46 protein-coding genes and 2 tRNA genes are annotated in these 57,661 nt (G+C 41.6%); 26 read left to right on the top strand and 22 right to left on the bottom strand.

The window, feature by feature from the left end; genetic code table 11:
* The first annotated feature begins 85 nt into the window (after positions 1-85).
* Genes I6E11_RS02315 through I6E11_RS02305 form a run of 3 tightly spaced genes read left to right on the top strand, consistent with a single transcriptional unit; the run spans position 86 to position 5,366 of the window.
* Positions 86-610: an NUDIX hydrolase gene (locus I6E11_RS02315; RefSeq protein ID WP_235336199.1), complete on the top strand. Its 525-nt coding sequence runs from the start codon at positions 86-88 to the stop codon at positions 608-610.
* An 11-nt stretch (positions 611-621) separates the two neighbouring features.
* Entirely contained in the window at positions 622-3,630 is a 3,009-nt protein-coding gene (locus I6E11_RS02310) for a tetratricopeptide repeat protein (protein WP_235336198.1), read from the top strand.
* Positions 3,631-3,635: 5 nt separating this feature from the next.
* Entirely contained in the window at positions 3,636-5,366 is a 1,731-nt protein-coding gene (locus I6E11_RS02305; RefSeq protein ID WP_235336197.1) for a TonB-dependent receptor, read from the top strand.
* A gap of 118 nt (positions 5,367-5,484) precedes the next feature.
* On the opposite strand, the gene I6E11_RS02300 is transcribed toward I6E11_RS02305, so the two are convergent.
* Positions 5,485-7,800, bottom strand: coding sequence for a glycoside hydrolase family 3 N-terminal domain-containing protein (locus tag I6E11_RS02300; RefSeq protein WP_235336203.1), 2,316 nt, complete (start codon positions 7,798-7,800; stop codon positions 5,485-5,487).
* A gap of 259 nt (positions 7,801-8,059) precedes the next feature.
* Between I6E11_RS02300 and I6E11_RS02295 the strand changes: the two genes are divergently transcribed.
* A complete protein-coding gene (locus I6E11_RS02295) occupies positions 8,060-9,406 on the top strand; it encodes an MATE family efflux transporter (RefSeq protein ID WP_235336195.1) in 1,347 nt (448 codons plus the stop codon).
* 68 nt (positions 9,407-9,474) lie between these two features.
* Here I6E11_RS02295 and I6E11_RS02290 read toward each other — a convergent pair whose 3' ends face one another.
* Positions 9,475-9,846: a thioesterase family protein gene (locus I6E11_RS02290; protein WP_235336194.1), complete on the bottom strand. Its 372-nt coding sequence runs from the start codon at positions 9,844-9,846 to the stop codon at positions 9,475-9,477.
* Between the two features lie 53 nt (positions 9,847-9,899).
* Positions 9,900-10,703, bottom strand: coding sequence for an AraC family transcriptional regulator (locus I6E11_RS02285; protein ID WP_235336193.1), 804 nt, complete (start codon positions 10,701-10,703; stop codon positions 9,900-9,902).
* 77 nt (positions 10,704-10,780) lie between these two features.
* Here I6E11_RS02285 and I6E11_RS02280 point away from each other — a divergent pair, with 77 nt between their 5' ends.
* The 12 genes from I6E11_RS02280 (at position 10,781) to I6E11_RS02225 (ending at position 24,343) form a co-directional block, all read left to right on the top strand.
* Positions 10,781-11,260: a DUF6198 family protein gene (locus tag I6E11_RS02280; RefSeq protein WP_235336192.1), complete on the top strand. Its 480-nt coding sequence runs from the start codon at positions 10,781-10,783 to the stop codon at positions 11,258-11,260.
* Positions 11,251-11,601 (top strand): DUF6198 family protein, encoded by a 351-nt coding sequence (locus I6E11_RS02275; RefSeq protein ID WP_235336191.1) that lies wholly within the window; start codon positions 11,251-11,253, stop codon positions 11,599-11,601. Before I6E11_RS02280 ends, I6E11_RS02275 begins: the two co-directional genes overlap by 10 nt.
* The gene (locus tag I6E11_RS02270) at positions 11,556-12,101 is read left to right on the top strand and encodes a cytidylate kinase-like family protein (RefSeq protein ID WP_235336202.1); all 546 of its coding nucleotides are present in this window, start codon (positions 11,556-11,558) and stop codon (positions 12,099-12,101) included. Before I6E11_RS02275 ends, I6E11_RS02270 begins: the two co-directional genes overlap by 46 nt.
* A gap of 168 nt (positions 12,102-12,269) precedes the next feature.
* Positions 12,270-15,521, top strand: coding sequence for a S41 family peptidase (locus I6E11_RS02265; RefSeq protein ID WP_235336190.1), 3,252 nt, complete (start codon positions 12,270-12,272; stop codon positions 15,519-15,521).
* A gap of 293 nt (positions 15,522-15,814) precedes the next feature.
* Complete coding sequence (locus I6E11_RS02260; protein WP_021992115.1) at positions 15,815-17,098, top strand: site-specific integrase; 1,284 nt, start codon at positions 15,815-15,817, stop codon at positions 17,096-17,098.
* A gap of 66 nt (positions 17,099-17,164) precedes the next feature.
* A complete protein-coding gene (locus I6E11_RS02255) occupies positions 17,165-18,457 on the top strand; it encodes a PDDEXK nuclease domain-containing protein (RefSeq protein WP_007842332.1) in 1,293 nt (430 codons plus the stop codon).
* A 10-nt stretch (positions 18,458-18,467) separates the two neighbouring features.
* On the top strand, positions 18,468-19,487 hold the full coding sequence (locus I6E11_RS02250; protein WP_118442040.1) for a hypothetical protein: 1,020 nt from the start codon (positions 18,468-18,470) through the stop codon (positions 19,485-19,487).
* A gap of 223 nt (positions 19,488-19,710) precedes the next feature.
* Complete coding sequence (locus tag I6E11_RS02245) at positions 19,711-20,019, top strand: DUF3853 family protein (RefSeq protein ID WP_007842330.1); 309 nt, start codon at positions 19,711-19,713, stop codon at positions 20,017-20,019.
* A gap of 8 nt (positions 20,020-20,027) precedes the next feature.
* Positions 20,028-21,110 carry an AAA family ATPase gene (locus I6E11_RS02240; protein ID WP_007842329.1) on the top strand — a complete coding sequence of 361 codons (1,083 nt, stop codon included), beginning with the start codon at positions 20,028-20,030 and terminating at the stop codon, positions 21,108-21,110.
* A 216-nt stretch (positions 21,111-21,326) separates the two neighbouring features.
* On the top strand, positions 21,327-22,286 hold the full coding sequence (locus I6E11_RS02235) for a DUF8464 domain-containing protein (RefSeq protein WP_007842328.1): 960 nt from the start codon (positions 21,327-21,329) through the stop codon (positions 22,284-22,286).
* A gap of 211 nt (positions 22,287-22,497) precedes the next feature.
* Positions 22,498-23,901, top strand: a complete 1,404-nt coding sequence (locus tag I6E11_RS02230) for a hypothetical protein (RefSeq protein WP_004308779.1) — start codon at positions 22,498-22,500, stop codon at positions 23,899-23,901.
* An 88-nt stretch (positions 23,902-23,989) separates the two neighbouring features.
* Positions 23,990-24,343: a nuclear transport factor 2 family protein gene (locus tag I6E11_RS02225; RefSeq protein WP_004308780.1), complete on the top strand. Its 354-nt coding sequence runs from the start codon at positions 23,990-23,992 to the stop codon at positions 24,341-24,343.
* Positions 24,344-24,414: 71 nt separating this feature from the next.
* Here I6E11_RS02225 and I6E11_RS02220 read toward each other — a convergent pair whose 3' ends face one another.
* The 10 genes from I6E11_RS02220 to I6E11_RS02175 form a co-directional block, all read right to left on the bottom strand.
* Complete coding sequence (locus I6E11_RS02220) at positions 24,415-24,606, bottom strand: GNAT family N-acetyltransferase (protein WP_004308781.1); 192 nt, start codon at positions 24,604-24,606, stop codon at positions 24,415-24,417.
* A 29-nt stretch (positions 24,607-24,635) separates the two neighbouring features.
* Positions 24,636-24,779 (bottom strand): GNAT family N-acetyltransferase, encoded by a 144-nt coding sequence (locus I6E11_RS02215; protein WP_004308782.1) that lies wholly within the window; start codon positions 24,777-24,779, stop codon positions 24,636-24,638.
* Between the two features lie 10 nt (positions 24,780-24,789).
* A complete protein-coding gene (gene lnu(AN2) / locus I6E11_RS02210) occupies positions 24,790-25,302 on the bottom strand; it encodes a lincosamide nucleotidyltransferase Lnu(AN2) (protein ID WP_004308783.1) in 513 nt (170 codons plus the stop codon).
* A 24-nt stretch (positions 25,303-25,326) separates the two neighbouring features.
* Positions 25,327-26,532, bottom strand: a complete 1,206-nt coding sequence (gene mef(En2) / locus I6E11_RS02205) for a macrolide efflux MFS transporter Mef(En2) (protein WP_005924254.1) — start codon at positions 26,530-26,532, stop codon at positions 25,327-25,329.
* A gap of 326 nt (positions 26,533-26,858) precedes the next feature.
* Positions 26,859-26,943 (bottom strand) — tRNA-Ser (locus tag I6E11_RS02200).
* A 151-nt stretch (positions 26,944-27,094) separates the two neighbouring features.
* Positions 27,095-27,535 carry a hypothetical protein gene (locus I6E11_RS02195; protein WP_235336189.1) on the bottom strand — a complete coding sequence of 147 codons (441 nt, stop codon included), beginning with the start codon at positions 27,533-27,535 and terminating at the stop codon, positions 27,095-27,097.
* Between the two features lie 16 nt (positions 27,536-27,551).
* Positions 27,552-27,938, bottom strand: a complete 387-nt coding sequence (locus I6E11_RS02190; RefSeq protein ID WP_235336188.1) for a hypothetical protein — start codon at positions 27,936-27,938, stop codon at positions 27,552-27,554.
* Positions 27,939-27,986: 48 nt separating this feature from the next.
* The gene (locus tag I6E11_RS02185) at positions 27,987-28,538 is read right to left on the bottom strand and encodes an RNA polymerase sigma factor (protein WP_235336187.1); all 552 of its coding nucleotides are present in this window, start codon (positions 28,536-28,538) and stop codon (positions 27,987-27,989) included.
* 22 nt (positions 28,539-28,560) lie between these two features.
* Complete coding sequence (locus I6E11_RS02180) at positions 28,561-29,475, bottom strand: ribonuclease Z (protein WP_235336186.1); 915 nt, start codon at positions 29,473-29,475, stop codon at positions 28,561-28,563.
* 198 nt (positions 29,476-29,673) lie between these two features.
* Positions 29,674-29,746: transfer RNA gene (locus I6E11_RS02175), tRNA-Thr, on the bottom strand.
* A gap of 475 nt (positions 29,747-30,221) precedes the next feature.
* Between I6E11_RS02175 and I6E11_RS02170 the strand changes: the two genes are divergently transcribed.
* From I6E11_RS02170 to carB, 3 genes are all read left to right on the top strand, one after another.
* The gene (locus I6E11_RS02170; protein ID WP_235336185.1) at positions 30,222-32,105 is read left to right on the top strand and encodes an amidophosphoribosyltransferase; all 1,884 of its coding nucleotides are present in this window, start codon (positions 30,222-30,224) and stop codon (positions 32,103-32,105) included.
* Between the two features lie 116 nt (positions 32,106-32,221).
* Entirely contained in the window at positions 32,222-33,298 is a 1,077-nt protein-coding gene (gene carA, locus I6E11_RS02165; protein WP_235336184.1) for a glutamine-hydrolyzing carbamoyl-phosphate synthase small subunit, read from the top strand.
* A 140-nt stretch (positions 33,299-33,438) separates the two neighbouring features.
* On the top strand, positions 33,439-36,666 hold the full coding sequence (gene carB, locus I6E11_RS02160; protein ID WP_235336183.1) for a carbamoyl-phosphate synthase (glutamine-hydrolyzing) large subunit: 3,228 nt from the start codon (positions 33,439-33,441) through the stop codon (positions 36,664-36,666).
* 66 nt (positions 36,667-36,732) lie between these two features.
* Here carB and I6E11_RS02155 read toward each other — a convergent pair whose 3' ends face one another.
* Positions 36,733-38,364 (bottom strand): RagB/SusD family nutrient uptake outer membrane protein, encoded by a 1,632-nt coding sequence (locus I6E11_RS02155; protein WP_235336182.1) that lies wholly within the window; start codon positions 38,362-38,364, stop codon positions 36,733-36,735.
* A gap of 11 nt (positions 38,365-38,375) precedes the next feature.
* Positions 38,376-41,114, bottom strand: a complete 2,739-nt coding sequence (locus I6E11_RS02150) for a SusC/RagA family TonB-linked outer membrane protein (protein ID WP_235336181.1) — start codon at positions 41,112-41,114, stop codon at positions 38,376-38,378.
* A gap of 183 nt (positions 41,115-41,297) precedes the next feature.
* On the opposite strand from I6E11_RS02150, the gene I6E11_RS02145 reads away from it, so the two are divergent.
* Positions 41,298-42,119, top strand: a complete 822-nt coding sequence (locus tag I6E11_RS02145) for an ion transporter (RefSeq protein WP_235336179.1) — start codon at positions 41,298-41,300, stop codon at positions 42,117-42,119.
* 68 nt (positions 42,120-42,187) lie between these two features.
* Here the strand turns inward: I6E11_RS02145 and I6E11_RS02140 are convergent, their stop codons facing one another.
* The gene (locus I6E11_RS02140; RefSeq protein WP_235336178.1) at positions 42,188-42,769 is read right to left on the bottom strand and encodes a DUF3109 family protein; all 582 of its coding nucleotides are present in this window, start codon (positions 42,767-42,769) and stop codon (positions 42,188-42,190) included.
* Between the two features lie 235 nt (positions 42,770-43,004).
* Between I6E11_RS02140 and I6E11_RS02135 the strand changes: the two genes are divergently transcribed.
* On the top strand, positions 43,005-43,157 hold the full coding sequence (locus tag I6E11_RS02135; protein WP_204507755.1) for a hypothetical protein: 153 nt from the start codon (positions 43,005-43,007) through the stop codon (positions 43,155-43,157).
* Between the two features lie 6 nt (positions 43,158-43,163).
* Positions 43,164-44,474 carry a leucine-rich repeat domain-containing protein gene (locus I6E11_RS02130; protein ID WP_235336177.1) on the top strand — a complete coding sequence of 437 codons (1,311 nt, stop codon included), beginning with the start codon at positions 43,164-43,166 and terminating at the stop codon, positions 44,472-44,474.
* Between the two features lie 441 nt (positions 44,475-44,915).
* Here I6E11_RS02130 and gpmI read toward each other — a convergent pair whose 3' ends face one another.
* Complete coding sequence (gpmI, locus tag I6E11_RS02125; protein WP_235336176.1) at positions 44,916-46,430, bottom strand: 2,3-bisphosphoglycerate-independent phosphoglycerate mutase; 1,515 nt, start codon at positions 46,428-46,430, stop codon at positions 44,916-44,918.
* Between the two features lie 218 nt (positions 46,431-46,648).
* On the opposite strand from gpmI, the gene I6E11_RS02120 reads away from it, so the two are divergent.
* Together I6E11_RS02120 and I6E11_RS02115 are read left to right on the top strand one after the other, a co-directional pair.
* The gene (locus I6E11_RS02120; RefSeq protein WP_154043426.1) at positions 46,649-46,837 is read left to right on the top strand and encodes a type II toxin-antitoxin system HicA family toxin; all 189 of its coding nucleotides are present in this window, start codon (positions 46,649-46,651) and stop codon (positions 46,835-46,837) included.
* Between the two features lie 39 nt (positions 46,838-46,876).
* Entirely contained in the window at positions 46,877-47,269 is a 393-nt protein-coding gene (locus I6E11_RS02115) for an antitoxin HicB (RefSeq protein WP_154043425.1), read from the top strand.
* 44 nt (positions 47,270-47,313) lie between these two features.
* On the opposite strand, the gene I6E11_RS02110 is transcribed toward I6E11_RS02115, so the two are convergent.
* The 3 genes from I6E11_RS02110 to I6E11_RS02100 all read right to left on the bottom strand — a co-directional run bounded on the left by I6E11_RS02110 (position 47,314) and on the right by I6E11_RS02100 (position 49,999).
* On the bottom strand, positions 47,314-48,249 hold the full coding sequence (locus I6E11_RS02110) for a DnaJ C-terminal domain-containing protein (protein WP_235336175.1): 936 nt from the start codon (positions 48,247-48,249) through the stop codon (positions 47,314-47,316).
* A 276-nt stretch (positions 48,250-48,525) separates the two neighbouring features.
* Positions 48,526-48,963: an Hsp20/alpha crystallin family protein gene (locus I6E11_RS02105; RefSeq protein ID WP_154043423.1), complete on the bottom strand. Its 438-nt coding sequence runs from the start codon at positions 48,961-48,963 to the stop codon at positions 48,526-48,528.
* 415 nt (positions 48,964-49,378) lie between these two features.
* On the bottom strand, positions 49,379-49,999 hold the full coding sequence (locus I6E11_RS02100) for a ribonuclease HII (protein WP_235336174.1): 621 nt from the start codon (positions 49,997-49,999) through the stop codon (positions 49,379-49,381).
* 241 nt (positions 50,000-50,240) lie between these two features.
* Between I6E11_RS02100 and I6E11_RS02095 the strand changes: the two genes are divergently transcribed.
* Together I6E11_RS02095 and I6E11_RS02090 are read left to right on the top strand one after the other, a co-directional pair.
* Positions 50,241-51,788: a sigma-70 family RNA polymerase sigma factor gene (locus I6E11_RS02095; protein WP_235336173.1), complete on the top strand. Its 1,548-nt coding sequence runs from the start codon at positions 50,241-50,243 to the stop codon at positions 51,786-51,788.
* A gap of 148 nt (positions 51,789-51,936) precedes the next feature.
* Complete coding sequence (locus tag I6E11_RS02090) at positions 51,937-52,458, top strand: hypothetical protein (RefSeq protein ID WP_235336171.1); 522 nt, start codon at positions 51,937-51,939, stop codon at positions 52,456-52,458.
* Between the two features lie 171 nt (positions 52,459-52,629).
* On the opposite strand, the gene I6E11_RS02085 is transcribed toward I6E11_RS02090, so the two are convergent.
* Positions 52,630-55,308 (bottom strand): 4-alpha-glucanotransferase, encoded by a 2,679-nt coding sequence (locus I6E11_RS02085; RefSeq protein ID WP_235336170.1) that lies wholly within the window; start codon positions 55,306-55,308, stop codon positions 52,630-52,632.
* A gap of 261 nt (positions 55,309-55,569) precedes the next feature.
* Positions 55,570-57,531, bottom strand: coding sequence for a DNA topoisomerase (ATP-hydrolyzing) subunit B (gene gyrB / locus I6E11_RS02080; RefSeq protein ID WP_235336169.1), 1,962 nt, complete (start codon positions 57,529-57,531; stop codon positions 55,570-55,572).
* Positions 57,532-57,661: the final 130 nt, after the last annotated feature.

Below are 57,661 nucleotides of genomic sequence, written 5' to 3'. Positions count from 1 at the left end.
GTTGGAAATTGTTCTTTATGTCAGAAATGTAACATATTATCATTATTTCTGTTAACTTTGTCACTGTAACTAAACTTGTGTTATTATGCACCCTTTACATCTGTTCAAATATTGTCCTGTATGTGGTTCTCCACACTTTGAGGAACACAATTTCAAATCTAAAAAATGCGCCGACTGTGGTTTTGTGTATTATTTCAATTCCAGTGCGGCTACGGTTGCTTTTATACTTAATTCAAAGAATGAACTCCTGGTGTGCCGTCGTGCCAAAGATCCGGCAAAAGGGACTCTTGACCTGTCCGGTGGATTTATAGACATGTATGAAACGGCAGAGGAAGGAGTGGCACGCGAAGTAAAGGAAGAAACAGGTCTTGATGTAGTGAAAGCAGAATATTTGTTTTCGTATCCCAATACATATCTGTATTCAGGGTTTCTGGTTCATACTATGGATATGTTTTTCCTTTGCAGGGTAGAGAGTGATACAGAACTGGAAGCTATGGATGATGTGGCGGAAACTTTCTGGATGCCTATCGACAAGATAAATCCTGAGGAATTCGGACTTGATTCTGTCCGAAAGGGAGTGGAACGTTTTATAAATGAATACAATAAATAACCTATATATATATGAATAATAAAGGAAACGCATTTATAGCAGGTCTGTTGCTGACTATGCCTATGGTGGCAGGTGCACAGCAGACAGAACCGTTGACAGGCCATAAAAGACTGTTCGACGATGGCAAACAACTGTTTATGCGTCATGATTATGCAGCTGCACGACAGACTTTGATGCGCTATATGGATTTGGGTGATTGTGCTAAGTTTGCCGATGAAGCCGAGTATATGCTGGTATGTACTGCCTATGAATTGCGAATGCCTGACCGCATAGAGAAACTTGAAACTTATTTGGAAAAACATCCTGAGTCAAGATACAAAAACAGAGTTCAGGCCCTTATTGCATCTTCTTATTTTTTTGATAAGGAATATCTTAAGGCTATAGCATGTTACAGGGGTTGTGACTTCGATGCTATGGGTAATGATGAAAGGGATGATAATGTCTATCGTCTGGCTCAGTCTTATCTTGAAATAGGAAATACTGAAGAGGCAACGGCTTGGCTTACAGTCCTTAAAGAGGCTAGTCCTAAATATAAGGATGATGCTGTATATAACCTTGCTTACATAGACTATTCTGCAGGCAGGTATACTGCTGCAATGGAGGGTTTTTCTTCTGTGAAAGACAATAAGAATTATGCAGAACTTGCTCCTTATTATATGGCAGATATCAGTCTTATTACCGGTAATTATGCAACTGCAAGGGATATGGCAGTTAAATATCTTAATGAATATCCCGGAAATGAAAAATCACTTGAAATGAAGAGAATAGCAGGTGAGGCTGCTTACTCGCAGAAGGATTATACTGCTGCTGTGAATTATCTTTCTCCTTATTGCAGTGAGGTGTCGAATCCGCAACGTAATGCTTTCTATAAGCTTGGTATGAGCTATTTCAATACTCAGGTTTATTCTGAAGCGGCGGAAAATCTGGGTAGAGTGACTGGTGTGGATGATGATATGTCGCAAAATGCCTATCTGCATATGGGACTTGCGTATCTGAACCTGAAGGAACGCAATCAGGCAAGAATGGCTTTCGAGCAGGCGGCTGCATCAAACCGTAATATGCAGATAAAGGAGCAGGCGCTATATAACTATGCTTTGTGTATTCACGAAACATCGTATTCTCCATTCGCCGAATCGGTTACTGTTTTCGAACGTTTCCTTAATGAATTCCCGCATTCACAATATACAGACAAGGTAAACGATTATCTTATAGAGGTATATATGAATACACGCAGCTATATGGCTGCATTGAAGTCAATATCCAAAATCAGTCAGCCGGGTACTCGTATACTGGAAGCAAAGCAGAAACTGCTGTTCCGCGTAGGTACACAGGCTTTTGCACAGGCATCGTTCGAAAATGCCATTGACTATTTCACGCAGTCGCTCCAACTGGGCAGATATAATGCGCAGACCAAGGCTGATGCTTATTTCTGGCGTGGCGAGGCAAAATACCGACTTGACAGATTTGAACAGGCTGCTGCCGACTATCGACAGTATATGGAGTTTGCCACTAATAAAAAAAGTATGGAGTATGGACTTGCTCTCTACAATATGGGATATACATCCTTCAAACAGAAGAAATATGACAATGCTCTGACATGGTTTGTGAGATGTGCCGATACGGATGCTGCCATAGATGCTTCGGTGAGAGGTGATGCATGCAACCGTGCCGGTGACTGCTATTTCTATGCACGCCGTTTCGATGAAGCACGTGCCCAGTATGCCAAGGCTGTATCTATCGAGCCGTCATATGGTGACTACTCTCTGTTCCAGGAGGCTTTTGTAAAAGGTTTGCAACGAGACTATACTGGAAAGATAGAGACACTTAATACTCTTCTATCGAAGTATCCTTCATCACAATATATTGACGATGCACTGTACGAGCAGGGACGTGCCTTTGTACAGATGGAGCAGGCAGATAATGCAATAGGCAGATATAAGATTCTGGTTGAAAAATGGCCTGAGAGTCAGTTGGCACGCAAGGCTGCAAGTGAGATAGCTCTGCTGTATTATCAGAATGACAAATTTAATGAGGCAATTGTTGCATATAAAAAAGTTATAGCAGACTATCCGGGAAGTGAGGAGGCAAGAATGGCTCAGCGTGACTTGAAATCTGTATATATAGATATAAATAAGGTGGACGAGTATATGGCATATGCTTCATCTCTGCCGGGAGGAGCAAATTTCGATGTAAACGAACGTGACTCGCTTACTTATACCGCTGCCGAACGCGTGTATATGCGCGGAAATATAGCTGAGGCTAAGAATAGCTTTACGTCTTATCTTCAGTCATTCCCACAGGGAGCCTTCAGTGTGAATGCATCGTATTATCTGGGTATAATAGCATATAATGAGAAAGATTATTCAGGTGCTACAACATATCTGAACAAGGTTCTGGAATATCCTGACAGCAAGTTCTCGACAGAGGCTATGACATTATGTGCGCGTATGGCATACGACGGTAAGGAATATCCGCGTGCTCTGGAACTCTACAAACGTTTGTCGGACCGTGCAGGAAATCAGGAAGAACGCCTGTTGGCACAGACCGGTGCCTTACGAAGTGCATATATGGCGGGCGATGCCAACGAAACCATTTCTGCAGCATCGGCAATGATGGCTCACAGCAAACTTGCTCCTGAACTGGAAAACGAAGCAAGATATTACAGAGCTAAGGCGTTTATAAATAACGGACAAAACAATGAAGCACTTGCCGACCTGAAAGTCCTTGCCGGAGATACAAGAAATATTTATGGTGCTGAGGCCAAATATCTGGTAGCACAGATTTACTTTGATGAAGGAAAGACCGAGGCAGCAGAGAAAGAGGTTCTTCAGTATATAGAAGTCAGCACACCGCATGCTTACTGGCTTGCAAGAAGTTTTGTGCTCCTGAGTGATGTATATGTGAAACTCGGACGTAACCTTGACGCAAAACAGTATCTTCTGTCATTGCAGCAGAACTATCAGGCTGACGATGACATAGCGGAAATGATAGAAACCAGATTGGCAAAACTTAATCAGTAAAGACAATGAAGAAATATAGAAAACAGATTTTGATATGTGCCGGACTTGTCACACTGACTAATGTGGCGGCACAACAGCAACAGAAGAATGACTCTACCGTGAACCGTACTGTTGTGGTGGAGAACCAGTATAATCCGGAGGTGATGGATGCATTCAAGGTGAATGTATTGCCAAAGATAGAAGAACCGGCAGTGGCAAAAACTCAGATTGACTATGCCTCGTCTGTACACCAGATGAATAAATTCCCTGTTTATCATATGGATGTTATGAACAGGGAAATAACAGAAGATAGTGCCAGAAGAGGTTATGTGCGTCTTGCTTACGGTAACAGAAACAATACAGACCTGAAGGGAGCTTATCTTTGGAATATCACAGACCGTGATGTGCTTGATGTGATGGCTACATTCCACGGATATTCTGGAAATATCGGAGTTGGATATGATTTCGATTTCGCGACGGATGATATACCGGTTCTTAATCATGAAAAGGAGTGGAAACACCGTTTCTTCCGCACAGGTGCTTCGCTTAAATATACTCACGATTTCGATAAAATGAGTATGTATGTAGGAGGTGACTTTGCATCACAGGTGTTCAGTTATATGCCAAATCAGCCTGAATCCCTTCTACAGAATGAAGAAAAGACAGAAGTACCTTCATTCGGACATCAGTTGTTTATGTCTGGCGGTGGATATATGGGTGTATCTTCTGTGAAAGATGCTCTTCCGGTAGAATTCGGATTCCAGACAGGATATAAGATGTTCAACCGTAAACATGGTATTTACATTCCGGGAGGTATATCCGAGGGTAATGTTCATACGCAAGGATATATTTCTGCTGAAATTGACGACAGACAGGCTGTGGGTGTGGCGCTCGAAATGGACAATATGTTCTATGATAAGTCGTTCAGTAACTATTCACTCATAAAACTCCGTCCTTATTATTCTTTAAGTACAGAGTCCGTTTCGCTTACAGCCGGAGTGAATGTGGACTTCCAGATTTCTAATGATGGAGGATTGAAACTTTCGCCTGATGTAAGATTCGACTATACGTTTGCTGATAATTATGTGTTTTATGCGCATCTAACAGGTAATACCCGTCTGAATGATTTTGGAACCATAAACGGTTTCTCTCCGTTCTGGGTACAATCTTTATTAGTGGGTCTGCCTATGCAGCAAAATACTTCTTATACTCCATATGATGCAAGAGTCGGTCTGAAGGCAGTTCCGCTTACAAATTTTGGATTTGGTATATATGCCGGTTATCGTGAGACAAGAAACGAATTGTTCTCTATGCCTTATGCTGTCGGTGGAGCTGTCTATAATGGAATAGCTCAAGCTAAAGCCCGCGTGGCTTATGCAGGACTTTATGCCGACTATTCGTTCAGAGATATGCTAGACCTTGGTTTTGCCGGTAGTTTCTATGGCTGGAGTGTCAAGAAAGATATGGAGAAGCTGTTGTGGTTGAAACCACTTTACAGTATCGGATTCAATGCCCGTGCAAAAGTGTTTAAAGACTTTCATGCAACAGCAGAATATACTTACGAAGGACGCAAAAAGACTTTGGGTATAAAGGCCGATGCTGTTAACGAGTTGAATATCGGAGCTGAATATCTGTTTGACGATAGAGTAAATGTTTTCATAAAACTGAACAATCTGTTGAATAAGAATTATGTTACAGAAAGCGGATTTCCTGTTCAAGGCTTTAATGTTATGGCTGGAGTAAGTCTGAATTTCTGATAGCTAACCTGATAAAAAGTAAAAGTCATATTCCTTTACCTTGGAATATGACTTTTACTTTTTTTATGTAGGAGAGTATAATCTCCTATAGAGTTTAATATTGTTAGTAATATGGAAATCAAATGTTAGGTGTATCCCAAACTTTAGTTTCGTTGCATTTGATTTCTATAGCCTGGTCTTCACTTAAAACAAGGAATTTACCTTCTTCAAGTCTCCATTTTCCAAAGTAATCAACAAAAGCCAAGTCGCTTGCCTTTATTTTCATACTTACAGTCTTGGTCTCTCCAGGTTGCAATTCAATTTTTGTAAACTGGCGTAAGCGCTTGTTGTCAGGGGTGCTGCTTGCAACCAAATCTTTGGCAAATAACAATACACTTTCTTCTCCGGCTACTTTACCTGTATTGGTTACATCTACAGTGAATTCCAGTTCATCGTCAGAGGAGAATGTTTCTTTGTTTACCTTCATGTTGCTGTATTTGTAAGTAGTGTAGCTCAATCCATATCCGAAAGGCCACTGCACATCCATTACGGCATCATAATTGTAGTTACCACCCATCTGTCCTACATTTTCACATGGCTTGTAATCGTATGTAGCAAGTGAATTGATATATTTAGGATAAGTGAAAGGCATTTTTGCGCTGAAGTTGGCATCACCGGCTACAAGATTTGTCAATGCATCTCCACCATAGTTTCCCGGCAACATAATGTTTATCACACCTTTAGCCAAAGGTTCGATATCGTTGATTATGCGTGGTCTTCCTTGGCTTAATACAAGAACGATAGGCTTGCCGGTTTTTGCAAGTGCTTTAACAAGATTGCGCTGGTTTTCAGACATTGTAATATCACTTAGGTTACCCGGAGTCTCGCAATAAGAATTTTCTCCCACACAAGCTACAATGACATCAGCTCTTGAAGCAGCTGCTACAGCTTTGTTTATTTCCGGTTTGAGTTCTTCCCACCAATTGTCGTTTTTGTAAGGAGCATATTCTACTCCTGCCTCATAGATAATGTTTTCTTTTCCGTATTTGTTGCAGAATGCTTCGTATATAGTGTTATAAGCTGTTGCATGCTCGTCTGCAAGATGTCCTTGCCAGCTGTATGACCATCCACCGTTTAGAACTCTCATAGAGTTTGCGTTAGGACCTGTGATAAGGATTTTCTTTCCTTTTGCAATAGGAAGTATGTTGTCTTCGTTTTTAAGAAGGACTTCTGTCTCTTCGGCTGCGGCAAGGGCTTCCTTTGCAAAATCCTCAGAGCCGAACTTGTCGTATTTCTCAATGTCCCAATAAGGATTTTCAAACAATCCGAGACGATATTTCAGACGAAGTACGCGAGCTACGGCATCGTCTATTCTGCTCATAGGAACTTCACCTTCTTCTACCAGTTCTTTAAGATAGTCGCAGAAAGAAATTTCATAAGGAACCATTGACATATCAATACCTGCATTGATTGCAATCTTGATAGCTTCTTTCTTTGTTTCTGCAATATGGTCGCGTGTACATAGATTGTTGATGTCAGCCCAGTCTGTAACAATCATTCCGTCCCAGTTCAGATCTTCTTTAAGCCAGTCAGTAAGCAACTCCTTGTTAGCATGGAAAGGCATTCCGTTGTTTACTCCGGAGTTGACCATAACAGACAGTGCACCGGCTTTTATGGCAGCCTTGAATGGAGTAAAATGTTTTTCTCTCATATCCGAAAGACATATTGACGAAGGTGTTCTGTCTTTACCTGAAACAGGTACACCGTATCCCATATAATGTTTTACACATGCAGCTACACTGTATTCGCCTATCTTGTTTGGATCATTTCCCTGGAATCCGATAACGGCCTGTACTCCCATTTCAGAGTTTACGTATGCATCCTCACCGTAGTTCTCCCACATACGTGGCCAGCGTGGGTCACGCCCAAGGTCTACAACGGGAGCATATGTCCAAGGAATACATCCCGCTTTTGTTTCGTAGGCAGAAATTTCAGCTCCTCTTTTCACAAGTTCACGGTTGAATGATGCACCCATGTTTATGCCTTGAGGAAATAATGTACCGTCGAGTGTATAAGTCGTTCCATGTATCTGGTCTACTCCGTAGATACATGGAATTCCTATTTCTTTCATCGATTTGTCCTGTATCTGCTTGATTGATTTAGCCCAGACTTCTTTTTTCTGTGCTACTCCCAATGGAACGTTCAGGATAGAACCAACCTTGTATTTCCCGATAACGGTATCTAGCATAGCTTCGCTTAGAGTAAATCCCTTTTCCTTACTCTTATCAAAGTCTGTAACGACATCGACAGTAATTTCGCACATCTGTCCGATTTTCTCTTCAAGTGTCATCTTGCCCAGCCATTCCTTGATGTGTTTTTCAATATTAGGATCTTGTTTGATGGCTGGAGCTGTAGTAACTCCTTCCTGGCATGAATTGAATATCATACTGCACATAAGTGAAACTGATAAAAATAATTTGTTTTTGATTTTCATATAAATATAGATTTTTAAATAACATCACTTCTTTATATGGGGCAAATTTAGTCTTAAATATGTTTCTAGTCAATATCAAGAGCTTCTTTATTCTATGTCTGTTACATTTATAATGTAATTATGTTACTTCAATGCATATGGTTTTCTGTATTAAGAATAGCCGCAACAGCTTGATAATGCCAAGTTTGTTGTATTTTTGTACCGTATAAAAGATATAATAATGAATAACAGTATAGAAAAAAGAGCATACACTTCGAAAGAAATATTGACAATAGCCTATCCCATACTTATAAGCCTTGTGATGGAGCAGGCTATAGGTATGACTGATACAGCCTTCTTGGGACGTGTGGGTGAGATTGAACTTGGAGCGTCTGCCATAGCCGGAGTATATTACATAGCTATATTCATGATAGGTTTCGGCTTCAGTATAGGTTCGCAGATACTGATGGCACGAAGGAACGGTGAGAAGAGATATTCTGAGATTGGTGATATCTTTTATCAGGGTGTGTATTTCATGATATTTCTGGCTGCAGCTGCGTTTATTCTTACGGAACTGATAACTCCGTGGTTGTTGCCAAAGATACTTTCTTCACAGAATATTTATGAGGCAGCCGAGAGTTATATACATTGGAGGGCTTTCGGTTTCTTTTTCTCGTTCGTAGCTGTTATGTTCAGGGCTTTTTTCGTAGGAACTACACAGACCAAGACTCTTACTCTGAACTCGCTGGTGATGGTGGGCTCAAATATTGTTTTCAATTACATACTGATTTTTGGTAAATTGGGATTTCCCGCTCTTGGAATAGCCGGTGCGGCAATAGGCTCGTCGCTTGCGGAACTCGTCTCTCTGATATTCTTCATTACATATACCGTAAGGAAAATCGACTTGAAGAAATACGGTTTGAACAAGTTCAGTTCATTCAATACAGACAAACTTAGACGCATACTAAATGTATCTCTGTGGACGATGATTCAGAATTTCATCTCGCTTTCCACATGGTTTATTTTCTTTCTTTATGTGGAGCATTTGGGTGAACGTCCACTTGCGATAACAAACATCATAAGGAACATTTCCGGTATTACATTTATGATAATATCTGCATTTGCTTCTACGTGTGGTTCGCTGGTCAGCAATCAGATAGGTGCCGGAAAGGCAGACAGTGTGGTATGTACTGTGCATCAACATATAAAACTGGCATTGGCTATAGTTCTGCCGCTGACTGTATTTTTTGCTATATTCCCTACGCTGGTATTGGGGATATATACAGATATGCCTGATCTTATCGAAGCATCAATACCATCGTTGTGGGTGTTCTGTACCACAACTTGGCTTACGGCTGCATCGAACATATATTTCCAGTCTGTGTCTGGAACGGGTAACACACGTATGGCGTTTATCCTTGAGTTGTCCACTCTCTTGATTTATGCCACTTATATCACAGTGATAATCCAGGTAATGAGGTTAGATGTGGCATGGTGTTGGACTTCGGAACATGTTTATGGAGGATTTCTGCTTATATTCTGCAGTATATATCTTCATCGTGGAAAATGGAGATTAAAGAAGATATAAAAACAAAGACGAACCGTTTCAGCTTAGTATGTAACGGTTCGTCTTTGTTTTGTTCAGGTTATTAATGGTTATTTTAACTTTGAGAGGAAACGTTCTCTGTCCACTATATAGCGTATGTGTTTTCCTTCACCTATTGTTCCTTTTGAGTCTGATGCGGTAACTTTGAATGTAAGTTTTCTGCCATCTATTTCTTCAAGAACAGCTTCAGCATTTATTGTTTCACCTAAAGCCGAAGGTTTGATGTGCGATGTTTCCATCATTGCTCCAACTGTGGTTGAACCTTCAGGCAAGTGAGGAGCAACAGCTTTCATTGCGGCGTTTTCCATTAGAGCCACCATAGCAGGTGTTGCGAAAACTTCCATATCGCCCGAACCTATTTCAAGGGCTGTATTGGCTGCACTTACAGTTACAGTGCTGATGTGTTTTAATCCTGTTTCCATTATTATGAATTTAATTTGTTATTATAGTCAGTTGCAAAAATAATTATTTTAACTCATTTTCTGAAATACCCGGAAGGAGATTCGCCTGTGATTTGTCTGAATACCCGGCTAAAGCTGTTTGGAGAGTTAAATCCCACTTCATATGCAGTCTGTTCTATATTCATTGATCCGTCCGATATTATTTCGATAGCCCGTACTACTCTCTGATAATTGAGATAATGGACAAAACGTATATTTGAATTTGTGAATATGCGAGTCAGACTTCTTTTTGATAAACCAAACCTTGTGGCCACGTGTTCGATGGTCAAATCCTGACTGATGTTCGATTTTATATATTCCAGAATAGAGACCAGGCGGTTATCATCGGTTATTATAAATGATTGTGCAGGGAAGGTAGCTTTCTTGCATATATGAGGAATTGCTTTAAGAAAGCCATATGCAAAGGAATATATTTCCGGTGATTTGTACATGTTTATTCTCCGCCGGTGGCTGATAAAATCCAGATTACGGGCAGTCATTTCGTCTGTACGGAATATGATGAACGAATCGTCAGGAGTGGTCTCCGTACGGAAATATCCTACCAATAATGAAATCTGCCGGTTATTACTGGACAGTCTGTGTATTGTACCTTCAGGAATCCACACCAGGTGCCTTTCAGTCACGAAGTGGTTCTTTCCGTTAGCTTCAATATGGAGTGTTCCGGAAAGTATATATATTATCTGGTGTCTGTTGTGCGAATGCGGATTGAGCTCTATCTCTTCTCTGCCTGTTATTTTGGTCAGAATTTCGCAGTCAGGTATCTTTTCAATCAGTGAAAGTCGTTTCTCTTTCCATGAATTGTCTGGCGCAAATTGCATTGTTTATGTCTTTTTGTGCAAATCAGGAACAAATGTAAATAAATAACTTTGCGCCGTCAAATCAAACAGTATATTTTATGGAAGAAAAACGTAGAAAGAGTAGGGCGGAACTCGTCAGGAGATATTTAGTATTCGGAATTTCACTTTTAGTAATAGCTTTTGGTATCAGTATAATAACACGTTCCGATTTAGGCACATCGCCCATAACGAGTGTGCCGTATGTGGCGAGTCTTAACACATCGCTTTCATTAGGTACTTATTTCTTCTTTTTCACTATATTTCTGATTATTCTTCAGGTGGTAATGCTTGGGAAGAAGGGCGTGATGGAACGTAATGTAGAACTTCTGATGCAGTTCCCCGTGGCATTTGTCTTGTCCGTATTTACGGATTTCGGAATGTGGACCACGGCTGCATGGATGCCTGAGATGTATTATGTAAAGATAATTTCGCTTGTAGTGGGATGTCTTGTACTGGCATTCGGTATCTGCTTGGAGGTGATAGCCGATGTGACGATGATTATGCCGAGTATACCATACAGTTTGCTACAATGCGCCTGAAGAAGGATTTTGGTACTATAAAGATTTGTTTCGATGTATCTCTTGTATTGCTTGCAGCATTAGGATCGTGGTTGCTTTCAGGACGTATAGATGGTGTGAGAGAAGGAACTGTTATAGCAGCTCTGATTACGGGTCCGTTTGTACGCATGATAATGCCACGCCTTGCATTCCTCAGAGGCTGGCTTTCTGGAGTATCCAAGAACGATGTACAGTCTGTTGTCAGCAGTGGTGAAAGACTTCCTTTGGTTATAACTATTTCTCGCGAGTACGAAGCGGAGGACACAAGTTGGGAGAGATGCTTGCCAAGGAACTGGGTATTGCATTTTATGACAGAGAACTGATAACTCTTGTAGCTGGAGAGAGTAATTTCAGTGAGGAATTTATTTCGAAAAATGAGCAGCGTATGCCTAGTTCGTTGCTTTATCAGATGATAATGCAGGATTATGAAGCACCATTATACAAGAGTCTGTCGGCAGATGATGCCTTGTTTGTGGCTCAGAGTAAAGTAATACGTCGCATATCGTCGGAGAAACCGTGTGTGATAGTGGGACGTTGTGCAGATTATATTCTTAAGGATCGTCCTAATACTATGAATATATTCTTGTATGCCGATATGCCACACAAGGTGAAAAGAACAGTTGTAGAATATGGAATAGCCGAAGAACAAGCAGCCAACGTGATTGCTAATACTGACAGAGCAAGGAAGGAGCATTATTTCCAGTACACAGGCAGGCAGTGGGGCGACTCAAGAAATTATAACGCATCGTTTGATACCGGTGTTTTCGGCTTGGAGCAGATTGTAGATGTTTTGAAGAAAATGTCTGATAATTATAGGAATTAGAATTTGGCTGTTGTTGTATTTAGATCTTTCATAGGTGTTCGGACTTCAAGTGATTCTTGGTACAAAGTTTTCTGTCCGTTTCTTGTCGGATTTCCAGAATTTTCTGATTTTTGTATTACTATTATATTAAACGGACTTAGTAATCTTAAATTCACAAAAATCAAGCTTATGAGAAGACTTTTATTCGCAACAATCGTTTCTATTGCCGGAGTGGCATCGTATGCAGAGAATTCTCCATTATGGATGCGCTATTGTACTATTTCGCCTGACGGAGAGCAGATAGCTTTTACTTATAAAGGTGATATTTACACTGTGCCGGTTGGAGGTGGAAAAGCATTGCAGATTACTTCTAATCAAGGACATGACACACATCCTGTGTGGAGTCCTGACGGAAGTAGGATTGCTTTTGCATCAAGTAGAGAAGGAAGTATGGATATATTCATTGTAAATAGTGAGGGTGGAGTTCCGAAAAGGCTTACCACTCATTCCGGCAATGAGATTCCGTATGCTTTCAGCGACAACAATCATGTACTTTTTCAGGCTGTGGTGATGCCTGAAGCGGAGGATATGACTTTCCCTAGCTCTCAGTTTCCACAAATATACAAGGTAGGAACAGAAGGAGGCAGACCTGTGTTGTTTTCGTCTATACCTATGGAGGATATTAGTATCAGTCCGGATGGCAAGTCTCTTCTTTATCATGACAAAAAAGGATATGAGGATGCTTGGAGAAAGCACCACACATCGTCTATTACACGTGATGTGTGGCTCTGTACAGAACAGGAAGGGGCAGAAAGAAGTTACAGGAAGATTACATCTTTCGACGGTGAGGACAGAACTCCTGTATGGGCTCCGGATGGAAAATCATTCTATTATCTAAGTGAGAGGGAAGGCAGTTTCAATATTTATAAATCAGATATAGAAGGTAAGGACATTGTACGTCTTACGTCTCATACCGATCATCCAGTACGTTTCCTTTCTGTAGCATCAAACGGTACTTTGTGTTATGGATTTAATGGAGAAATCTATACGGTGAAAGAAGGGGAATCTCCAAAGAAAGTCAACGTTAGCATCGTGTCCGACAGTTATGACAAGCATCTTGTGAAATGGCTTAAATCATCTGGCGCAACGGAGATTTCAGTCTCTCCAGAAGGTAAGGAGATAGCTTTCATACTGCGTGGCGATGTATATGTTACATCTGTAGAATATAAGACAACAAAGCAGATTACTGACACTCCCGAGCAGGAGAGGGATATAGATTTCTCTCCAGACGGCAGAAGTATTGTTTATGCGTCAGAACGTAACGGACTGTGGCAGATATATCAGACTTCGTTGGTTAATAAAGAAGATGAATTGTTTACATATGCCAATGAATTCAAAGAAGAAAGACTGGTGAACAGCAATATTACTTCATTCCAGCCACAGTATAGTCCGGACGGAAAAGAGGTCGCTTTTCTGGAGAATAGAACAGCATTACGTGTACTTAATCTCAAGACGAAAACTGTCCGTACGGTGATGGATGGTAAGTTTGAGTATTCCTATTCCGACGGCGATCAGTGGTTTGAATGGAGTCCGGACAGCCGCTGGCTACTTTCTGGCTATATCGGACACGGCGGATGGAACAATAATGACGTTGCTTTGGTCAATGCGTCTGGCAATGGCGAAATTCATAACCTGACTCAGAGCGGATATACTGACAGTGGTGCGAAATGGGTTCTCGGAGGTAAGGCTATGATTTGGCAGAGCGACCGTGCGGGATATCGCAGTCATGGCAGTTGGGGAGCAGAGGATGATGTTTATATCATGTTCTTCGACCTTGATGCTTACGAACGTTTCCGCATGAGTAAAGAGGAACTAGGTCTCGTAGAAGAGAAAGAAAAGAAAGACAAGGAAGATGCCGATAAAAAGGAAACCGAAAAGAAAAAAGGAAAGAAGAAAGATGACAAGAAAGATAAGGAAGATGAAGTAAAACCTCTGGAATTTGATCTTGAGAACTGTCGAGACAGAGTTATCCGTCTGACGGTAAATTCTTCTAAACTTGGTGATGCTGTACTTTCTTCAAAAGGCGATAAACTCTACTATCAGGCTGCATTCGAGGGAGGTTATGACCTGTGGATGCACGACTTGAAAGATGACAAAACTTCTATCGTGATGAAGAATATCGGCTACGGAGCTATGATGACGGACAAAAAACAGGAAAATCTCTACCTCTGCAATTCTTCAATCAAAAAAGTGGATATGGATAAAGGCGAGTCGAAGAATATTGAGTTCAGTGCTCCTTTCAATTATCGTCCTTATGAGGAACGTCTGTATATGTTCAATCATATCTGGAAACAGGTTGAGGATAAGTTCTATGTGGCCGATTTGCATGGTACAGACTGGAAAGGTTATTATGAAAACTACAAACGTTTCCTGCCACATATAAACAATAACTATGACTTCCAGGAACTGCTGAGCGAACTGCTTGGCGAACTTAACGGTTCTCACACCGGAGCAAGATATTATGCATCCGGAGCTTCATTCTCAACTGCGTGTCTTGGTGTGTTCTACGATAATGAATATACGGGAGACGGTTTGAAGATAAAGGAAATAATAGCCAAAGGACCGTTTGCAGTAAAGAAGACAGGTGTGACAGAAGGATGTATCATCGAAAAAATAGATGGACAGAAGATTTTGGCTGGAGTGGACTATTATCCTATGTTGGAAGGCAAGTCCGGCAAGAAGGTACTTCTTTCCGTATACAATCCTGAAACAAGGAAACGTTTTGATGTGACAGTAAAGGCTATCAGTTCAGGCGAGCAGTCAGATTTACTCTATAAGAGATGGGTAAGACGAAATGAACAACTTGTTGAGAAACTCTCCGGTGGACGTGTGGCTTACGTGCATGTACAGGGAATGAACAGTCCTAGCTTCCGTACCGTATACAGTGAGCTGCTGAGCGAGAAGAACAGAACCAAGGATGCCGTGATTGTAGATACACGTCATAATGGAGGAGGATGGTTGCACGATGACCTTGTTACGTTGCTTAGCGGCAAGGAATATCAGAGATTTGTTCCTAGAGGACAATATATAGGTAGCGATCCGTTCAACAAGTGGCTGAAACCTTCATGCGTCCTTGTATGTGAGGACAACTACAGTAACGCTCACGGTTTCCCTTGGGTGTACAAGGAATTGGGTATAGGAAAACTTATCGGTACTCCTGTTCCTGGAACAATGACTGCCGTATGGTGGGAAAGACAGATAGATCCAAGCATTGTTTTCGGAATACCACAGGTGGGATGTATGAATATGCGTGGCGAGTATCTTGAGAATAAGGAACTTCAGCCTGACATCGAAGTCTACAATTCTCCTGAAGAAGTGTTGAGAGGTGAAGACCGACAGCTTGAGGCTGCAGTAAAGGAAATGCTTAAAACTATAGAATGATAAAAAAGATATGGCTGCATCGAGGTTTCGGTGTAGCCATATCTTTTTTTATATCCGTTTAACGATATTCCGATTATAAATAAAAAGTCTTGTCAAGCAGTGCTTAACAAGACTTTTGTTAGCGGAGAGACAGGCTCTCGAACCTATACATTCAAGAAATATCATAAAATTGCAAATTACTGATAATCACACACAATTTGGAATACATAGTAAATCTAAATCTTTCTGAATATCTTTTGCTATTCCAAATATTGGGTGTATATTTGGGTGTAGAATTTCAAACGCACCCAATTATGAATATCAAACGAAACATCATTTTTGCATTGGAAAGCCGGAAAAAGAACGGTGTGCCAATTGTGGAGAATGTCCCCATCCGTATGCGCGTCATATACGCAAGCCAGCGCATTGAGTTTACAACGGGTTACCGCATCGATGTAGCCAAATGGGATTCCGACAAGCAGCGAGTAAAGAACGGGTGTACCAACAAATTAAAGCAAAGTGCATCTGAAATCAATGCCGATCTGCTGAAATACTATGCCGAAATTCAAAATGTGTTCAAGGAGTTTGAGGTACAGGAAACCATGCCAACTACCCAACAACTAAAGGATGCATTCAACCTGCGGATGAAGAATGCCAACGAAGAACAGCAGGAAGAAGCACAGATAAGTTTTTGGGAGGTGTTCGATGAATTTGTAAAAGAATGCGGCAATCAGAATAACTGGACTGAATCCACATACGAAAAGTTTGCAGCCGTTAAAAATCACCTCAAGGAGTTCAAGGAAGATGTGACCTTTGAATATTTCGATGAGTTCGGATTGAACGAGTATATCAATTTCCTGCGTGACAAAAAAGACATGAGAAACAGTACCATCGGTAAACAAATGGGATTCCTCAAATGGTTCCTGCGATGGAGCTTCAAGAAAGACTATCACCAGAATATAGCATACGATACGTTCAAACCGAAATTGAAAACCACCCCCAAGAAGGTAATCTTCCTGACATGGGAAGAGTTGAACAGACTAAAAGACTATCAGATACCCAAAGACAAACAGTATCTGGAACGTGTCCGGGATGTTTTCCTGTTCTGTTGCTTTACCAGTCTGCGTTATTCAGATGTTCGTAACCTAAAGAGAAGTGATGTCAAGTCCGACCATATAGAAGTCACCACCGTTAAAACGGCAGATAGTCTGAGTATTGAACTGAACAAGTACAGTAAAGCCATACTTGAAAAATACAAGGACATCCATTTTGAAAACCACATGGCATTGCCTGTTATCAGCAATCAGAAAATGAATGATTATCTGAAAGAACTGGGAGAACTGGCAGAAATTAACGAACCTATACGTGAAACCTACTACAAAGGAAATGAACGTATAGATGAAGTTACACCGAAATACGCATTACTCAGCACACATGCAGGAAGAAGGACATTCATCTGTAATGCACTGGCTCTCGGTATTCCTGCACAGGTTGTAATGAAATGGACAGGGCACAGTGATTATAAAGCCATGAAGCCTTACATTGACATAGCAGACGATATTAAGGCCAATGCAATGAACAAGTTTAACCAACTCTAAAAGTATCAGTCAGTTTCACAGATTATCCATTATTAGAGTTATCTTTGTTAAGTAATAGTTAGTGATATGGAAAATAACAACGAACATAATATAAAGAAAGGTCATTTTGATGCCTTTGTCCATGCTGTCGGTTCGGAAATAGAACAGGCACAAGTCCGACTCATTACCGCAGCCAATGCCCAGATGTTGTTCCATTACTGGAAAATGGGGAATTATATACTGTACCACCAACACCTACATGGGTGGGGTGGTAAAATTATCAAAAAATTGGCACAGGCAATCAGATTCAATTATCCTGAAAAGAAGGGATATTCGGAACGTAATCTTACTTATATGTGCCAGTTTGCCCGTTTATATCCGTTAAATGTACTTCGTAGTTTTATTGAAGCAGATTCAATACTGTCGGTCCCAAATATTCAAAACATTACTAATGAAGTCCTTAAGCTCAATAGCGGACAATTTACGCAGGAGCTTACTGCGCAAATACAATCAGCTGATAATCAATCTTTAGAAATTACGCAGGAGGTTCCTGCGCAATTTCAGAATGTAGCAAAAACAGTAGCAACCATCTATAAAATAAAAATAGAGGATATAGAAGATTTATTCTTGGCGTCACCGATTGCAAGAATAAATTGGGCAAGCCATATGGTCATACTCAATAATCCGCTACCATTGGGCGTAAGGTATTGGTATATGAAACAATCTGTAGAAATGGGTTGGAGCAGTAATGTGCTGAAAATGCAGATTGAAAGTAATCTGTATGACAGACAAATCAAGAGTAACAAGGTAAACAACTTCACTGCCACACTTCCGGCACCTCAAAGCGATCTTGCCAATTATCTGTTAAAAGACCCGTATATCTTTGACTTGGCAGGAGCAAAGGAAAAGGCTGACGAAAGGGATATAGAAGAACAGTTGGTAAAGCATGTAACCCGTTACTTGCTGGAAATGGGTAACGGCTTTGCTTTTGTTGCCAGACAAAAACATTTCCAGATTGGGGACAGTGACTTTTTCGCCGACCTGATCCTATATAATATCAAGCTCCATGCCTATGTTGTCGTGGAATTGAAAGCAACGCCATTCAAACCGGAATATGCAGGGCAGTTAAATTTCTATATCAATGTTGTAGATGATAAACTGAGGGGAGAAAATGATAACAAGACCATCGGTCTTTTGCTGTGCAGGGGTAAGGATGAGGTCGTGGCACAATATGCCTTGGCTGGATATGACCAGCCGATAGGTATCAGCGACTATCAATTGAGCAAGGCAGTACCCGAAAATCTGAAATCTGCCCTACCGAGTATAGAAGAAGTGGAAGAAGAACTGACCTTATTCCTTGACAAGGACAAGAACCCATAATATAAAGTATATGGCAGGAAAGATACAGACGATGATTCCCCAATATGGAGAACTCAACAGAATATACAGAGACTATATAGATAATTACGCTTTTTCTTTTGACAGGCAGAAATTCATATCGGATTTCTATCAGGAGTATAATGACATGAAATCCTTTGAAGCCGCTATCCTTGAACTGGTGCTTGACAAGCAAAAAGAGCAATACACCTTGATACTCAACAGCCTGAAAACTGAAATAGAAAAGAGCATACAGGCTTATGAGATACGCCCGTTAAGTGACAGAGCCATAGAACGTGCTTGCTATCAGCACATGGAAAGGTATTCTCAGGAAATTGAAGCCCAGCTGGATGTTACAAGAAGTCTGAGCAAGCCGCTGAATGAAGCCAACAACAGGTATGATTCCATTGGTTACAGGGAGCATACAGCCGAAGAGGAAAAACAGGCAGAGAAAGAATATGAACGCTGCAAGGCTGAATATGACAGGGAAAAAGCCAAACTGAACAAACTCTATGATCAGCAAAAGGCTGCAAGAACAGAGGCATTCCAATACATGAAGAACTGTTGTGCGGACATATACCGTCAAAGCTGCCTTTTTCTGGATATATTGAAGAAATACATTCCTGACGGAAAGCAAGAGAATAAATCAAGCGAGCCAATCAGTCAGCAGGAAACGACAGAAGAACAACAGGAATATTTCAGCATGAAATTACTTTCGCTCATTCATGAGGTGTGCATAGGAGAACAGTTCGAAGAAATTTCCGCACCGGATTTCTATGCCAATATGAATCTTCACCCCTGCAACTGTAAGCTGAAAATAAAACCGAGAGAGAAAATACGTGTATGCTATCTGATATTCCTGATGAGCGAGAAACTCTCCAAACAGGACAGGGACAAATGGAAAGACAGAATACTGAAACTGCTGGATATTGACGACAGCTACTACAAATCCAAGTACAAGGAGCCTGTTTCAGATTTCCCCAGTGACAGCAACCAAAATTTCGCCAAGGAAATGGAACATATATTCAGATAATCCGTAATATATCCTGATACTTTACGAAAGTTCCACTTTTACCACTCAAAATAATTTTTGAGTGGTATTTTTATTTTCTGATATTCAATAAGATACAATGATATTCAGTTTGTACCGTCCCCATCCTTACCACTCATAACCCTACCTAATTTTGCATCGTTCGAGAACAGAAATAACAGCCAGTGCGCAGGGCTGATTGTTTAACGACTAAATAGATTGGACGATGACAAATATCCAAGAATTATTATCAAAACCCGTCTGGCAGATGACAGGCGAAGAATTCATATTCCTGAGTAAGCACGCTTCAGGTCAGGCCGAAGCATTGCCGCAACCCGTTACAGACACGGAAAAGAAGTATGTGTACGGAATACTCGGTATAGCCAAACTGTTCGGGTGCAGTCTGCCCACTGCCAACCGCATAAAGAAAAGCGGTAAGATAGACAAGGCGATTACCCAGATAGGGCGCAAGATTATCGTAGATGCGGAATTGGCTCTTGAGCTTGCCGGGAAGAAAACAGGAGGACGGAAATAATGGGAGGTATGCTTATGGACTATATGAAAGAAATAAAGGAGATTTCGGCAGAACAGGCAATAATCCTTTGGCAAGCTTCACGCCTGAGTCTGTCGAAAATCTACGAAAAAGCACCTGAGATTCTAAAAGTGCAAGGTTCGGTCATTGGTACACTGGGCAATTTCAGTGCATCCATCGGCAAAGCCAAGAGTAAAAAGACTTTCAATGTATCGGCTATCGTAGCCGCCGCATTGAAAAACGGTACGGTACTGCGGTATGTTGCGGAACTACCGGAAGAAAAAAGGAAGATTCTTTATGTGGACACGGAACAAAGCCATTATCACTGTCTGAAAGTCATGAAACGTATTTTACGGCTTGCTGGTCTTCCTGATGACAGGGACAATGAACATCTGGAGTTTCTCGCTTTGAGGAAATACACGCCCGAACAGCGTATCAGGATTGTCGAACAGGCTATCTATAATACACCGGACATAGGGCTTGTAATCATAGACGGCATCCGTGATATGGTATATGACATCAACAGTCCGGGAGAATCGACACGCATTATATCCAAACTGATGCAGTGGACGGATGACAGGCAGATACACATCCATACGATACTCCACCAGAACAAAGGCGATGAAAACGCAAGAGGGCATATCGGTACGGAGCTGAACAACAAGGCGGAAACCGTTCTGCTGGTGGAAAAGGACAAGAGCAACGGGGATATAAGCAATGTTTCAGCCATGCACATCCGTGCAATGGATTTCGAGCCTTTCGCTTTCCGTATCAACGACAATGCATTGCCTGAACTCATAGAGGGGTACAGACCCGAAGCGAAGAAACCCGGAAGACCGGAAGAGGAAAAGTTTGACCCTTACAGACATATTAGCGAACAGCAGCACCGCATAGCACTGGAAGCGGCTTTCGGACTGAAAGAGGAATACGGCTACAAGGATCTGGAAACCTCCTTAATCAAGTCATATATGTCGGTAGGTGTAAAACTGAACCATCAAAAAGCGGTATCACTTATCACCATGCTCCGGAACAAACGGATGATAGTACAGGAGAACGGCAGGAAATACACGTTCAAGCCGGACTTTCACTATTAGACCGTATAACCTGTAATCACTTCACTTTATTCGGCAGGTCTATATATTAAGAATAAAGCGAAGCGGTTGTAGGGAATAGAAAAGCGCTTCACTTTATTACCGTATCCTATATATACGAAGATAAAGTGAAGTGATTATACAGACCGTACTTCATAAAAAAGTACGGGCGAAAAGAGAAATAAATATTCCAACCATTATTCAAACACTCATCTTATTATGGATATACAGACAGCAAAACAAATCAGGATAGCGGATTTTCTGTACAGTTTGGGATATTCTCCCGTCAAGCAGCAAGGTATTAACCTATGGTACAAATCCCCGTTACGGGAAGAGACAGAACCCTCGTTCAAAGTAAATACCGAGCGCAACCAATGGTATGATTTCGCAATCGGCAAAGGTGGAAATATCATCGCACTGGCACAGGAACTCTACTGTTCCGACTATGTGCCTTATCTTCTACAGAAAATCGAAGAACAGATACCACACATACGTCCCGTGTCTTTCTCTTTTGGCAAGCAATCATTTTCCGAACCGAGTTTTCAGCAATTGGACATTGTGCTGCTGGCTTCTCCTGCCCTGCTTGCCTACCTACAGGAAAGAGGGATAAACACGGCACTGGCGAAAAGAGAATGTAAGGAAGCCCGTTTCACCCACAACGGCAAACGGTATTTCGCCATTGCCTTTCCGAACATATCAGGCGGATATGAAATTCGCAACCGATATTTCAAGGGATGTATCGCACCAAAAGAAATATCCCATATCAGACAGTCAGGAAAACCAAGGAGTACATGTTACGTTTTTGAGGGATTTATGGATTACCTTTCCTTTCTTACTTTAAGGCTGGAAAGCTGTCCGCAATCACCCGACTTCGACAGACAGGATTACATAGTTCTTAATTCCGTAGCCAATGTTCCCAAGGCACTCTATCCGTTGGGAAGCTATGAGCGCATCCACTGTTTCTTTGACAATGACCGTGCAGGAATGGAAGCAATACAGCAAATCCGAAAGGAGTATGATGCTACCCGGTATATACGTGACGCCTCGCAAATCTACAGTGGATGTAAAGATCTGAACGAATATTTACAGAAACGAATAGCCGATAGGAAAGAGCAAGCGCAATCTGTCGAAAAGAGGAATGATACGCTATCCAAGAAACCGAAAGGCTTCCGGTTATAGCCCACTATAACTACACGCTTCGCTTTCGTAGTTGTGGGCTCTCCCGAGGGGATTAGGGCTTTGCCCTAATGACCCACTCAGGGCGTTTCACCCCTGAGAACCCCGAGCAAAGAGTGACCCTCTCTTTGCAATCTCCGCTTATGGGTTACCCCTAAGAACCCCTCTGCGAAAGCGAGCAAAGTAAATCAATTGTAAACAAAGGAAAGAAGCTATGGCAACAAAATCAAGCATACATATCAAGCCTTGCAACATCGCATCGAGCGAGGCACACAACCGAAGGACTGCCGAGTATATGCGTAATATCGGGGAGTCCAGAATCTATGTCGTTCCCGAACTTTCCACCGATAACGAACAGTGGATAAATCCCGACTTCGGCACTCCCGAACTGCGAACTCATTATGACAATATCAAGCAAATGGTCAAGGAAAAGACCGGACGTGCCATGCAGGAAAAGGAAAGGGAACGCAAGGGAAAGAATGGAAAGATTATCAAGGTGGCGGGATGCTCACCCATCCGTGAAGGAGTATTGCTTATCAGACCGGACACCACACTGGCTGATGTACGCAAATTCGGTGAAGAGTGCCAAAGACGCTGGGGCATCACTCCGCTACAGATTTTCCTGCATAAAGACGAAGGGCATTGGCTGAACGGTCAGCCGGAAGCAGAAGACAAGGAGAGCTTCCAAGTCGGTAACAGATGGTTCAAACCAAATTATCATGCTCATGTCGTATTCGACTGGATGAACCATGAAACTGGAAAGAGCCGAAAGCTCAATGACGAGGATATGGCAACCATGCAGACCCTTGCTTCCGATATTCTCCTGATGGAACGTGGACAGGCAAAAGCTGTCACAGGTAAAGAGCATCTGGAACGAAATGATTTCATCATTGAGAAGCAGAAAGCCGAACTGCAACGTATAGAGGAAACCAAGCGACACAAGGAACAACAAGTAAGCCTTGCCGAACAGGAACTCAAACAGGTAAAAGCAGAGATACGCACGGACAAACTAAAGAAAACAGCCACCAATGCTGCTACCGCCATAGCAAGCGGTGTAGGTTCTCTTTTCGGAAGCGGTAAGCTGAAAGAACTGGAACATCACATCGAGCAGCTACATCAGGAAATTACCAAACGGGACAAAGCTACTGATGAATTAAAAATTCAGATACAACAAATACAGGAACAGCATAGCAGACAAATTCGTAATCTTCAAAGAATACATAATCAAGAACTTGAAGCCAAAGACAAGGAAATATCACGATTGAGCACCTTGCTTGAAAAAGCCCACAAATGGTTTCCCATGTTCAAAGAGATGTTGAGAATGGAAAAATTATGCGCTGTTATCGGGTTTACCAAAGACATGATAGAAAACCTCTTGACAAAGAAAGAATCCATACAATGTAGTGGCAAAATTTATTCCGAAGAACACAGGTGGAAATTTGACATCAAGAATGATATTTTTAGGGTTGAGAAACATCCGATGGATAGTGGTAAGCTTATGCTGACCATAAACCGACAACCCATAGTACAATGGTTTAAGGAACAATGGGAAAAGTTACAGCAGAATCTACGTAACTCGGTGCAGAGAGAGCAAAAATCCAGAGGATTTAGAATATAGAATAGCCTATTATTAATAAAATCAAGTATCTATGCATCCAAACAGATTGTTTTTATTACAGAATCAAAATCCTAAGAATTTATAAAAAATGAAGCCTAAAGAAGTTTTGGAAAAATGGATAGATTGCTTTAACAAAGCAGATGCTTATCATATAGCAGAGCTGTATGCTACTAATGCAGTAAATCATCAAGTCGCAAACGAACCAATAATAGGTAAAGAATCAATCTACAAAATGTTTGTGAATGAATTTGCCACTGCTAAAATGGTTTGTATGGTGGAAAATATTTTTGAAGATGGCGAATGGGCTATCATGGAATGGAAAGACTCTCTTGGACTTCGTGGATGCGGATTTTTTCATGTAAAAGATAACAAAATCGTCTTTCAAAGAGGGTATTGGGATAAACTTTCATTCTTGAAGCAACACAATCTTCCAATTGAATAAGTACTATCAGAATACGGACTGGGAAATTGAAATACCCAGTCCGAGTTATATAATGAATTTTACTTGTTAAACTATTTAAAGTCAGTTGGATAACAAACCATACCTTTCACATTCTCAGTAGCTCCAGGTATTAATTCAGCCACCATGCAATATTCATGAGAGACTTCGAAAGGAAATTCAATTCCTAAATCGATAGCCTTGCGATAGCCAAATCGAGGATAATACTCTTTATGCCCCAATACGACTGCTGTGCCGTAACCCAAAAGTGCTGCCCTCTGATGGGCTTACTGAATCAACATCCCCCCCCAATTCCCTTACGCTGGAATTCCGGCAAGACTGCCAATGGAGCTACACTCAGGGATGTGACAGACTGGGTGTCACTGTCTATCTTTACTTCTGTAAGTAAGATATACCAGACAATTTGTTTTTCTGTCATTTTCTTGTTCTTATCTAATTGTTAGGCTCATTGTTGTTATACATTGTTTAATTATAGATAAATCGTGAATATCCTTCTCTCTTAAATCGTAGCCCGAATGGAATACTTGTTGCCCTTTTGCAGAAATGCAAGGGATGCTTCTGCCTTCAAAGACTGCTGTTCCAAAATAGTCCGGTTGAAATTCATACCAGCCTCCATCCAAGTCGGCTTGTTTGGAAGTGCCGTCCGCATTCAAGACAAAAGGATGGATATCAATATAGCCTAATTCTTTGCTATACAGTTCCACACGGGTGGGCAACCAATTTGTTTCAATTTGATATCCTCTCTCCTGCAAAAGATCAAGGAGTTGGTCTGTATAATTGGCATCAAAATCAATGTCAATATCTCTATGCAAGCGGGTTTGCTGTCCGTACAAGACATCCACTCCCCAGCCTCCATCCAACCAAAACTGCATGTCCAGGCTTTCCAACAAGTCCAAAACTTGAAATAACTCTGTAATCGTAGTGTGTTCTTTCTTTGTCATATAATAATTCTTTAATAAATAATACTATGCGTAATTATCCAACTGCTTGATTGAAGAAATAAAATTTGCACCCACTCCAATCAGAAAGATAACCCATCCGCTGATCATAAAGACGGATGTGATACCCCATGCTTCCACCCAATATCCTGAAGCTACGATACCCAGCATTGATGGAAAGGTACTCAAACTAAAGATGAGAGAAAAAGTCCGTCCAAGCATGTCCGAAGCCAAGTTCTGCTGAATAATAGCGATGAAAAGCGCATGGTAAATGGAATAGGCTATGCCTCCTGTAAATGTTAGGCAAACAAAACCTATAAATGCGCTTGATGGTAAATAACTGGCGCTAATCAGATACAATCCCAATATCACATAAGCCGTATGCATCACTAATGTTTGCTTGCTTTTCAAAGCCTTACAGGCAAGTACTAAACCGCCCAACAATGCCCCTGAGCCCCAACCCATTTCCACAACTCCCATTTGCAAAATGTTTCCGTTGAAATGCAGAAGCGTCATAAAAGGAAATAACGTAAAAACAGGCATAAGGACAAAAGTCACCAGCGTAAAGCATACGAATAAAGGCAAAATGCCCATTGTACGCCGCAAGGTATGCCAACATTCCGTCAGTTCTTTTTTGAAATCTGGAAGAACTTTCGTTTTTTGAAGAGAAGGAATCTGGACACAAAGTAAGGTCAGACAAGCAGCAACAGCTCCGATCACATCTATGAGCAGAATATACTGTATGGGAAGCCAAACAACGAGGCTTGCCCCTACAACGGGAGCTATCACCTCACTGAAGGATTGAATGGAATGGTACAAACCTGATACCCTGACAAGATGGTGCTTGGGAACCAGTAGAGGGATGCTTGCCTGTAAAGCAGGTGCATGAAACGTACTGCCTATTGAACGACAAGCAGTCAATAGATAAAAAAAAGAAAGGTCTTTATAACCCTTGGTTATCACAATAAAAAGACATAGGGTACAGAACGCGATGAACAAGTCCGAATAAAACATCGTTTTCTTTCGATTCCATCTGTCAACATAGACCCCGGTAAACAAGCCTAATACAAATTGTGGTAAAAATCCAGCTAAAATAGCCAGAGATAAAGCTGTCGGGGATTTAAATTCGTTGCTAATCCAAAAAATAATGGAGAAGCCAACAATCGTACTTGTTAAAATAGATATGAGTTGGCCTATTCCTATCACGGCCAAAGTTGATTTCCAATGATTCATTGTGCTAATATTTCATGCGTTTATAGATAAGTACTTTCGTACATTAAGCAAAACGAAATTCTATCCACACAAAAAACTTGTATTATAATCCACTCCTGACGTTGGAATACAATAACAAATACTTTCAGGACGATGTAAAGTCCTGAAAAATCAAACTGAATGGATAGATAAATATTAGTCTTTTCTCATCGGATTCTTTTAATATCGCTACTCTTTTATTATGTAGTGGTTGTATTATCTTAAATAAAACAAAAACACCGACTTTACATTCTTGGGTGTAAAACTGGGTGTTTGTTTTGCAATCTGCTGATTTTCAGCGTTTGTTGCGGAGAGACAGGGATTCGAACCCCGGGTACCTCGCGGTACAACGGTTTTCAAGACCGCCGCAATCGACCACTCTGCCACCTCTCCAGGACTTCTTCCGAAGTGCTTTATCTCTCAAAAGCGATGCAAAGGTATCGCTTTTTTTTGAATATGCAAACTCCCGGAACTTTTTTTTCTAAAAAAAATGGATTTTTTCCTTATTTGGGCACATATTATTCAGGACATACCGCTCAATAGCCTATTTTTTATGTTGTCCTGCCCCCTTCAGAAGCTCACGGCTGAACTTCATTTCCGCTCTTTGGATATTATAAATTTTCTTCGGGCTCAACACCTTTTTATATTTACGCAGATATTCCAGCTCCAATTCATCCACTGTGATACGTGTCTTTATCACATCTTCCGTAATTCGGGAATATTCTGCATCGGTAATATTCTTTGCTTCCTTCACCTTGCGTATTTTCCCCCACATCTCTTTGTTATAGGAGAATTTTTTGTCCTGCAACTCAAAATACAACGGGAAAAACTTTGCAGCCTCTTCCTGAGTAAGTCCTGCTTTTTCAACAAGATATTGCTTTTGTCTTTCACGAAACTGTTCCTTGCTCAGACATCCGTTCTTGTCTTGTGCCTGAATGGCAAGACATGATATAAACAAAGTAATAATTACAATAAGTCTGTTCATATTATGAAAAATCGAATTAATTGTATATTTCAATATCTGCATCTGTAAGATACATATATAATGTATAGTCGTCCATCATGGCCTGATCCAATATAGGGTCGATATATTCATCAGGAATGCCCTGCACTGTATCTGTCATGGAAACATTGCTTGATACGGTATCTCTACTGAGAGGTTTGTCCATCATCATTACACGCAATCCGAACATAAGCCCGCAGAACATAGCTACCATGTATACCCAAGGCTTTACCTTTTCCCACATGCTTATCTCGCCGCTTTCTTGCACTTCGGCTTCAGGAAGCTGCTTCATTATTTCCGGAACTATATTTTCAAAATATCCTTCCGGAACTTTGAAAGGATTTTCATTCCCTAGTCTGTTCTTTAATTCGGTATCTTCCTTCATTTTACTATCTCCTTCCTTTTATGTTAGATTAAAAATTGGGTAAAAGGTTTAATCGTTCTGTTTGAAATATTCTTCTATTTTCTTTACAGCATGATGGTATGAGGCTTTGAGGGCTCCTACTGTAGTTCCAATTATCTCGGAGATATCTTCGTATTTCATTTCCTGAAAATATCTAAGGTTAAAAATAATCCTTTGCTTCTCCGGAAGTGCACGTATGGCTTTCTGGAACATAATCTGTGTCTCGTCGGCATCGAAATACGGGTCTCCTTCCAGCATATTTATGAAGTTGGAATCGGCTTCGTCTATGGATATGTTTTCCTGTGCTCGCTGTCTGTTTAGAAAGGCAAGGCATTCATTTAGAGCTATCCTGTACAGCCACGTTGACAGCTTGGCTTCTCCTCTGAAATAATCTATATTGGTCCATGCTTTCACAAATGTGTTTTGGAGGATGTCATTAGCGTCATCGTGCGAACCTACCATCCTTCTTATTTGCCAATAAAGCTGTTCGCTGAATTCTTTCACCACTTCCTCGAAGGCCTTTCGCCGGGTGGTGATGTCGTGCAGACGTTCTTTTATATCGTCTTCATTATTATTTGCCATAAAAACAATAAAGTCAGGATGTTCAAATGTTTATACTTAAATTTTCGTTTGCCAGTATAGTGTTGGCAAAAACTTCTTTTGCTTCTGCCAGAAGACATTCGTCGTCGTCATATCTGGCAGAGAAATGTCCTATGACGAGTTTCTTGACTTCGGCCATGCGGGCTATATCGGCAGCCTGTTGTGCCGTAGAATGCATAGTTACCTTGGCCCTTGCTTTTTCCGTTTCAAGGAAAGTCGCTTCATGAAACAGTAAATCAACATTTTTAATCTGTTCCACTATTTGGGGACTAAACATCGTATCAGAACAGTAAGCATAACTTCTTGGAGGGTCAGATGGTATGGTAAGCCTGTTGTTGGGAACTACTGTTCCATCTTCGCACACGAAGTCTTCGCCATTCTTTATTCTGTTTATCATGTATACCGGTACCTTGTAGAAATCTATCATATCCCTTATGATGTGATTGGGAAGCGGTTTTTCCCTGAACAAGAATCCGCATGTAGGCATTCTGTGTTTCAGAGGTATGGTTTCTACTGTCAATGAACGGTCGTCGTATATTACGGTTCGTTCTGTAGGGTCTATATCATGAAATATCACCTCGAAAGGCAATCCTTTGCAGAAAAAATCCAACTGTGGCTTTAACAGAGTCTGCAAATCATGATGTGCGTATATATGAAGGTCGGCAGTTCTTTCTATCATGCCGAAGGTAGAAATCATACCTATCAGTCCGAAACAATGGTCTCCATGAAGGTGTGATATGAATATATGATTTAGTCTTGAGAACTTCAGTCTGGATCTTCGTAACTGCACCTGAGTGCCTTCTCCGCAATCTATCATAAAGAGTTTCTCTCTTACGTTCAGGACTTGCGAAGTTGCAGAATGGCGCATTGTTGGCAGTGCCGAACCGCATCCCAATATGTTGAGTTCAAATTTTTCCATGTCGGCAAAGATAAATAAAATCTTCAAACGCCATAAATACGAAGTTATAAATAAAGTAAAGGGAATAAAGCTTCTTGCAAACCTTATAAAATAAGTGCTGTCGTATAAGACAGAAAAACGCCTTGACGTTTTAGGTAAAACGAGCTGTCGTTTTAGTCAAAACATCAAGGCATTTTATTTACAATTTGAGGAATGATGAGCCGAAAGCGGGACTCGAACCCGCGACTTACTCATTACGAATGAGTTACTCTACCAACTGAGTTATTTCGGCAAAAGGCGTTTTCGTTTCACGACCCAAAATTACTTCTTATTTTTTTATCATCAAATGTATTTCTTATTTTTTTATCACCCTAAAATATAATTATAGTGTATTTCAAATTCTAATAAATATATTTTTTCTAAAGATGTATTAATGATGTGCATTTATTTCGCCGAAAATATATATCTTTGCATCCCGAATATAACATTAATAAGACTTAATATTACACATTATATATATTACTATTAAGACCAAAAAATGAAAAGATATTATTCGGTTTTCAATATCATAAAACTTCAGAAGCATGCAGAGATGCAGAAGCATTTTGCATTGCTGAAATCCGCTTTTCATTTTTTTTATTGTGGTATACATAATTTCTTTTTCATAAAAATGATTTTACCCGGAAATGCATTTCGGCATATCCGGGATTTTTTTCGCCCGCTGACATATACAATATACAATAATACAAATATAGGATAATAAAGGTATGGAACAACTAAAGCACGAATGTGGAGTGGCAATGATACGCCTGATGAAACCACTGGAACACTATCAGAAGAAATATGGTACATGGATGTACGGACTGAATAAGCTGTATCTTCTGATGGAAAAACAGCATAACCGTGGACAGGAAGCTGCAGGACTGGCTTGTGTAAAACTTCAGGCTGCACCTGGAGAAGAATATATGTTCCGCGAAAGAGGACTTGGAGCCGGAGCTATAACCGAAATATTCGGAACAGTGCACAGCTATTTCAAGGATTTGACACCGGAGCAGATGCGTGATGCCGATTATGCAGAAAAGTGTCTTCCGTTTGCCGGCGAACTGTATATGGGGCACCTGAGATATTCTACAACCGGGAAAAGCGGAATATCGTATGTACACCCGTTCCTCAGACGTAACAACTGGCGTGCAAAGAACCTCGCATTATGCGGAAATTTCAACCTTACAAATGTAGATGAAATATTTGCGTCGATTACAGCAGACGGACAGCATCCACGTAAATATGCCGATACGTATATCATGTTGGAGCAGGTAGGACATCGTCTTGACCGCGAAGTGGAACGTCTGTACACTGAATGTAAGGGAGAAGGCCTGGAAGGTATGAATATCACTCATGCCATAGAGGAAAGAATAGACCTGACAAACGTGCTGAAAACATCAAGTCCTTCGTGGGACGGTGGTTACGTGATATGCGGACTGACCGGTAGTGGCGAAAGTTTTGCCATACGCGACCCGTGGGGAATACGTCCTGCATTCTGGTATATGGATGATGATATTTTCGTGCTGGCATCAGAGCGTCCAGTAATACAGACTGCACTAAATGTTCCTGCCGACAGTATAAATGAACTTCAGCCGGGGCAGGCAATAATGATAAGCAAAAAAGGACAGATGCGTCTGGCACAGATAAACGAGCCAAAACAAAAAAACGCATGTTCGTTCGAACGTATATACTTCAGTCGCGGAAGTGACGTTGATATATACCGCGAAAGAAAAAAACTCGGCGAGAATCTGGTAGCTCCTATACTGAAAGCTATCGACAATGATGTGATACACACCGTGTTCTCTTTCATTCCGAATACTGCCGAGGTAGCATTCTACGGAATGTTGGAAGGCTTCGACAACTACCTGAACCAATTGAAGGTGAAACGCATCGAGGCATTAGGTCATAAACCTAGTCATGCGGAACTGGAACAGATTCTTTCGCAGCGTATCCGTAGCGAGAAGGTAGCCATAAAGGACATCAAACTGCGTACGTTCATTGCCGAAGGAAATACACGTAATGATTTGGCTGCCCATGTATACGACATCACTTACGGAAGTCTTGTGCCGTATGCAGACAATCTGGTTATAATAGACGACAGTATAGTACGCGGTACGACATTGAAACAGAGTATTATAAGTATCCTTGACCGTCTGCACCCGAAGAAGATAGTGATAGTATCGTCATCGCCACAGGTACGCTATCCGGACTATTACGGTATAGACATGGCAAGTATGGAACAGTTTATCGCTTTCAAGGCTGCCATAGCACTGCTTGAGGAAAAAGGTATGCAGGATGTTATAATAAATGCATACAGCAAATCAAAGGCTCAATTAGGATTGCCTAAAGAAGAAATGGTGAACTATGTTAAAGAAATATATGCACCGTTCACAGACGAAGAGATATCTGCAAAAATGGTGGAACTGCTGACACCTGCCGGTACACAGGCTAAAGTGGAGATTGTATATCAGACTCTTGAAGGACTCCACGAGGCTTGCCCTGACCATACGGGCGACTGGTACTTCAGCGGTGACTACCCAACTCCGGGCGGTGTGAAACTGGTGAATCAGGCATTTATAAATTATATAGAAGAAAATTATAAGTTTTAGTTCATAGTTATTAGTTTTTAGTTCTGACAACTAACAGCTAATAACTAACAACTCATCTAAGAACTCTTCTAACAACTAAAAGCTAAAAACTAAAAACTCAAAAAAATATACTGATAATGAGAAATGTAACATTAATCCTCGACGACGGGAGCCGATTCCACGGCAAGTCGTTCGGTTATGAAAAACCGGTAGCCGGCGAAGTGGTGTTCAACACAGCCATGACCGGTTATCCAGAAAGCTTGACAGACCCTTCGTATGCAGGCCAGCTCATGACACTGACTTATCCGCTGGTGGGCAACTATGGTGTACCTCCTTTTACTTTTGCGGAGAACGGGCTTCCTCACTTTATGGAAAGTGAAAAGATTCATGCCGAAGCGATTATCGTGAGCGATTACAGCGAAAAGTATTCTCACTGGAATGCAGTGGAAAGCTTGGGCGATTGGCTTAAACGTGAGCAGATTCCTGGCATCACGGGCATTGATACACGCGAGCTTACAAAAGTATTGCGTGAACACGGTGTGATGATGGGAAAAATCGTATTCGACGATGAACCGGATAACATTCCTCAGGCCGAATATGCCGGAGTGAACTATGTGGACAAGGTTTCTTGCAAGGAAGTGATTCGCTACAATGAAGGTGAAGGCAAGAAGAAAGTCGTACTCGTGGACTGTGGTGTTAAATCGAACATTATCCGTTGCCTTCTGAAACGCGATGTGGAAGTAATCCGCGTTCCTTGGAACTATGATTTCAACTCTCTTGAATTCGACGGTCTGTTTATCTCAAACGGTCCTGGTGACCCTGACACTTGTGACGCTGCAGTGCAGAACATCCGCAAGGCTATGCAGAACGAAAAACTGCCTATCTTTGGTATATGTATGGGTAATCAGTTGCTTTCGAAAGCAGGAGGCGCAAAAATATACAAACTGAAATACGGTCACCGTAGCCACAACCAGCCGGTTCGTATGGTGGGAACAGAAAAATGTTTCATCACTTCGCAGAACCACGGTTATGCTGTTGACAACAATACTCTTAGCTCTGACTGGGAACCGCTGTTCATAAACATGAACGACGGCTCTAACGAGGGTATCCGCCACAAGAAGAACCCTTGGTTCTCGGCACAATTCCATCCGGAAGCTGCAAGTGGTCCGACTGATACAGAATTCCTGTTCGACGAGTTTGTAAAATTACTTTAAGAAGAGTTTCAGTTTTTAGTTATTAGTTGTTAGAACTAATGACAAACGACTAAAACTAAAAACCAACAACTAACAACTCAAGAAAACAAACCGCCAGAACTAAAAACTAAAAACCAACAACTAACAACTCAAGAAAAAGCATGAAAGAAAATATAAAGAAAGTATTATTGTTAGGTTCCGGAGCACTTAAAATCGGCGAAGCCGGTGAGTTCGACTATTCCGGTTCGCAGGCTCTTAAGGCTCTTAAGGAAGAAGGTATCGAAACCATTCTTATCAACCCTAATATCGCTACAGTGCAGACTTCGGAAGGAGTGGCAGACAAGATTTACTTCCTGCCCGTTACACCTTACTTCGTAGAAAAAGTAATAGCTAAGGAACGTCCGGACGGCGTATTGCTTTCGTTCGGTGGACAGACAGCATTGAACTGCGGTGTAGCTCTCTTTAAGGAAGGTATATTCGAAAAATATAACACTCGCGTTCTTGGTACTCCTGTACAGGCTATTATGGACACTGAGGACCGTGAGCTCTTCGTTCAGAAACTTGACGAAATCAACGTTAAGACTATCAAGAGTGAGGCTGTAGAAAACATCGAGGATGCACGCCGTGCTGCCAAAGAACTTGGCTATCCGGTAATCATCCGTGCTGCTTACGCACTTGGAGGTTTGGGCTCTGGTTTCTGCGACAATGAAGAAGAACTTAACGTATTGGCAGAAAAGGCTTTCTCTTTCTCTCCACAGGTTCTTGTAGAAAAGAGTTTGAAGGGATGGAAGGAAGTGGAATATGAAGTGGTTCGTGACCGTTTCGACAACTGTATCACTGTATGTAACATGGAAAACTTCGATCCACTGGGTATCCACACCGGTGAGTCTATCGTTATCGCTCCGTCGCAGACTCTTACAAACAGCGAATACCACAAGTTGCGTGAACTCGCTATACGCATCATCCGCCACATCGGTATCGTGGGTGAATGTAATGTACAGTATGCTTTCGACCCTGAATCGGAAGACTACCGCGTAATCGAAGTTAATGCACGTCTGAGCCGTTCATCAGCTCTTGCATCTAAGGCTACAGGTTATCCTTTGGCTTTCGTTGCTGCTAAGTTGGGATTGGGCTATGGACTGTTCGACCTTAAGAACTCTGTAACGAAGACTACTTCTGCATTCTTCGAACCTGCTCTTGACTACTGCGTATGTAAGATTCCTCGCTGGGACTTAGGTAAGTTCCACGGTGTAGACCGCGAACTTGGTTCAAGCATGAAGTCTGTAGGTGAGGTGATGGCTATCGGACGTACCTTCGAAGAAGCTATCCAGAAAGGTCTCCGTATGATTGGTCAGGGAATGCACGGTTTCGTTGAAAACAAGGAGCTTGTTATCGACGATATCGACAAGGCTCTTCGCGAACCGACCGACAAACGTATCTTCGTTATCTCTAAGGCTATGCGTGCAGGTTACACTGTTGACCAGATCCATGACCTTACTAAAATAGATAAGTGGTTCCTTGACAAGCTGCAGAATATCATGCAGACATCTAAGGAACTCCACGAATGGGGCAATAACCATACATTGCTTTCTCAGTTGCCTAACGAATTGCTTTACAAGGCAAAACGTCAGGGATTCTCTGACTTCCAGGTGGCTCGTGCCATCGGCTATCAGGGCGATATGGAAGAAGGAAGCCTTGCTATCCGCAATCACCGTAAGAGTGTAGGTATTGTGCCTGTAGTGAAACAGATAGATACTCTGGCTGCTGAATATCCTGCACAGACTAACTACCTGTATCTGACTTACAGCGGTGTGGCCAACGATGTTCATTACCTTGGCGACCACAAGAGTATCGTGGTTCTTGGTTCAGGAGCTTACCGTATCGGCTCTTCTGTAGAGTTCGACTGGTGTGGTGTTCAGGCTCTTAACACTATCCGCAAGGAAGGTTACCGCTCTGTAATGATTAACTATAACCCTGAAACTGTATCAACAGACTACGATATGTGCGACCGTCTGTACTTTGACGAGTTGACTTTCGAACGTGTGATGGATATTCTCGACCTGGAAAATCCTCACGGAGTAATCGTTTCTACAGGTGGACAGATTCCTAATAACCTGGCGCTTCGTCTTGATGCACAGAAGGTAAATATCCTTGGTACTTCAGCCAAGAGTATCGACAATGCAGAGGACCGCGACAAGTTCTCGGCTATGCTTGACCGTATCGGTGTAGACCAGCCTGAATGGAGTGCGCTTACTTCTATGGAAGATATCAACGCATTTATCGAAAAGGTAGGTTTCCCTGTATTGGTTCGTCCTTCATACGTACTTTCAGGTGCGGCTATGAATGTATGTTCTAACCAGGAAGAACTTGAACGCTTCTTGCAGCTTGCAGCTAACGTATCTAAGAAACACCCAGTGGTAGTGAGCCAGTTCATAGAACATGCTAAGGAAGTTGAAATGGATGCTGTGGCACAGAACGGTGAAATCGTGGCATACGCTATCTCTGAACATATCGAGTTTGCCGGTGTACACTCAGGCGACGCTACTATCCAGTTCCCTCCACAGAAACTTTATGTTGAGACTGTACGCCGTATCAAGCGTATCTCTCGCCAGATTGCGAAAGAACTTAACATCTCTGGTCCGTTCAACATTCAGTTCCTTGCACGTGAAAACGATATCAAGGTTATCGAATGTAACTTGCGTGCCAGCCGTTCATTCCCATTCGTAAGCAAGGTATTGAAGATTAACTTCATCGAACTTGCTACTAAGGTTATGCTCGGTCTGCCGGTTGAAAAACCTGAAAAGAACCTCTTCGACCTTGACTATGTAGGTATCAAGGCAAGCCAGTTCTCATTCAACCGTCTGCAAAAGGCTGACCCTGTATTAGGTGTTGACATGGCATCTACAGGTGAGGTAGGATGTATCGGTGATGATACTTCATGCGCAGTATTGAAGGCTATGCTTTCAGTTGGTTATCGCATCCCAGAAAAGAATATCCTTATGTCAACAGGTACACTGAAACAGAAGGTTGACTTGCTCCAGGCAGCACGTGCCCTCAAGGCTAAAGGTTATAACATTTTCGCTACGGGCGGTTCGTCTAAGTTCCTTACTGAAAACGGCGTAGAAAATACTCGCGTTTACTGGCCAAGCGAAGAAGGACAGCCACAGGCTCTCGATATGTTGCACAAGAAGGAAATAGACATGGTGGTAAATATCCCACGCGACCTTACTCCAACCGAGCTTGAAAACGGTTATAAGATCCGTCGTGCCGCTGTGGATTTGAATATTCCTCTCGTGACAAACGCACGCCTTGCAAGCGCATTTATCAATGCGTTCTGCATAATGAGCATAGACGACATAGCAATCAAGAGTTGGGATGAATATAAATAACCAATTATATAAATAAAAAGATTAAGACCTCTCTTACGGACATTTTCCAATAAGAGAGGTCTTTTCCTATTTCTTATAACCGGAATTCTGTAATAACCAGTTATTCATCTGAATAATCTTTTCAGGGATTGGGAACACTGTTGTAAATCCGGTTTCTTCATTTTCCAGCTGAGGACGGCTGCTATATGCTTCAGTGTAAACTCCGAACCTTATCATATCCTGACGCCTCCATCCTTCCCAGGCAAGTTCAAGCATTCTTTCATCTAGAATATTTTTAAGAGTAGCACTCCTGGCAGGAGCATTTACTCTACTTCTGACAAGATTAAGCTCTCTGTCACCGTTTTCTCCATTGCGAACTTTGGCTTCACATTTCATCAGGAGTACATCGGCATATCTGTAAAGAACTATATCATTGTCTATAAGTTTTCCGTCTTTGAATGCCGTAGGGTCAACTTCATATTTCTTCATTCTGGCTCCGGCTGTCTTTTCATACGGTTTGCCTGAGACATCGAGTTCTATTTTCCAAGGCTCATAGACCAAACGTGTATTTCCATCATCCAGCATTATAGGATTTCCGTCAAGATCGGTAAGATCGTCATCAAAATAGCAGAAATCAAATCGTGGATCTTCATTTTCTGTACCGTAGCCGAATGTTTCAAGAACATCCAGAGTGGCAGACGCACCGTTCTCTCCACCAAGTCCGTAAGCCTTTGCATGATTATAATGACGCGACCTGAATAAATAAATGAACTGATTGGTATATAATGTCTTATCCATAGGTATAACAAAAATATTCTCGACAGACGATTCGTTGAACACTGCAAAATTAGTCCTATAGTCCGGTTCCAGATTGTATCCTGCCTCTGCTATCTTGTCGCAATAGTATATTGTGGCCTCCCATGCATTCGTCCTTGTTCCGTCTATTGTAAATTCTATATCAGCTCCGTTTGGTCTTAAATTGTCAGTCCATACATCATCTGTATATACCTCGGCATTTAGTGCCAGTTTAGCCAACAGAAAATATGCCACATGTCGTGTAATTCGTCCGTAATACTCTCCGGGGATATTACTACGTTCGTCTGCCAGATAAGGTAAGGATTCCTGGAGTTCATTTACAATCAACCAGAAGATTTCACTCCTTTCTGCCTGTTCTTTCACCGACTTCTCAACTTCTGTTTCCCTTATGAGCGGCACTCTCCCGAACAAATCCATAAGATGGTAATAGAATAATGCCCTTAGAGCTCTGACTTCTGACATCAAGGGTTGTGCATCATCATCACTGTGCTCTGTTGCATAGTCCTTTATTCTTCTGGCAGATTCATTACAAAGCATGACCGATTTGTACAAATATTCCCATGTGGCAAGAATAGAATTGTTATTTGTTCCCCAGTCATGAAGATATAGTCCCTGCCAGAATCCACCGTCATACCAGTCAGCGCCACGAGTAGGCATTATAGCCTCATCGGTGGTAAAAGTATTAAGGTCGTATATACCTCTTCCGGTGCCATGTATCCCCTCACTGTCATTATATCCGCCAATATTATTATAAAGAGTGGCAACACTGTGCATGTACAGTTCTTTCAGATTTCCGGCTATCTGATTTTCGTTTATTGCGTCCTTTGGATTTTCTTCCAAAAACCCCTTGCAAGATGATAGACAAAGGATAAAAGCTGTTATGATGTAAACATATCGTTTCATACGCATAAATTTTAAAAGTTCAACCCGAGGCTTAAAGTATATGTCCTCGATACAGGATAGCTGCGTTTATCGTCAACTCCCAATGTACCGTCTATGCCGGAACTGTTTATAAGCGGAGTAAGTCCCGAATACCCGGTTATAGTGGCAAGATTGTTTATCGTAAAAGCCAGTCTGCAACCCTTCAGCCACAATCCGTCCTTTACTTTCGGTTGCCATCCTATTGTAAGATAATCGAAATTAAGGTAGTTCCCGTTTTCCAGCCAGTAGTCCGTAGCCGTCTGGTCGCGTATCATCTTCTTAGGAGCTTCTTCCATAACATTATAGTCAGGCAGGTTATTCATGTTCATATATGTAAGTGCAGTACCGTTGTAAATCTTATGGCCAAACGCACCGTTCATCTGCAACGATATATCGAAAGATTTATATCTCAGACTGATATTTGAACCGAGTATATATTTAGGTATGGCCTGTCCGGCTATATATCTGTCTTCTCCATCTTCTATACTTACTCCGTCTCCATTCAAATCGGCTATACCGTACACATAACCTCCGTTACCGTCATCTTTCAGACCTGTACATTTAGGCAGATAGAAAACGCCCAATGGCTGTCCCACTATCTGATACACTATATTGTTGTTTCCACCATGAAATCCGGCACCATTCAGTCCGGCAATGGCTGTATATTCGGCAGCTGATATATAATTACCTTCATACATTCCGCCAAGCGACAGCAGTTTGTTCTGCTGATAAGTGAGATTTGCGTTTATCATAAGTTCCCAATCCCCTGTTCTCACCGGAGTACCTCCTACTGATATTTCCACGCCATTGTTTTCCATCGAACCGATGTTTGCCAAAAGGGTATTATAAGTGAACGGAGGAACGCTGACATGATAATTATAAAGCATATCGCTTGTTTTCGACTTATAATAATTGACAGACAGAATAAACCGGCTACCATACATTTCAAGGTCGGCACCAGCATTGAAAGTCTTCTTCACTTCCCATTTCAGATCCGGATTGACATTTCTCAGTGTTTCAAAAGTAACCATAGGCAAGTTACCAACAGGAGCTACCCCGTTCGGTTTAGCCAGACTCATAGTGGTATAAGAACTTATTCCTCCCTGGTTTCCAGCAAGTCCGTATCCCAGTCTGACTTTCAGATTATCAACTATATCAACATACCTCATAAAATCTTCCTGCGATATGTTCCATGCCACAGAAGCAGAAGGAAAAAATCCCCATTTATGGTTCTCGCCAAATTTGGATGACGCATCAGTTCGCGCATTCAATGTGACAACATAACGGTCATCATATGAATAGTTCACACGTCCCAAAAACGATACCTGTCTCGGATCCTCAAAATAAGAGCCTGTACCGTCCCAAGGTCTCAATGCACCGGCCTGAAGATTATTGAAGCCCATATAATCAGATGAAAAGTTTGTAGTTGTAGTATAGAATCCGGAATATCTGTCCTTAGATAACTCACCTAATGCCAATATATCTATAAAATGTTTTCCCATCTGTCTGTTGTATGTAAGCATTATGTTTCCCAGCAGCGATTCCGAACTTCTCAAACCTTTGTATCCCTGTCCGTAAGCCCATACTGTTGTAGGTAAATATTGACTGTCCTCCGTATTATTGTATGTATATGAGCCGAAAAGTACCAGTTTCAGCCGGTATGGAAGATTTACGTTTATTTTAGCATGCGCACTGAAGTATGAGGCTGCCTCACGGTTGTCAACTTCCATCCATGCCAACGGATTTGTTATCTGACTGGCCGTAGTAAGATTATCCCAGGCACCTGAAGCATTCTTTTCTCCGGGGAAAGTAGGATTGAAAGTTGCGGTCGAATAAAATGTCTTCTGCAGGTCGAACAGACTTCTTTCCCTTTTCACCGAGCCGAATATTCCAAGTTCACAATCTACCAAGTTATCTATAAGCTTTTGGTTCAGATTCATGTTTGATGTAAACATCTTCATACCCTCGTTCATTATATCTCCTTCCATATCCAAATATCCAAGAGATACACGGTAAGTAGATTTCTCTCCGCCACCATAAAGAGCAATATTATGATTCTGCCTTATGGCCGTCCTCTCTATTGCTTTCTGGAAATTTGTATTATAGCCTTTGTCTATAATACTCAATCCCAAGCTTGAAGTGACATTTCTGTATTCATCAGCATCGAGCATCCCTATTCTTTTATACACGCTGGAAATACCGAAACTTCCGCTGTAGTTTATACTTGTCTTGCCCTTGATACCTTTCTTTGTCACGACATTTATTACGCCGGAAGCTCCACGCGAACCGTACTGAGCCGTTTCGGAAGCATCCTTCAAAATAGTAAAGCTTTCTATGTCAGTAGGATAAATTGAGGTAAGCAGAGTCATATCCCCTATAACACCATCAACAATGATTAACGGTGAGTTACCTCCCGTTATGGATATAGTTCCACGCAGACGTACCGCATCAAGAGCAGCCGTTCCGTTCCCCCCTTTATTGATAGTAAGTCCTGCTACTCGTCCCTGAATAGCCTCAATAGGATTTACAATCTGTATCTTGTTCATCTGATCTTCTTTGATCAGCTCCACTGATCCGGACAGTTTCTTAATGCTTCCAGTTGCATAGCCGACATTTACTACAGTATCGGCAGATACTTTGTCTAATTCTTGTGCACTAATAGTCTGGCCTGCCAATATTAAAGGCAATGCAGCCAACAAACTAAGCGTATTGGTTCGCTTGTGTTTTTTCATAATGATATCGGTTATTTGTTTTTCTCAAAAATAAGTATTTATATAATGAAAAACAAAAAATAGGCATATAAGGTTGAAATCATATACACATATTATACAAAAAATTATATACTCTGTTCAGACAGATATTTTAAATATCATAGTTTTTATTTACATTTGCCAATAGTGCCTAATATTATAAAAATGAAAAATAATCCCAACAATATCATATCACCTATACGTGAGAAGATAACCACTATAATACGACATGAGAAACTTTACAGATCCATCCACCGTCAACTGATGAAAAAATGGTTTCAGTATTTCGTACTGTTCTTTATTGTAGGATCTATAATTTCAATTATATGCAGCTCGTTTGAAGAATCCGCACCTTATCGAAACTGGCTGTATTTGTTTAACTACATGGCTTCTTTCATCTTTACCATAGAATACGGGTTGAGGATTGCTGCAGCACCTGTGCAGTATGCCCAGTATAAAAATCCGTTGATAGCACGCTTGCATTACATATTTTCTTTTTATGGTTTGATAGATTTTGTTGCAGTGCTTCCTTTTGTGGGTATATATATTTATAAAGAGACACCACATATACACCTTGTGGTACTGGCGTACATACTGATAATATTCAAGCTTATCCGCTACTCACGTTCATTCCAGATGATAGGAACAGTATTGAAGACTGTAAAGGAGGAGCTTATTACATCGTACACGGCATGTGGCATTATGCTTGGTTTCTCAGGAATTCTGATGTACTACATAGAACGTAACGCACAACCCAATGCATTCGAGAATATCGGTGATGGATTCTGGTGGGCCATAGTAGCTTTTACAACTGTGGGGTATGGTGATATATATCCTATCACTCCTATTGGCCGTCTGTTAAGTAGCTTGATAAGCCTGATTGGTATTGCCATGATTGCCATTCCTACAGGTATTATAAGTTCAGCATTTATGAATATGCTGATAGAAAAAAAGCAGAAAGCAGATAAGGATAAAGAACAACAATAATCTATATAACCTTTGGAAACAAAAAATAGATATTGAAGTCTTATTATGTCCTCCAATATCTATTATCTTTAAATAAGTCCTTGTTTTTTCAATTCTTCTGCCACGTTCTCAAGTTCGTCGTACCATGCCTTACCGAACTTTCTTATCAGCGGCTCTTTCAGGAACTTATAAACAGGCAGATTCTCTTTCTTTCCGAGCAGGACCGCAGCCTTGCATACGTCCCATCTGTGATAGTTAACGGCCTTGTAAGGTCCGTAGTCGCCTATTCTGATAGGGTAGAGATGGCATGACACAGGCTTGTAGAAATTGCATCTGCCTTCGCGATAGGCTTTCTCTATTGCGCAATAACAGTATCCTTTCTCGTCGTAACATGTGAATACACAGTCTTTGCCGTTTACGATTGAAGTCACCAGGTCACCGTCCTGGTCGGTATAAACCACTCCCTGTTTGTCTATCACGGCACGTGCTTCCGGCGAAAGCTCATTCCATATCACCGGGAGTACTTCCTCCAGTTTTTCTACCTCGTCGAGCTCTACCGGTGCGCCGGCATCGCCTTCTATACAGCATTCACCCTTGCAGGCATCAAGATTGCAAAGGAACTTCTCGCGGAATACGTCGAGGCTTACTACTACATCGTCTATCTGAACCATAAAGTATATTTTTTATGCAAAGATAAGTCATAGTGGGTATATTCTTGTTATCATACAGAAAAAAAACTAATGCGATGCCTGCTATCCGGTTTTCACGATATTGTGCCCAAGCGCGGAATAAATGAGACATTAAATGATAAAACGATGCGATATTCACATTTTTTTTTTTTTTTGTGACATCTTAATGAAAAACACTATATTTGCTTTTGATGTTTCATTTATAAATAAATTGAATATGAAAGCAATTACAACCTTAAACACCGAGACCATACGAGGAGCCTACGAGGCCCCCAAGTGCGAAATCATCGAGATGCAACAGGAAGGCGTGCTCTGCGGAAGCAACGTCAGCACGCACAACCCTTATCAACAAGACGAATTTACATGGTAATGCCTTATGAAAACAACACGTATCTTATCATTGGCCGCCGCGGTACTGACACTGGCCGCCTGCGGCAACGAAGAGTTCATCGAGAACAATCCGGGCAACGAGGCCGCAAAGCCCGTGCCCATGACCTTTACCGCCGGCATGCCGCAGACACGCACACAGCTGGACGGACTTAATGTGCACTGGGTAGAGTATGACGAGATTGCTATATGGGACGGAAGCGGAGCCTATCAGAAGTTCATGGTCGACGCCGAATCCATCAACGGCAGCAACGCCACCTTCTCGGGCACTGCCCTGCCGGGTGTCGACTACACCGCCTTCTACCCTCTGATAGCCGTAGAAAGCATGACCAACACGTCCGTCACCTTCAATCTGCCCGCCGAGCAGACCCCCGTGGCAGGCACTTTTGCCAACCAGCTGGCGCCCTCGCTGGCCAAGGCCACAGGCGGCAGCACCGACCTGGAGTTCAACAACCTCTGCGCCTTGGTGAAGTTCACCGTGCCCGCCGACATGGCCGGTGAAGGCATCTTCACCCTCGTGGGAGGCAACGGCGAGCCGCTGGCCGGCAAATACTGGGTCGAATACTCCACCGGTAATCAAACACCCGGCTCAGAAAGATACAAGCGCGTCACCCTCAAAGGCAACTTCGAGGCCGGAAAGGACTACTACTTCGTCGTGCTTCCCAGCACGCTGACCAAGGGCTTCAGCCTGCTCTACGAAGACGGCACGGGCAAGCTCTACCGCAAGGCCACCGGCAAGTCAGTGACCCTCACCGCCGGACGCATCCTCAACCTGGGCCCGCTGGCATTGACCGGCTTCGAAAAGGCCGTTGTCAAGGCGATATATGCCAAACTCGGAAGCGGAACTGCAACCGAGAATGCCGACGGCACAGTCACGCTGAGCGATGCCGATTTGACGGCCTTGGCAGCGATGACCACGCTGGACTTAAATGGGTCAAGGATGACCTCGTCGGCCGGCCTCGGCTACTGTACCGCGCTGACCACACTGAAATGCGCCAACAATCAGTTGACCGAGCTGAACCTCAGCGGGCTGACCAAGCTGACCACGTTGTGGTGCCAAATGAACCAGCTGACCACGCTGGATGTCAGCGGGCTGACCCAGCTGACGGAGTTGTGGTGCTTCGACAACAAACTGACCAAGCTGGACATCACCCGGCTGACCAACCTGAACAGAATTTATTGCGGCAGGCAGAAAGACAGCCGGCAGCTGACGCTGACCCTGACGGCGGCACAGGAAGGAGTGTGGAACAGCTGGAGTTCCGACCGTGATAACGTAAGAGTCACCCTCGATGTGAAATAACAGACCGCCTACTGCCATTATCTTCCATCCATCCTTTTCACTTTAGGGCACCACCGGTGGCATTATATATGTACTATGTAAGCAGTGTGATGATTATCCCAATTTGAAAAGAGTATGCTCTTTCCGGAAAAATAACACCATTATCCGGTACAGATATCAGAGCGGAAGATTATTCTATGTATATGTAAATAACAAACGGACACGGACAGAGATTCATACAATCTCACGTCCGTGTCCGTTCGTTTTATATTAGATTAACTTAAGTTTCGCAAGTATTAAAGTACTATCAGACAGCAAGCTGTCTTAGAAGGTAAAGAAGGTAAAGCTTGATACTTTACAACTTTAATGCTTTATCTCCTGAAGCCCACATTTAGTGGGCTGATACCTCCTTTATTACTTTAATACAGCAAGTTTTGCAAATGCGAAACTTGAGTAGATTAATTACTTAATCAGGTCTTTTCCTGTCATATCAGCCGGCTGGGCCATACCCATGATGTGAAGGATAGAAGGAGCAACATCTGCCAATACACCGTTCTCAACCTTGGCGTCCTTGTTTTCTGTTACGTAAACAAATGGAACAGGGTTCAGTGAGTGAGCAGTGTTAGGAGTTCCGTCTTCGTTCAATGCGTGGTCAGCATTTCCGTGGTCGGCGATGATGATTACTTCGTAGTCGTTAGCCTTAGCAGCTTCAACTGTATCTTTCACGCAGTTGTCGATAGCGACTACAGCCTTTTCGATAGCTTCGTAGATACCAGTATGGCCTACCATGTCGCCGTTAGCATAGTTAACAACGATGAAGTCGTATTTCTGAGTGTTGATGGCTTCTACCAGTTTGTCCTTAACCTCGTAAGCACTCATCTCAGGCTTCAGGTCGTAAGTGGCAACCTTTGGAGAAGGAACGAGGATACGGTCTTCGTTGTCGTATGGAGTTTCGCGTCCGCCGTTGAAGAAGAATGTAACGTGTGCATACTTTTCAGTTTCAGCGATGTGAAGCTGAGTCTTTCCGTTTGCAGCGAGGTATTCGCCAAGAGTGTTCTGTACGTTTTCCTTAGGGAAGAGGATGTGTACGCCTGTGAATGAAGCATCGTAAGGAGTCATACAGTAGAACTGGAGTCCCGGGATAGTCTTCATACCTGCTTCCGGCATATCCTGCTGAGTAAGAACGATAGTAAGCTCTTTGGCACGGTCGTTACGGTAGTTGAAGAAGATAACTACGTCGCCTTCCTTTATAGTACCGTCGAAGTTAGCGTTAGAGATAGGTTTGATGAATTCGTCAGTAACACCTTCATCGTATGATTCCTGCATAGCCTGAACCATGTCTGTAGCTTTCTTACCTGTACCGTTAACGAGCAAGTCGTAAGCTTCTTTCACACGTTCCCAACGTTTGTCGCGGTCCATTGCATAAAAACGGCCTACGATAGAAGCGATTTTACCTGCTGATTTTGCGCAGTGTGCAGAAAGTTCTTCGATAAATCCTTTACCGCTCTTAGGGTCAGTGTCACGACCGTCCATGAAGCAGTGGATGAAAGTATTTTCGATTCCGTATTCTTTAGCGATGTCGCAAAGGCGGAACAGGTGGTCGAGTGAAGAGTGTACACCACCGTTTGAAGTAAGACCCATGAAGTGAACGTTCTTACCGTTTTCCTTAGCGTATGTGAAGGCAGAAACAACTTCAGGGTTCTGCATGATGCTTCCGTCGGCACAAGCACGGTTGATTTTCACCAAATCCTGATAAACGATGCGTCCGGCACCGATGTTGAGGTGACCAACTTCCGAATTACCCATCTGTCCGTCAGGAAGACCTACGTTTTCGCCGCTTGCCTGCAACTGTGAGTGAGGGTAGTTAGCCAACAGACTGTCCCAATAAGGAGTAGGAGTGTTAAAGATTACATCGTCTTTGTGATGGTCGCCGCAGCCCCATCCGTCGAGGATCATTAAAAGTGCTTTCTTTGCCATAATTGTAATATGTTTTAGAAGTTTGAAATCCAATTTGTTTTCCGGCTGCAAAAGTACAAAATATCTGCTTTTTGAGCGAATGTTTTGGGGAATTTTAATATGGGGATTATAATTGATTTTTTAGAGTAAACTTTCAATTATAGTAAAAATGAGAATATATAGTTTGTGAATTATTCGTGGATTTACTATATTTGCAAAGTAATAAAGTCAAAAACGCTATGAGTTACAAGTCAGTTAAGGAGGTTGTAACTATGTTGCTTGACAACGGCTTCGTTCTAAAAAGCCAGAAGGGCAGCCACATGAAGTTTGAAAAAGACGGAATAACGGTAGTCGTTCCGAATCATGGAAAGAAAGGCGTTGAAAAAGGCACTTATTACAGCATTTTGAGGCAAGCGGGGCTGAAATAGCCCCAGCCTCTTTTGTTTAACTATAAAATGGTACTTAAAATGAGAACAGTTGAAGTTATTGTGGAACATGCCGGCAACAATCTTAGTGCTTATATCGAAGGTGCTCCTGTTATTACGGTTGGTAATAATATAAGGGAGATAGAAGATAACATGAAAGAAGCCATAGATTTGTATCTGGAGGACAATCCGAATCCGTGCGAAATTCTCAAAGGGGAATTTTCCTTGAAATTTAAAATAGATGCTTCTACATTCATCAACTATTACAGTAGCATTTTCACTAAGGCCGCATTGAGCCGGATAACCGGAATAAATGAACGCCAGTTGTGGCATTATGCGGCCGGAGTACATAAACCTCGCAAACAACAGTTGGAGAAGATTCAGAAAGGTATTAATGCGCTGACTGAGGAATTGGCTGCCATAAATCTGTTGTAGCTGATGAAGTGATTATCTTATGGATTCGTACCGTCATCCGGTTCTTAGCTGTTTTTCAGCTGTGTGAACAGCTCTTTCTGCTTTTCGCTTAAGGATGTCGGTATATTCACATGATATGTCACTATCAAATCGCCGAAGGTGCCTTCTTTCTTATAAACAGGAAATCCTTTGCCACGCAGTCTGACTTTTGTGTCGTTCTGAGTGCCCGGATTTACTTTCAGTTTGACCATTCCGTCTATGGTCTTGACATTAACACTTCCTCCAAGGACGGCTGTGTAAAGGTCGATATCAACATCTGTAAACAGGTCGTCGCCCTCACGTTTGAACTCTGGGTCCGGGGCTATCTGGAAAGTGATGTACAGATCGCCATCGGGTGCTCCGTTGTTACCTTTCTCACCATGACCTTTCAGCTTTATCATTTGTCCGTCAGCAATACCGGCAGGTATGGTTATGCGCAGGTTCTCGCCGTTCACGCTGAAGGTCTGTTTGTGCGTAACGGCTGCCTCGCGCAGTGAAAGGTTCATCTGTGCTTCTATGTCACCTCCACGGTTCATCATGTTGTAGCCTCTTCCGCTTCTGCCCGCTGAGGCTCCATGTCCGAACAGCTGTTCGAAGAAATCTGAGAATCCGCTTGCGTTTCCTCTTCCGAATCCGCCCATGAAATCGTCGCCATTCACGGAGTACCAGTAAGCGGACTGTCCGCCTCTTTCCTGCGCTCTCTGGTATGCTTCACGTTCAGCCTTGAATTCGTCGGCATGTTTCCAGTGTTCGCCGTATTCGTCGTATTTCTTTCTTTTTTCAGGATCGCTCAAAACCTCGTTAGCTTCGTTTATCTCCTGAAACTTGTCTTTGGCGTTAGGGTCGTCTTTGTTCAGGTCAGGATGATACTTTCTGGCCATCTTACGATAGGCTTTCTTGATATCATCTTGCGAGGCATTACGTTCTACGCCCAGTACTTTGTAATAATCTATAAAAGCCATATATTTTGAGTTTTAAAGTTGGTGGTTTATAAATGTTTTTGTGCTCGGAAATTCTTGTAAACAACCTTACATATTCCATAAATACAACCTTTGTTTTTATAAATACAAGTTATATATATAAAAATACAATCTATTGATATATAAATATAAGTTGTATTTATAGAATATATGAAGGCGATTTCAAGTTCTCATAAGCTTGTTTTGAAGTTGTTGTCTTATACAAACAGAGCCCCCCGTTGACTGTTGGCGGGAGGCTCTTATTTAGTTTACCAATGATTAATGTATCTCAATAACACGATTAACCTTAGCTTTTTCTTCTGGTGAATACTTCGGCAACTCGATAGTCAATACACCGTCTGAAACATTAGCACTTATCTTTTCCTTATCAACATTGTCAGGCAAGTAAAGTGACTGTTGGAATTTTGTGTAAGAGAACTCGCGTCGCAAGTATTTCTTGTCTTCTTTATTCTTATCTTCGTTTTCAACTTTCTTTTCCATAGAAATAACAAGTTCATTGTCATCTCCCAAATGGATGTTGAAATCGTCTTTTGTCATTCCTGGAGCTGCAACCTCTACTTTGTAGTTCTTTTCGCTCTCAATAACATTGATAGCCGGGGCTGTAGCGTTAGCTTTTTCCATCCAGTCGTTATCGAAGAAATCATTAAAGATACTTGGTAACCAGTTCTGATTGTAATACTTTCTAATCGGCATCATAGTTTTAATCTCCTATATTTAAGTTATACATTTTCAATTATTTCCGAACTCTTGGTTTTTGAACCTCAAGTTCACTATTGATATTGCAAACTGTATGCCGATATCGGGAGTTTGAATTTTTGTCAGACGGCGTTTAATGTTTATAATCTGATTTTAAACTTTCAGACGATTGTTTTAAATATGTGGAAACATTATTAATATATTCACAGGTGTTGATAAAGTTGGAAGTTGACAAATTGTCATTTAATTATCTTGTTTAATGTGTCAAAATGTCCTTTTATAGACTCTTGCTTCTATATTTAATGTGTTTGGACTGGAAAAATGTTATATGAATTGATTCGGTCGTGCCAAAGTTAGAAGGCATGAAGGCAGAGTTATTAACAGACTGTTAATAACGTAGGTTTTCAACAGGTTGTTAGTAACTCCTGTTGATGTTGAAATCCAACGAAAGCTGTGTATCGCCTAAAAGGTTGTAACTCAGGCGGTGATAAGGAGAAGTTCCGAATTCCTTTATGGCTTGTCGGTGTTTTTTGGTAGGATATCCCTTGTTCATATCCCATGCATACATTGGATATTCACTGTGCAGCCTGTTCATATAGTCGTCACGATAAGTCTTCGCAAGTATTGAAGCGGCTGCTATTGAAAGATATTTTCCATCGCCTTTCACTATTGTGGTGTGTGGAATGTTCTTGTATTTGTTGAAACGGTTACCGTCTATCAACAGATGTTCTGGAGTTATTTTCAGTTGGTCAACTGCTCTATGCATCGCAAGGAACGAAGCGTTCAGGATGTTGATTTTATCAATTTCTTCCGGTTCTACAATACCTATTGCCCATGCCAGTGCTTCCTTTTCTATAACTTCTCTCAGTTGATAGCGCTGTTTTTCAGACAGTTGCTTCGAGTCGTTCAGCATTTCATTCTTGAAGTCCTTCGGCAGAATGACGGCTGCGGCATATACCGCTCCGGCAAGGCATCCTCGTCCTGCTTCGTCGCATCCGGCTTCTATAAGGTTTTCATTCAAGTATGGTAAAAGCATCTTTATGTTTTTTTAAAATTTCCGGGTGCAAAGGTACGCATTTTGTTTTTCATGCAGGAATTTTTTTACACGGAGTTTTCAATGTATTATTCACATACTATGTTGATAGTCCTTTTATTTTTGTCTTCCATGAAATTAAACATCAAACAATCATATAACCTTCTTGATAGTTTTATGTAAAAAAAGTTAAAAGTTGCGCTGCTGTATGCAAAATAATACGATAATATTCATCTTTATTGTAATGGCAACTATTGATATCAAAGAGTTATTAGAACGGTGTAAAAAAGGAGATAAAGAAGCATTAGGATTACTTTATACAACCTTTTCAAGACGGATGATGCGCGTCATCTGTCACTATATACATGATTTGGATGCTGCACAAGATATATTACATGATGGTTTCCTTGTCATTTTCAGCCGTATCAATCAACTTCAGAATGAGGAAAAACTGGAATACTGGATGGGGGCGATAATGAAAAATTTGTCTTTGCGATATCTTAAAGAACAGGATTTTATCCAACAGCTCACAGAAGATTATGATACGTCTGACATTCCAGACTTTGAGGAATCTATCACAATGGAAGAATTGGAGATAATGATCAATCGTCTTCCTGTGGGTTATCAAAAGGTGTTCAGGCTTGCAGTATTGGAGCATAAAACTCATAAAGAAATTGCTAAACTGCTTGGTATTTCAACTCAGACATCAGGTTCTCAACTATTTCATGCACGGGCTATGCTTCGTGAAATAATTGTAAAACATAAATTAGAAAAAGGTATGGTGATATTAGCCATTATCATAATTGCCATGATTTTCCAGCATAATCAAAATGACCATAGAGTTCAAACAATTTCTGAACCAACAAAATTAAGAACAGAAAAAAATAATGAAATAGAGAACAAGGTAGAACAAAATGAGGAATCAATAAAGCAGATTGCCCAGCAAAGCAGTAAGAATACCGCATTACTTTCGGAAATCTGTGTGGAAAAGGAAGATTCCTTTAACCTCTCCACTAAAGCAGAAAATCTGCTTGCTGAAACAAAAACAGAAAATGGAGAGGACGCAGATACAGCTAAGCATGATATTTGTTCTAATCCAAATAAAATGGAAGTTTCTGCCCGCGCGCATCATTCCAATGACTTGCCTATAACAAAAAGAAAAAATCGTAACTTTAGCGTGTCTGTTGGAGGTTCTGTTATAGGCGCGCTTAATACAGAAAATTCATATTTGAAACCAAGTGATAATCCTATTTGGGCAGGCTCTAATGACAAGGTTATAGAGGAATCTGAACACGATCTGCCAATTACATTTGTTTTGAATATTTCTAAAACCCTCTCTAAATATTGGAGTTTAGAAAGCGGGCTGCAATACACATTATTGCGGACAAAACGAATCACAACAACCATATACGATAAACAGTCCGTTTCTGTAACCAATCAGTATATAAAAGCACATTATTTAGGAGTTCCTCTGAAACTTCGTTTTAAGATTTTGTCTATTGACAAATTCTCACTTTCTTCCGGCATTGGAGGAATGGTAGAGTTTCCAGTAAGAGGCAAGGTGAATGAAAGAATAGATGACGGTGAAATGCAAGAACATAATTACGCATTGCCCATGCAATGGTCTGTATATGGTGGAATAGGGATTGAATATCATTTCACGCCGAACATTGGTATCTATGTAGAGCCGTCTATAAACTATTATTTTAAGTCAAGGAGCAGCTATCCTACAATCAGGCAGGACAAGCCTTTTGAGTTCTCGCTTCCTGTAGGCTTGCGTTTTACGTGGTAATTGTTAAAATGGCAGATGATTCTAATTTTTTTTGTGATTTCATGCAATGATTGAGGCTTGTACTACTCTTAATAGTAGAACAGATAAAAAAATAGAAATTATGAGAAATCTTACTAGAATCAGTTGCCTTTCATTAATCTCTCGATCTATGTACACTTTGACTAAATTTGTTTGTCTCTTTCTTCCACTTTTATTATTGTCTTCGTGCAGTAAATATGAAGAACCAGACTATCCGACAGTTGCATCATCTATATTCAATGATGTATTGATTGATGTATTGGATTCAGAAGGTAATAGTCTTATAGATAATGAGGCTATTATGAATGGATTGTCTTTTATTGGAAGGGATGGCTATAAAATACCTTTTCATACCGTTGAAATAGGAGATGAGAAAACAATAAGGACTATTTTTCCTCTTCCTATGGAATCTTCGATGAGTTATTCTGATGACAGGAAAGATGGATATGGAGAGTCTAATCTTACCGTAAATATTAACGGTTATAAATTCAATCTTAGGGGGAAGTTTCATTATACCTGTTCATATCCCAATATAGAGATGTATGGAGGAAATAGTATAAAACTTATAGAGATTCATACTAATGATTCAAATATTACTATAAATAAGGAAACAAATTTTCCAAAGATAACCATCAAAATAACATCTGATTAAATTTGGTCAGAAATTTCTTCTTTGGTTAATTCACCCAAAAAAATCAAATCCAAAGGGTAAACTACCCAAGTCTTGATGGCTGGTGTTAAAAAACAATAGGGCTTAAACAGCCTTTAAATACTGTTTAAACCCTGTTTAGGTGTTGAAAACCTGATTTCTGATGTTGGCTTTTTAGATTCTTCCGCTTTCAGAAATCATGTTTCTTATCTGTTCGTTGAAATCGTCTTTCTTCATAAGGTCTTCCAGAGTGATATGCATTCTCCATCTCCAGTAGTGGCGTGGGTTTGCAGGAACGTTGATGCGTTCTATCTCAATGTCCGGATTGCGCAGACTCTCATCAATTGAGGTCCAGTCTTGCCATGTCAGGATACACAGGAGTGACGGGCAGTTCAGATGATTGTTTACAACTTCACGGCATAGCCATCCTGGAGCATCCTGTGGAACTTCACCCCAATGGCCAAGCTCATAATGATAGTAGCGTTCTGTAATCTGTGCATCTTCCTTCCAATAGCCACGGAGGGTTGACATATCGTGAGTGCCTATAGTACAAACAGAGCGGAACGGATAGTTATAGACATGTCCGAACTCATCTTTAGGGTCTTTAGGCATCCTCTGTATTTCGAGAGATAGAATCTGCAACTGGTTCATTACCCATGGCACACAGTCCGGAACCATTCCGAGGTCTTCACCGCAAACAAGCATTGAAGTTGACTGAGTAAGTACAGGCAGTTTCTTCATCGCCTCGTCGTACCAGAACTTGTTGTGTCGCTGGTAGTAGTAATGATTATACAGTCTGTTGAATGCTTCCTGTTCCTGCCAGTTGAGTTGCTTGTAGATGAAATCGTTCTGTACAGATATTCTAGGGTGATACATTTCAGGATTCTTTCTGTCTTTTACGAACAGAACATTGCTTATCAATGAATAGAGTCCTTCTTTTATGTTGAGGCTTTCCTGGTCAGTCTTTCCAGCAAAATATGCTTCAACCTTACGCTGTGTATCAAATTCAGGGCGCATACGGTAGATGTCGTGATGGTCATGCTGCACGAAAGTGTTGCGTACCTCATCACTTTTCTCGCCGAATATGGTGTTAAGCATATAGTCGTTGATGAAAGGCTCTGTCATGAATTCTTTCTGGAAGTAAAGACCGAAGCCTTTTATCTCGTCTGCGCTCATAGGCAGTGCCGGAACGAATTGTCCCAACAGTCCGTGAACTGAATGCACAGGTATTTCCCATATACGGAAGAAACCAAGTATATGGTCTATACGGTATGCTGTGAAGTATTCAGCCATCTTTGAGAAACGTTTTCTCCACCACTGGTAGTTGTCTTTCTCCATCACGTCCCAGTTGTATGTAGGGAATCCCCAGTTCTGACCGTTAGCTGAGAAAGCATCAGGTGGCGCGCCTGCCTGACCGTTCATATTGAAGTAATATGGCTCTACCCATGCTTCCACACTGCCACGGCTGATACCGATAGGAATATCTCCCTTCAGAATTACACCTTTGCTGCGGGCATGATTAGCAGCTGCAAGAAGCTGTACGTGCAGAACGTATTGCAGGAAATAGTAGAATGAAACTTCAGGATATGTTTCGGCTTCTTTATCACATAGTTTGTCAATTTCTTCTGAATCGTATGTGCTATATTCCGGCCATGTATTGAAATCGGCAGTGCCATACAGGTCTCTCAGATAGCTGAATGCCGAATATGGTTTAAGCCATTCTTCGTTTTTGCTGTAGAATGATTTGAAATCTTCGGATGAAAGGATATTGTCGGCTTCCTGGGTGAATATGTCCCTCAGGTATGCGCGCTTCGCTTTATTCACACCTTCGTATTCCACTTGAGGAAGGCAGTTCAGTTTCTGACGCTCATTTTCATATTCAGCAGCCTTTTCTGCATCTTTGAGGGCAGGGAGTTGTCTCAAGTCGATATACATAGGATGGAATGCGTATATTGAAATAGCATTGTACGGATATGAATCTACCCACGTCTTTGTTCTTGTGGTATCGTTGATAGGAAGTATCTGTACGGCCTGCTGGCTTGTTTCAGCTGCCCAGTCTATGTATGTTTTCAGATCGCCGAAATCACCTACACCGAAACTGCCTTCCGAGCGGAGTGAGAATACAGGTATCGCGCTACCTGCTATTTTTCGTTCCGGCAGGTTGAAGAATACTTCAGTTTCTGTCGGGAAGTAAGTCTCACCGCGCAAAAGCGGCTGTATATGGAAAGTGCGGTTGCATCCACATTCCCATTCCTCCACAGCTCCGGTTTTAGAACTTAATGCAACAAACTTATATTCGAAAGGGAATGTAAGTGATGATGCATCTATTGATATGCTCCATACGTCTGGCATGACTTCCTGCATTCTGAGCGGACGATAATACTCCCAATTGCCAAGTGTGTTGCAGCTGCCTATTATTCCCAGTTTCTGTTCCTTGTGTCTCAGTCCTGGACATAATGCTCTGAATGTGATGCAGCAGCCTACATTGTCAGTAAGTTTCTTAGGCTCTTCGGTATGTGGAATACCGTTGAATGCCGAACTGTATCTGTGGTTCCCTTCCGGCAGATCACGCCAGCAGTCGTCAAAAATAAAATGGTGTTGCTGTGCATTACCTTTTATAATAGAGTGGGGGATTGCGCCAAACTCTTTCCTTACGCATTCTTCATTTCTGAAAACTGTATAACGGTATGGCACTACATCGGAATTATCTGGTAGGTCATAATTGAATGTACCTTGCCATTCCTGACCATCGCGTGTGAAAAGAGGAAGTGAGTTCTTATCGTCATCGTTTATCACGACTCTCAGACTCTCACCCCATACGGTACGATACTTAATACGAAATGTCAGTTTCATATCTTTCTTTTGGTATTAGTGTTTTATTGAGTTTTTATTTTTCCAAAAGTAGTTATTTTATAATAATCCTTATTGCATTTGTAGTAAAAATATAAATGTTTTATGGCATTAAACCGCTTTATACGCTTTGTGGAGCCGTTTCAAGGATTATAAAATATAAATGTATATGAATAAAAAAAGCCTCGGAATCCATAGGCTCCGAGGCTTTCCTCCGTGTAAGATGTGAGGAGGTAAAAAATTTAGTTAAACATATAAGCTACATTATGCATCAATATTGGCATAAGTAGCATTCTTTTCTATAAACTCGCGTCGAGGAGCTACATCATCTCCCATAAGCATAGAGAAAATATAGTCTGCTTCGGCAGCGTTTTCAATCTGTACTTGTTTCAAGATACGTGTTTCAGGATTCATTGTTGTTTCCCAAAGCTGTTCAGGGTTCATTTCACCCAAACCTTTGTATCTCTGAGTATGTATTCCCTGCTCGCTTCCGTCGCCATATTTCTGGATGAAGGCATGTCTTGCTTCTTCAGTGTAGCAATATTCGCTAACCTTACCTTTTGTACATTTATACAATGGAGGAGTAGCTATATACAAGTGACCTTCCTGAATGATTTCAGGCATATATCTGTAGAACAGAGTCATTATAAGTGTGTCGATGTGAGAACCATCGACGTCGGCATCGGTCATGATTATCACCTTGTGATAGCGGAGCTTTTCGATGTTTGCCTTCTTGCTGTCTTCCTCTTCGACACCGAAACGGATTCCAAGTGCCTGTATGATGTTGTTTACTTCATCACTTTCGAATGCCTTGTGCCACATTGCTTTCTCTACGTTCAGGATTTTTCCTCGCAGAGGAAGGATAGCCTGGAACTGTCTGCTTCGTCCCTGTTTTGCGGAACCACCCGCAGAGTCACCCTCGACTAGGAACAACTCACATTCTTCTGCTACACGGCTTGAACAGTCGGCCAGTTTTCCAGGAAGTCCGCCGCCGCCCATAGGACTCTTGCGCTGTACAGACTCGCGTGCCTTTCTGGCTGCGATACGTGCTGTTGCTGCAAGTACCACCTTGTCAACAATGACTTTTGCTTCTTTAGGATGTTCTTCAAGATAGTTTGAAAGAGCTTCACCCACAGCCTGCTGCACGGCGCCGCTTACTTCGCTGTTTCCAAGCTTAGTTTTTGTCTGACCTTCAAACTGAGGTTCAGCAACCTTTACAGAGATTACTGCGATAAGACCTTCGCGGAAGTCCTCGCCCGATATTTCAACTTTTGCTTTTTCCAGCGCCTTGCTCTCTTCGGCATATTTCTTCAATACACGTGTAAGTGCTGCACGGAAACCACCTTCGTGAGTACCGCCTTCTATTGTGTTGATATTATTTACATATGAATGCAGGTTTTCGCGGAAACCTGTGTTATACATGATGGCACACTCGATAGGAACACCCTGTTTTTCGGTGTTCAGATAGATTACATCATCAAAAAGTGGAGTATTTGTAGAGTTGAGGAAACGTACAAATTCCTTTACACCTTCGTCCGAGTGGAATACTTCGCTCTTATAACTTCCGTCTTCTTCAATCTCGCGTTTGTCTGTAAGGGTGATTGTAATACCTTTGTTCAGGTATGCCAGTTCTCTAAGACGTGCCTGAAGAATGTTATATTTATATTCGGTTACGGTGAATATCGATGCATCCGGCCAGAAAGTCTGCTTTGTACCTCTTAGCTCTGTAGTGCCAATTTTCTTTACGGGGTAGAGTGGCTTACCGCATTCGTACTCCTGCTGATAAATCTTACCGTTGCGGAATACGTTTGTAGTCATGTGAGTAGAAAGTGCGTTCACGCACGATACACCCACACCATGCAAACCTCCGGAAACTTTATATGAACCTTTGTCGAATTTACCTCCGGCGTGCAACACTGTCATAACGACTTCCAGGGCAGATTTCTTTTCTTTCTCATGGAAATCGACAGGAATACCACGACCGTTGTCCTGTACGGTGATTGAATTATCTTCGTTTATTGTTACTTCTATGTGTGTACAATATCCGGCGAGCGCTTCGTCGATGGAGTTATCCACAACTTCATATACGAGGTGATGTAAACCTTTTTCGCTGATGTCGCCGATATACATAGCGGGACGTTTACGTACGGCTTCAAGTCCTTCAAGTACCTGAATACTACTTGCCGAGTAGTTATTTCCGCTGTTTGGTGTCAGTTCTTCACTCATGTTTTTAAATAGTTTATTTAATCGTTCAAAGTTACGAAAAATCTGTGTAATAACCTTTCGCAACAGCCAAAAAAAAGGTGAAAATCAGCATGTTTTTTGATTTTCACCGTGCTTCAGAATGCGAAGTGTA

The sequence above is a fragment of the Bacteroides caecigallinarum genome (assembly GCF_021531075.1).
Lineage (GTDB): Bacteria > Bacteroidota > Bacteroidia > Bacteroidales > Bacteroidaceae > Phocaeicola > Phocaeicola caecigallinarum_B.
Note: the sequence above shows the minus strand (reverse complement) of the source record. Positions and strands in the feature narration are given on the sequence as shown.

Excerpts from the sequence above, each read along its gene's own strand:
- I6E11_RS02290 (WP_235336194.1), bottom strand. The coding sequence starts at position 9,846 with ATGGAAACAGGATTAAAACACATCAGCACTGTAACTGTAAGTGCAGCC.
- I6E11_RS02295 (WP_235336195.1), top strand. The coding sequence starts at position 8,060 with ATGAATAACAGTATAGAAAAAAGAGCATACACTTCGAAAGAAATATTG.
- I6E11_RS02270 (WP_235336202.1), top strand. The coding sequence starts at position 11,556 with ATGCTTGCCAAGGAACTGGGTATTGCATTTTATGACAGAGAACTGATA.
- I6E11_RS02110 (WP_235336175.1), bottom strand. The coding sequence starts at position 48,249 with ATGGCTTTTATAGATTATTACAAAGTACTGGGCGTAGAACGTAATGCC.
- carB (WP_235336183.1), top strand. The coding sequence starts at position 33,439 with ATGAAAGAAAATATAAAGAAAGTATTATTGTTAGGTTCCGGAGCACTT.
- I6E11_RS02180 (WP_235336186.1), bottom strand. The coding sequence starts at position 29,475 with ATGGAAAAATTTGAACTCAACATATTGGGATGCGGTTCGGCACTGCCA.
- I6E11_RS02260 (WP_021992115.1), top strand. The coding sequence starts at position 15,815 with ATGAATATCAAACGAAACATCATTTTTGCATTGGAAAGCCGGAAAAAG.
- I6E11_RS02235 (WP_007842328.1), top strand. The coding sequence starts at position 21,327 with ATGGATATACAGACAGCAAAACAAATCAGGATAGCGGATTTTCTGTAC.
- carA (WP_235336184.1), top strand. The coding sequence starts at position 32,222 with ATGAGAAATGTAACATTAATCCTCGACGACGGGAGCCGATTCCACGGC.
- I6E11_RS02085 (WP_235336170.1), bottom strand. The coding sequence starts at position 55,308 with ATGAAACTGACATTTCGTATTAAGTATCGTACCGTATGGGGTGAGAGT.
- I6E11_RS02115 (WP_154043425.1), top strand. The coding sequence starts at position 46,877 with ATGAGAACAGTTGAAGTTATTGTGGAACATGCCGGCAACAATCTTAGT.
- gpmI (WP_235336176.1), bottom strand. The coding sequence starts at position 46,430 with ATGGCAAAGAAAGCACTTTTAATGATCCTCGACGGATGGGGCTGCGGC.
- I6E11_RS02120 (WP_154043426.1), top strand. The coding sequence starts at position 46,649 with ATGAGTTACAAGTCAGTTAAGGAGGTTGTAACTATGTTGCTTGACAAC.
- I6E11_RS02255 (WP_007842332.1), top strand. The coding sequence starts at position 17,165 with ATGGAAAATAACAACGAACATAATATAAAGAAAGGTCATTTTGATGCC.
- I6E11_RS02105 (WP_154043423.1), bottom strand. The coding sequence starts at position 48,963 with ATGATGCCGATTAGAAAGTATTACAATCAGAACTGGTTACCAAGTATC.
- I6E11_RS02155 (WP_235336182.1), bottom strand. The coding sequence starts at position 38,364 with ATGAAACGATATGTTTACATCATAACAGCTTTTATCCTTTGTCTATCA.
- I6E11_RS02315 (WP_235336199.1), top strand. The coding sequence starts at position 86 with ATGCACCCTTTACATCTGTTCAAATATTGTCCTGTATGTGGTTCTCCA.
- I6E11_RS02150 (WP_235336181.1), bottom strand. The coding sequence starts at position 41,114 with ATGAAAAAACACAAGCGAACCAATACGCTTAGTTTGTTGGCTGCATTG.
- I6E11_RS02275 (WP_235336191.1), top strand. The coding sequence starts at position 11,251 with ATGCGCCTGAAGAAGGATTTTGGTACTATAAAGATTTGTTTCGATGTA.
- I6E11_RS02190 (WP_235336188.1), bottom strand. The coding sequence starts at position 27,938 with ATGAAGGAAGATACCGAATTAAAGAACAGACTAGGGAATGAAAATCCT.
- I6E11_RS02250 (WP_118442040.1), top strand. The coding sequence starts at position 18,468 with ATGGCAGGAAAGATACAGACGATGATTCCCCAATATGGAGAACTCAAC.
- I6E11_RS02240 (WP_007842329.1), top strand. The coding sequence starts at position 20,028 with ATGCTTATGGACTATATGAAAGAAATAAAGGAGATTTCGGCAGAACAG.
- I6E11_RS02100 (WP_235336174.1), bottom strand. The coding sequence starts at position 49,999 with ATGCTTTTACCATACTTGAATGAAAACCTTATAGAAGCCGGATGCGAC.
- I6E11_RS02185 (WP_235336187.1), bottom strand. The coding sequence starts at position 28,538 with ATGGCAAATAATAATGAAGACGATATAAAAGAACGTCTGCACGACATC.
- I6E11_RS02230 (WP_004308779.1), top strand. The coding sequence starts at position 22,498 with ATGGCAACAAAATCAAGCATACATATCAAGCCTTGCAACATCGCATCG.
- I6E11_RS02145 (WP_235336179.1), top strand. The coding sequence starts at position 41,298 with ATGAAAAATAATCCCAACAATATCATATCACCTATACGTGAGAAGATA.
- gyrB (WP_235336169.1), bottom strand. The coding sequence starts at position 57,531 with ATGAGTGAAGAACTGACACCAAACAGCGGAAATAACTACTCGGCAAGT.
- I6E11_RS02265 (WP_235336190.1), top strand. The coding sequence starts at position 12,270 with ATGAGAAGACTTTTATTCGCAACAATCGTTTCTATTGCCGGAGTGGCA.
- I6E11_RS02215 (WP_004308782.1), bottom strand. The coding sequence starts at position 24,779 with ATGACAGAAAAACAAATTGTCTGGTATATCTTACTTACAGAAGTAAAG.
- I6E11_RS02195 (WP_235336189.1), bottom strand. The coding sequence starts at position 27,535 with ATGAACAGACTTATTGTAATTATTACTTTGTTTATATCATGTCTTGCC.
- I6E11_RS02245 (WP_007842330.1), top strand. The coding sequence starts at position 19,711 with ATGACAAATATCCAAGAATTATTATCAAAACCCGTCTGGCAGATGACA.
- I6E11_RS02170 (WP_235336185.1), top strand. The coding sequence starts at position 30,222 with ATGGAACAACTAAAGCACGAATGTGGAGTGGCAATGATACGCCTGATG.
- I6E11_RS02095 (WP_235336173.1), top strand. The coding sequence starts at position 50,241 with ATGGCAACTATTGATATCAAAGAGTTATTAGAACGGTGTAAAAAAGGA.
- I6E11_RS02090 (WP_235336171.1), top strand. The coding sequence starts at position 51,937 with ATGTACACTTTGACTAAATTTGTTTGTCTCTTTCTTCCACTTTTATTA.
- I6E11_RS02305 (WP_235336197.1), top strand. The coding sequence starts at position 3,636 with ATGAAGAAATATAGAAAACAGATTTTGATATGTGCCGGACTTGTCACA.
- I6E11_RS02130 (WP_235336177.1), top strand. The coding sequence starts at position 43,164 with ATGAAAACAACACGTATCTTATCATTGGCCGCCGCGGTACTGACACTG.
- I6E11_RS02135 (WP_204507755.1), top strand. The coding sequence starts at position 43,005 with ATGAAAGCAATTACAACCTTAAACACCGAGACCATACGAGGAGCCTAC.
- I6E11_RS02140 (WP_235336178.1), bottom strand. The coding sequence starts at position 42,769 with ATGGTTCAGATAGACGATGTAGTAGTAAGCCTCGACGTATTCCGCGAG.
- I6E11_RS02285 (WP_235336193.1), bottom strand. The coding sequence starts at position 10,703 with ATGCAATTTGCGCCAGACAATTCATGGAAAGAGAAACGACTTTCACTG.
- I6E11_RS02300 (WP_235336203.1), bottom strand. The coding sequence starts at position 7,800 with ATGTGCAGTATGATATTCAATTCATGCCAGGAAGGAGTTACTACAGCT.
- I6E11_RS02225 (WP_004308780.1), top strand. The coding sequence starts at position 23,990 with ATGAAGCCTAAAGAAGTTTTGGAAAAATGGATAGATTGCTTTAACAAA.
- I6E11_RS02310 (WP_235336198.1), top strand. The coding sequence starts at position 622 with ATGAATAATAAAGGAAACGCATTTATAGCAGGTCTGTTGCTGACTATG.
- I6E11_RS02280 (WP_235336192.1), top strand. The coding sequence starts at position 10,781 with ATGGAAGAAAAACGTAGAAAGAGTAGGGCGGAACTCGTCAGGAGATAT.